This is a genomic window from uncultured Psychrobacter sp. (assembly GCF_947500265.1).
Taxonomy (GTDB): domain Bacteria; phylum Pseudomonadota; class Gammaproteobacteria; order Pseudomonadales; family Moraxellaceae; genus Psychrobacter.
The window spans coordinates 1-57,671 of the sequence record NZ_CANMRN010000009.1 but is presented as its reverse complement, the minus strand read 5'-3'; the positions used below and the strand labels follow the sequence as shown (position 1 = coordinate 57,671).

At 41.9% G+C, this 57,671-nt stretch carries 47 protein-coding genes; 22 read left to right on the top strand and 25 right to left on the bottom strand.

Annotation, left to right across the window (positions count from 1 at the left end; genetic code table 11):
* Positions 1 to 43 precede the first annotated feature (43 nt).
* The 5 genes from dnaA to Q0788_RS12095 all read left to right on the top strand — a co-directional run bounded on the left by dnaA (position 44) and on the right by Q0788_RS12095 (position 8,049).
* Positions 44 to 1,483, top strand: a complete 1,440-nt coding sequence (dnaA, locus tag Q0788_RS12115; RefSeq protein WP_298811051.1) for a chromosomal replication initiator protein DnaA — start codon at positions 44 to 46, stop codon at positions 1,481 to 1,483.
* A gap of 160 nt (positions 1,484 to 1,643) precedes the next feature.
* Positions 1,644 to 2,819, top strand: a complete 1,176-nt coding sequence (gene dnaN, locus Q0788_RS12110; RefSeq protein ID WP_179798536.1) for a DNA polymerase III subunit beta — start codon at positions 1,644 to 1,646, stop codon at positions 2,817 to 2,819.
* Positions 2,820 to 2,957: 138 nt separating this feature from the next.
* Positions 2,958 to 4,169, top strand: a complete 1,212-nt coding sequence (locus Q0788_RS12105; RefSeq protein ID WP_298811046.1) for a DNA replication/repair protein RecF — start codon at positions 2,958 to 2,960, stop codon at positions 4,167 to 4,169.
* Positions 4,170 to 4,680: 511 nt separating this feature from the next.
* A complete protein-coding gene (gene gyrB, locus Q0788_RS12100; RefSeq protein WP_298811043.1) occupies positions 4,681 to 7,296 on the top strand; it encodes a DNA topoisomerase (ATP-hydrolyzing) subunit B in 2,616 nt (871 codons plus the stop codon).
* A gap of 126 nt (positions 7,297 to 7,422) precedes the next feature.
* On the top strand, positions 7,423 to 8,049 hold the full coding sequence (locus Q0788_RS12095) for a manganese efflux pump MntP family protein (protein ID WP_298811042.1): 627 nt from the start codon (positions 7,423 to 7,425) through the stop codon (positions 8,047 to 8,049).
* A gap of 106 nt (positions 8,050 to 8,155) precedes the next feature.
* On the opposite strand, the gene rlmF is transcribed toward Q0788_RS12095, so the two are convergent.
* Both rlmF and Q0788_RS12085 read right to left on the bottom strand, forming a co-directional pair.
* Complete coding sequence (gene rlmF, locus Q0788_RS12090) at positions 8,156 to 9,193, bottom strand: 23S rRNA (adenine(1618)-N(6))-methyltransferase RlmF (protein ID WP_298811041.1); 1,038 nt, start codon at positions 9,191 to 9,193, stop codon at positions 8,156 to 8,158.
* A gap of 87 nt (positions 9,194 to 9,280) precedes the next feature.
* A complete protein-coding gene (locus Q0788_RS12085; RefSeq protein WP_298811040.1) occupies positions 9,281 to 10,036 on the bottom strand; it encodes a LysE family transporter in 756 nt (251 codons plus the stop codon).
* A 238-nt stretch (positions 10,037 to 10,274) separates the two neighbouring features.
* On the opposite strand from Q0788_RS12085, the gene Q0788_RS12080 reads away from it, so the two are divergent.
* Genes Q0788_RS12080 through Q0788_RS12070 form a run of 3 tightly spaced genes read left to right on the top strand, consistent with a single transcriptional unit; the run spans position 10,275 to position 14,666 of the window.
* Positions 10,275 to 11,075, top strand: a complete 801-nt coding sequence (locus Q0788_RS12080; RefSeq protein WP_298811038.1) for a crotonase/enoyl-CoA hydratase family protein — start codon at positions 10,275 to 10,277, stop codon at positions 11,073 to 11,075.
* Positions 11,076 to 11,119: 44 nt separating this feature from the next.
* Positions 11,120 to 13,276, top strand: coding sequence for an AAA family ATPase (locus tag Q0788_RS12075; RefSeq protein ID WP_298811037.1), 2,157 nt, complete (start codon positions 11,120 to 11,122; stop codon positions 13,274 to 13,276).
* Positions 13,257 to 14,666 (top strand): hypothetical protein, encoded by a 1,410-nt coding sequence (locus tag Q0788_RS12070; RefSeq protein WP_298811035.1) that lies wholly within the window; start codon positions 13,257 to 13,259, stop codon positions 14,664 to 14,666. The genes Q0788_RS12075 and Q0788_RS12070 overlap by 20 nt, the downstream gene beginning before the upstream one ends.
* Before the next feature lie 239 nt (positions 14,667 to 14,905).
* Here Q0788_RS12070 and Q0788_RS12065 read toward each other — a convergent pair whose 3' ends face one another.
* Positions 14,906 to 15,724, bottom strand: coding sequence for a hypothetical protein (locus Q0788_RS12065; protein ID WP_298811033.1), 819 nt, complete (start codon positions 15,722 to 15,724; stop codon positions 14,906 to 14,908).
* A gap of 366 nt (positions 15,725 to 16,090) precedes the next feature.
* Between Q0788_RS12065 and Q0788_RS12060 the strand changes: the two genes are divergently transcribed.
* The 3 genes from Q0788_RS12060 (at position 16,091) to Q0788_RS12050 (ending at position 21,486) form a co-directional block, all read left to right on the top strand.
* Positions 16,091 to 17,248 (top strand): MalY/PatB family protein, encoded by a 1,158-nt coding sequence (locus Q0788_RS12060; protein ID WP_298811032.1) that lies wholly within the window; start codon positions 16,091 to 16,093, stop codon positions 17,246 to 17,248.
* A gap of 221 nt (positions 17,249 to 17,469) precedes the next feature.
* A complete protein-coding gene (gene guaA, locus Q0788_RS12055; RefSeq protein ID WP_298811031.1) occupies positions 17,470 to 19,080 on the top strand; it encodes a glutamine-hydrolyzing GMP synthase in 1,611 nt (536 codons plus the stop codon).
* A 276-nt stretch (positions 19,081 to 19,356) separates the two neighbouring features.
* The gene (locus Q0788_RS12050) at positions 19,357 to 21,486 is read left to right on the top strand and encodes an AAA family ATPase (RefSeq protein WP_298811029.1); all 2,130 of its coding nucleotides are present in this window, start codon (positions 19,357 to 19,359) and stop codon (positions 21,484 to 21,486) included.
* A gap of 106 nt (positions 21,487 to 21,592) precedes the next feature.
* Here the strand turns inward: Q0788_RS12050 and Q0788_RS12045 are convergent, their stop codons facing one another.
* The 7 genes from Q0788_RS12045 to Q0788_RS12015 form a co-directional block, all read right to left on the bottom strand.
* A complete protein-coding gene (locus Q0788_RS12045) occupies positions 21,593 to 22,597 on the bottom strand; it encodes a YhdH/YhfP family quinone oxidoreductase (protein ID WP_298811026.1) in 1,005 nt (334 codons plus the stop codon).
* A 191-nt stretch (positions 22,598 to 22,788) separates the two neighbouring features.
* Positions 22,789 to 23,766: a zinc-binding dehydrogenase gene (locus Q0788_RS12040; protein WP_298811023.1), complete on the bottom strand. Its 978-nt coding sequence runs from the start codon at positions 23,764 to 23,766 to the stop codon at positions 22,789 to 22,791.
* A gap of 402 nt (positions 23,767 to 24,168) precedes the next feature.
* Positions 24,169 to 24,423, bottom strand: a complete 255-nt coding sequence (locus tag Q0788_RS12035; RefSeq protein ID WP_298811021.1) for a DUF2798 domain-containing protein — start codon at positions 24,421 to 24,423, stop codon at positions 24,169 to 24,171.
* Positions 24,424 to 24,711: 288 nt separating this feature from the next.
* Positions 24,712 to 25,089 (bottom strand): DsrE family protein, encoded by a 378-nt coding sequence (locus Q0788_RS12030; protein WP_057757617.1) that lies wholly within the window; start codon positions 25,087 to 25,089, stop codon positions 24,712 to 24,714.
* A 177-nt stretch (positions 25,090 to 25,266) separates the two neighbouring features.
* Positions 25,267 to 25,818: an acyl-CoA thioesterase gene (locus tag Q0788_RS12025; protein ID WP_298811015.1), complete on the bottom strand. Its 552-nt coding sequence runs from the start codon at positions 25,816 to 25,818 to the stop codon at positions 25,267 to 25,269.
* Positions 25,819 to 25,877: 59 nt separating this feature from the next.
* Complete coding sequence (locus Q0788_RS12020; RefSeq protein WP_298811012.1) at positions 25,878 to 26,975, bottom strand: alpha/beta fold hydrolase; 1,098 nt, start codon at positions 26,973 to 26,975, stop codon at positions 25,878 to 25,880.
* 283 nt (positions 26,976 to 27,258) lie between these two features.
* The gene (locus Q0788_RS12015; RefSeq protein ID WP_298811009.1) at positions 27,259 to 27,861 is read right to left on the bottom strand and encodes a YigZ family protein; all 603 of its coding nucleotides are present in this window, start codon (positions 27,859 to 27,861) and stop codon (positions 27,259 to 27,261) included.
* Positions 27,862 to 28,058: 197 nt separating this feature from the next.
* Here Q0788_RS12015 and Q0788_RS12010 point away from each other — a divergent pair, with 197 nt between their 5' ends.
* Both Q0788_RS12010 and Q0788_RS12005 read left to right on the top strand, forming a co-directional pair.
* Positions 28,059 to 28,763, top strand: coding sequence for a pseudouridine synthase (locus Q0788_RS12010; RefSeq protein ID WP_298811005.1), 705 nt, complete (start codon positions 28,059 to 28,061; stop codon positions 28,761 to 28,763).
* A gap of 377 nt (positions 28,764 to 29,140) precedes the next feature.
* Positions 29,141 to 30,205, top strand: coding sequence for a thioredoxin fold domain-containing protein (locus Q0788_RS12005; protein ID WP_298811004.1), 1,065 nt, complete (start codon positions 29,141 to 29,143; stop codon positions 30,203 to 30,205).
* A gap of 153 nt (positions 30,206 to 30,358) precedes the next feature.
* On the opposite strand, the gene Q0788_RS12000 is transcribed toward Q0788_RS12005, so the two are convergent.
* A complete protein-coding gene (locus tag Q0788_RS12000) occupies positions 30,359 to 31,177 on the bottom strand; it encodes a DUF2939 domain-containing protein (protein WP_298811001.1) in 819 nt (272 codons plus the stop codon).
* 255 nt (positions 31,178 to 31,432) lie between these two features.
* Between Q0788_RS12000 and dnaJ the strand changes: the two genes are divergently transcribed.
* The 3 genes from dnaJ to Q0788_RS11985 all read left to right on the top strand — a co-directional run bounded on the left by dnaJ (position 31,433) and on the right by Q0788_RS11985 (position 34,572).
* Positions 31,433 to 32,572: a molecular chaperone DnaJ gene (gene dnaJ, locus Q0788_RS11995; protein WP_298810998.1), complete on the top strand. Its 1,140-nt coding sequence runs from the start codon at positions 31,433 to 31,435 to the stop codon at positions 32,570 to 32,572.
* 173 nt (positions 32,573 to 32,745) lie between these two features.
* Entirely contained in the window at positions 32,746 to 33,576 is an 831-nt protein-coding gene (gene dapB / locus Q0788_RS11990; RefSeq protein ID WP_298810996.1) for a 4-hydroxy-tetrahydrodipicolinate reductase, read from the top strand.
* A gap of 69 nt (positions 33,577 to 33,645) precedes the next feature.
* On the top strand, positions 33,646 to 34,572 hold the full coding sequence (locus Q0788_RS11985) for a hypothetical protein (RefSeq protein WP_298810993.1): 927 nt from the start codon (positions 33,646 to 33,648) through the stop codon (positions 34,570 to 34,572).
* Positions 34,573 to 34,655: 83 nt separating this feature from the next.
* Here Q0788_RS11985 and Q0788_RS11980 read toward each other — a convergent pair whose 3' ends face one another.
* The 8 genes from Q0788_RS11980 to erpA all read right to left on the bottom strand — a co-directional run bounded on the left by Q0788_RS11980 (position 34,656) and on the right by erpA (position 43,084).
* Positions 34,656 to 35,831, bottom strand: a complete 1,176-nt coding sequence (locus Q0788_RS11980) for a type III PLP-dependent enzyme (RefSeq protein ID WP_298811137.1) — start codon at positions 35,829 to 35,831, stop codon at positions 34,656 to 34,658.
* A 146-nt stretch (positions 35,832 to 35,977) separates the two neighbouring features.
* The gene (gene def / locus Q0788_RS11975; protein WP_057757649.1) at positions 35,978 to 36,532 is read right to left on the bottom strand and encodes a peptide deformylase; all 555 of its coding nucleotides are present in this window, start codon (positions 36,530 to 36,532) and stop codon (positions 35,978 to 35,980) included.
* Positions 36,533 to 36,743: 211 nt separating this feature from the next.
* Positions 36,744 to 36,998 carry a GlsB/YeaQ/YmgE family stress response membrane protein gene (locus Q0788_RS11970; RefSeq protein ID WP_057757652.1) on the bottom strand — a complete coding sequence of 85 codons (255 nt, stop codon included), beginning with the start codon at positions 36,996 to 36,998 and terminating at the stop codon, positions 36,744 to 36,746.
* Positions 36,999 to 37,337: 339 nt separating this feature from the next.
* Positions 37,338 to 38,819, bottom strand: a complete 1,482-nt coding sequence (mpl, locus tag Q0788_RS11965; RefSeq protein WP_298810990.1) for a UDP-N-acetylmuramate:L-alanyl-gamma-D-glutamyl-meso-diaminopimelate ligase — start codon at positions 38,817 to 38,819, stop codon at positions 37,338 to 37,340.
* Between the two features lie 261 nt (positions 38,820 to 39,080).
* Positions 39,081 to 39,719: a copper resistance protein NlpE N-terminal domain-containing protein gene (locus tag Q0788_RS11960; protein ID WP_298810988.1), complete on the bottom strand. Its 639-nt coding sequence runs from the start codon at positions 39,717 to 39,719 to the stop codon at positions 39,081 to 39,083.
* A 438-nt stretch (positions 39,720 to 40,157) separates the two neighbouring features.
* On the bottom strand, positions 40,158 to 40,670 hold the full coding sequence (locus tag Q0788_RS11955) for a disulfide bond formation protein B (protein WP_298810986.1): 513 nt from the start codon (positions 40,668 to 40,670) through the stop codon (positions 40,158 to 40,160).
* A gap of 105 nt (positions 40,671 to 40,775) precedes the next feature.
* A complete protein-coding gene (gene gshA, locus Q0788_RS11950; protein WP_298810983.1) occupies positions 40,776 to 42,350 on the bottom strand; it encodes a glutamate--cysteine ligase in 1,575 nt (524 codons plus the stop codon).
* 353 nt (positions 42,351 to 42,703) lie between these two features.
* Positions 42,704 to 43,084 carry an iron-sulfur cluster insertion protein ErpA gene (erpA, locus tag Q0788_RS11945; protein ID WP_057757666.1) on the bottom strand — a complete coding sequence of 127 codons (381 nt, stop codon included), beginning with the start codon at positions 43,082 to 43,084 and terminating at the stop codon, positions 42,704 to 42,706.
* A 660-nt stretch (positions 43,085 to 43,744) separates the two neighbouring features.
* Between erpA and Q0788_RS11940 the strand changes: the two genes are divergently transcribed.
* Entirely contained in the window at positions 43,745 to 45,766 is a 2,022-nt protein-coding gene (locus Q0788_RS11940) for an ABC-F family ATP-binding cassette domain-containing protein (protein ID WP_298810981.1), read from the top strand.
* 68 nt (positions 45,767 to 45,834) lie between these two features.
* On the opposite strand, the gene Q0788_RS11935 is transcribed toward Q0788_RS11940, so the two are convergent.
* On the bottom strand, positions 45,835 to 46,197 hold the full coding sequence (locus tag Q0788_RS11935; RefSeq protein WP_057757673.1) for a septal ring lytic transglycosylase RlpA family protein: 363 nt from the start codon (positions 46,195 to 46,197) through the stop codon (positions 45,835 to 45,837).
* 684 nt (positions 46,198 to 46,881) lie between these two features.
* Between Q0788_RS11935 and Q0788_RS11930 the strand changes: the two genes are divergently transcribed.
* On the top strand, positions 46,882 to 47,907 hold the full coding sequence (locus Q0788_RS11930) for a DnaJ C-terminal domain-containing protein (RefSeq protein ID WP_298810979.1): 1,026 nt from the start codon (positions 46,882 to 46,884) through the stop codon (positions 47,905 to 47,907).
* Between the two features lie 100 nt (positions 47,908 to 48,007).
* Positions 48,008 to 48,331 carry a chaperone modulator CbpM gene (locus Q0788_RS11925; RefSeq protein ID WP_102083164.1) on the top strand — a complete coding sequence of 108 codons (324 nt, stop codon included), beginning with the start codon at positions 48,008 to 48,010 and terminating at the stop codon, positions 48,329 to 48,331.
* A gap of 81 nt (positions 48,332 to 48,412) precedes the next feature.
* On the opposite strand, the gene sstT is transcribed toward Q0788_RS11925, so the two are convergent.
* From sstT to Q0788_RS11905, 4 genes are all read right to left on the bottom strand, one after another.
* Positions 48,413 to 49,615, bottom strand: coding sequence for a serine/threonine transporter SstT (gene sstT / locus Q0788_RS11920; protein WP_057757687.1), 1,203 nt, complete (start codon positions 49,613 to 49,615; stop codon positions 48,413 to 48,415).
* Positions 49,616 to 49,898: 283 nt separating this feature from the next.
* Positions 49,899 to 50,390, bottom strand: coding sequence for a DNA polymerase III subunit chi (locus Q0788_RS11915; protein ID WP_298810975.1), 492 nt, complete (start codon positions 50,388 to 50,390; stop codon positions 49,899 to 49,901).
* Between the two features lie 7 nt (positions 50,391 to 50,397).
* Entirely contained in the window at positions 50,398 to 52,053 is a 1,656-nt protein-coding gene (locus tag Q0788_RS11910; RefSeq protein ID WP_298810973.1) for a leucyl aminopeptidase, read from the bottom strand.
* A 225-nt stretch (positions 52,054 to 52,278) separates the two neighbouring features.
* Complete coding sequence (locus tag Q0788_RS11905; protein WP_298810971.1) at positions 52,279 to 52,896, bottom strand: cysteine hydrolase family protein; 618 nt, start codon at positions 52,894 to 52,896, stop codon at positions 52,279 to 52,281.
* Between the two features lie 493 nt (positions 52,897 to 53,389).
* On the opposite strand from Q0788_RS11905, the gene lptF reads away from it, so the two are divergent.
* Together lptF and lptG are read left to right on the top strand one after the other, a co-directional pair.
* A complete protein-coding gene (gene lptF, locus Q0788_RS11900) occupies positions 53,390 to 54,700 on the top strand; it encodes an LPS export ABC transporter permease LptF (protein ID WP_298811135.1) in 1,311 nt (436 codons plus the stop codon).
* Positions 54,700 to 55,908 carry an LPS export ABC transporter permease LptG gene (gene lptG, locus Q0788_RS11895; RefSeq protein ID WP_298810969.1) on the top strand — a complete coding sequence of 403 codons (1,209 nt, stop codon included), beginning with the start codon at positions 54,700 to 54,702 and terminating at the stop codon, positions 55,906 to 55,908. The genes lptF and lptG overlap by 1 nt, the downstream gene beginning before the upstream one ends.
* 120 nt (positions 55,909 to 56,028) lie before the next feature.
* Here lptG and Q0788_RS11890 read toward each other — a convergent pair whose 3' ends face one another.
* Positions 56,029 to 56,637 carry a methyltransferase gene (locus Q0788_RS11890; protein WP_101204678.1) on the bottom strand — a complete coding sequence of 203 codons (609 nt, stop codon included), beginning with the start codon at positions 56,635 to 56,637 and terminating at the stop codon, positions 56,029 to 56,031.
* Between the two features lie 204 nt (positions 56,638 to 56,841).
* On the opposite strand from Q0788_RS11890, the gene Q0788_RS11885 reads away from it, so the two are divergent.
* Positions 56,842 to 57,615: a restriction endonuclease gene (locus tag Q0788_RS11885; RefSeq protein ID WP_298810967.1), complete on the top strand. Its 774-nt coding sequence runs from the start codon at positions 56,842 to 56,844 to the stop codon at positions 57,613 to 57,615.
* Positions 57,616 to 57,671: the final 56 nt, after the last annotated feature.

The following is a 57,671-nucleotide window of genomic DNA, read 5'->3' as shown; positions in this document are numbered from 1 at the left end:
TAAAAAATAATTATTATTTCAGATTACAAGGTCAGTACTTTTCATGATAGACACAGCAAATATTTGGGATAAATGTCTAAACGATTTGCGTTATAACGTCAAAGACAACGTGTTTACTATGTGGCTGAGACCTTTGTCAGCTCATCAAGAAGCACAAACTTTGATTATTCTTGCTCCCAATGATTATTTTGTGACGTATATCAAGAAGAATCATCTTCAAGATATTCAGCAGTTGGTGACCAAACACAGTCAAGGTAGTATTGAAGAGGTCGTCGTACGCGTTGATAATGCTGGCCGCAATGCAGAAGATAACAGTCAATCAGGTTCTTTGTTTGTAGAAGACAACGTCTCCCCTACCCCATCCGAACATAAATTTGAATCTATTCATCATAACAACGCAAAAGCAGATATCGACGCGAACATGCGTCATAATGAGCCAGTTGAGTCTGCTGATACAAAATCATTAAGCTATCTGAACCCGGATTTTACTTTTGAAACCTTTGTTACAGGTAAGTCCAATAACTTGGCTTACAAAGCTTGTTATGAGCTTGGTAAGCGCCAATCAAAAAATCGTCACAATCCTTTATTTATATACGGTCCTTCTGGATTGGGAAAAACACATTTAATGCATTCTGTAGCTCATCGCTATTTAAAAAATAATCAAAGTTTTTATTATTTCACTTCTGAAAAATTTATTAATCAATTAGTTTATTCATTAAGAAATAATAAAATAGAAGATTTTAAGAAGAAAATAAAAAAAGTAGATTTATTAATTGTAGATGATATTCATGTATTGGCAGGAAAGACTAAAAGTAGTAATGAGTTTCTAACATTATTTGCAGATTTTACTAGTGGTGATAAACAACTTATTTTGGCCTCTGATCGACATCCCTCTCAAATGACGGAATTTGATGAACGATTTAGATCACGATTTTCTTGGGGGTTAACAGTCGCTGTTGATCCTCCTGAGATTGATACTCGAGTGCAAATTCTGCAGAAAAAAGCGGCTTCCTACGGTATGGTATTACCAAAGGAATGTGCGCTATTTATTGCACAAAATGTGGTGTCTAATGTCAGACGTTTGGAAGGTGCCTTAAATCAGGTGTTTGCCAATGCTAACTTAACAGGAGCACAGATTACTCTTGAGATGGTGCAATACGCACTAAAAGACATCGTTGCGATGCGTGTGCAGGCAGTGAATATGGATAACATCCGTAAGATAGTTGCTGAGTACTATGATGTCACCGTCAAAGATATTATGGGGCGTAAACGTACGCGTAGTATTGCAAGACCACGTCAAATAGCGATGGCTTTGTCGCGTGAATTAACAGGCGATAGCTTCCCTGAAATTGGTCAGTCGTTCGGTGGACGCGACCATACGACGGTGATGCACGCTTGCGATAAAGTAAATGAGTTAAGAGCAGCAGATCCTGCATTTGATAAGGATTATAAAACCCTAGCTCTGATGTTACAGGCAGGATAAAAGCGACAGATATCATTGTGTTTTAGTAGATACAGATGGTTTATAATATCGAAAATATAAGTCCACAGATGCTTTGTAGATTATCGTCAGCAGACAAGGTATTATTAAGTCATTACGACAAATTTTTATAAAAGAATCATTCAAATAAGAGTAACTAAGCATGCAATTATCGATCAATCGAGAATCGTTACTGAAAGCTATCAACTTGATCGCCAAAGCCGCTGATAAACGCCACAATATGGTTATATTGGGTAATATCAAGCTACAGCTATCAGATTCTGAGCTTATCTTAACAGCGTCAGATTTAGAGGTAGAGCTGACATCGACATTGAAATTGCCTGCTGGTGCTTGTGTAGAAGCAGGTACAACGACGCTTCCTGCAACCAAGTTAAAAGATATTTGTAAATCGCTACCTGCACAGGCGCAAGTTAATCTAGCAACTCAAGCAAATGAGCGTTGCTTGTTAACTAGTGGTAAGAGTCGTTTTACATTAGGAACATTGCCAAGTGAAGACTATCCGAGCTTGGGTAACCCTGAAAATATCACGCCTCTGACTATTAGCCGTAATCGTCTAACAGATTTGATTCATAAAACACAGTTTGCAATGGCGATTCAAGATGTACGCTACTACTTAACAGGTATGTTATTTGACGTTTCACAGCAGCAACTGACAACGGTAGCAACAGATGGCCATAGATTGGCATTAGCCCGTAGTGTGATCAATGTAAGCGCAGATCTCAATATGCAGGCTATCTTGCCACGTAAGGCAGTAATCGAACTTGAGCGTTTAGCTTCTGAGCTTGGTAAAATGTTGGGTGATCAGGACAACGCAGTTACCCTAAGTTTTGGCCGAGAGTTTTTACAAGTAAGCTTACCATTTGGTGATGTAGATAGTGCAGGGCAGGTCAGCCAAGATCTAATGGTAACATTTACCGCACGTTTGATTGATGGCAAGTTCCCTGATTATCGTCGTGTAATGCCGAGCAATACTGATAAGCTGGCTTTATTCAGTCAGGAAAAAATGACGGACGTATTACGCCGCGTTGCCATTTTGAGTAATGAAAAATCTCGTGGTGTGGTCTTTAATTTTGCTAGCGATGGTATGGTCGAAGTACGTGCCAACAATGCTGAGCAGGATGAAGCAGTCGAGATGATACAAGCTAAGTATCAAGGTGAGCCGATGGAGCTGTCGTTTAATGCTGCGTATCTGCAAGATGTATTGGGCGTTATCCAAGGCGATTTACAAATGCATATGAGCCAATCGAATGCCTCTGTATTGGTCAATCAACTAAATGATGAGTTCCATCAGTATGTCATTATGCCAATGCGTATATAATGCGTTTTTCTTTAGAAACAAACAAAATTGAATAGAAATAGTACGTTTCAAAGAGCTTTATTTTCAGTACTATATATTGGTTTTTAATAAACTTTTGCCTGCTAAGTAAGCAGGCTTTAATAGGCGGCTATCGATACTATGATTGAACGTCTACAAATATCCTATCTTAGAAACCTTACTCAAATTAGTCTAGAGCCTGCTGCTTGCAACATTATTATCGGTGCAAATGGTAGTGGTAAAACCTCGTTGCTCGAAGCTATATTCTTGTTATCAAGAGGTAAGAGCTTTCGCCATCACCAGCCAAAACGTTATATCCAGCATCATCAGAATAATACAACTGTTCATGCCAAGCTCAATGATAGTCGTACTTTAGCTATTCAAAAGCAAGCAGATGCTACGACTATCCTACGTCTCGATCAAACCACTGTTTACAACCAAAGTATCTTAACAGAGCAGCTACCTACGTTACTGATAGATCCATCGACAATGGATATGTTGGAGCAGGGAAGTGCGAGCCGTCGACAGCTGCTAGATTGGTTGGTGTTTCACATGAAACAAGGGTTTCACCCACAATGGATGGCTTATCAACGTCTCCTAAAACAGCGCAATAGTTTACTAAAAAGTACTCGTCATTTAACCCAAGTACAGCTTGCTGAGCTGAAATCATGGGATAAAGGGTTGAGCAACCATGCTGCTTTGATTCATCATTATCGAGAGCAAGTATTTATTGAATGGCAACCTTATTTTGCCAAGAGTATCGTACAGCTATTGCCCTCTTATGCTGAGCAACTGAGCCTAAGCTATAACGCTGGTTATGACACCAGTGTCGCGCTAGATGTGCAGCTTAGTGAGCGGTTGGAGCAGGATTTGCAATTGGGATATACCCGTATAGGCAATCATCGTGCTGATATTCATGTGCATTGGCGTTCTGATGAGTCTGTAAACGATCAAACGACAGATGCCGGAACAGCAGCTTCAGGACATGGTATTCAAACCAAATTACCGACTTTGAAAGAGCAAGCAGCAAACGTATTGTCTCGCGGTGAAAAGAAACTGCTTATTACTGCATTACGCCTATCGCAGCTACCACTGTTGCTAAACGATGAAGAGCGCAGTAACTCAATCAAGGATGATTTATCATCGAGAGCAACACCTGTTGTACTCCTAGATGATATCACTGCAGAATTAGATGATAGAGCTATAGAAATACTGCTATCGACCCTCGCTAAACTCCCTTGCCAAGTATTCATGACCAGTCTGACAGATGATATTTTACCTTTAGTTAATGAACTCTGGTTACAACCAAATGTGTTTCACGTGAAACAAGGAAAAATCTTATTTACTAACTAATATTTCATTCTTCTGCTTATACTTTTGATGATTACCTATCTACTTTCACCTCTCATTACTCAGTACACTAACCACTATTATCTGTCATGACAGTTACTATGTTAAGACGACCTTTCACAGACCATAAAACTCTCAGTAAACAGTGACTTAGAAGCAAAAAAATGTTAAAATAACCCTTTATTTTTATCCTGTGCTCAGCAATTTATCTGATAGCATCATAGAAAAGATTTCTATTTTTCAATTATCTATAAGTATTTGATAATTATGTATTTTATTTATCTCAATAGTTTTAACAATAGCTAGAAAAACAAAGACTATTACTAATAAGTAATTTGCTGATTTTATCTCTGTGCGGCCTTTTTTGAGGCTAACGGTGGTTAGTGGTTTAGCTGCTCATATGCACTCTAGATTATGAATAATAGACGTTAATTTTAAGATGCCATTATGTAGCGGACTGTTTATAAGTGCGCTAATCGTAAATGGCTGATTATGGCTAGATTAAGGAATGTACATGAGTGATTCATTACCTATTGACCACGAGCAATTGATAGACGACAGTACTACTGAAGCAGCTGTGCCTACGGTAGTTTCAGAAGTATTGCCTTCTGATTATAGTTCTAAAGATATTCGCGTATTGCGTGGGTTAGAGGCCGTACGTGTGCGTCCTGGTATGTATATCGGTGATACCGATGATGGCACAGGCTTGCATCATATGGTCTTTGAGGTAGTGGATAACTCTATCGATGAGGCGCTTGCTGGTCACTGTGATCAGATTGATATCGTTATTCACGAAGATGAGTCTGTCAGTGTGATGGATAATGGTCGCGGTGTGCCAGTCGATATTCATCCAGAAGAGGGTGTATCAGCAGCTCAGGTTATTATGACTGTCTTGCATGCAGGCGGTAAGTTCGATGACAATAGCTATAAAGTGTCAGGTGGCTTGCACGGTGTAGGTGTATCAGTCGTTAACGCTCTGTCTCAAAAGCTTGAGATGAATATCTGGCGCGAAGGCTATCATTATCATCAGACTTATACTGATGGCGTACCTGATAGCGATATCCAACAGATGGAAGCAACCGATCAAACAGGTACACAAATCCGCTTTTATCCTAGCAGTGATGTGTTCACCGGTACGATCTTTGAGTACGATATCTTGGCAAAACGCTTACGTGAGCTGTCATTTTTGAACTCTGGTGTGCGTATTGTTTTGACTGATGAGCGTATTGATAAGCGTCATGAGTTTGAGCATAAAGGTGGCTTGCTAGAGTTTGTTAGCTATATCAATGCTGGTAAAGACGGTATCAACGAAGTATTCCATTTTACCAGTCAACAAGATGACGGTATCAGCGTAGAAGTTGCGCTGCAGTGGACAGATACATATAACGAAAAAGTACTGTGCTTCACCAACAACATTCCGCAAAAAGATGGTGGTACTCACTTATCTGGTTTCCGTTCAGCATTGACGCGTTGCCTAAACAGTTATATGGATCGCGAAAACTTATTCAAAAAAGAGAAAGTAGCCGCAACGGGTGATGACGCTCGTGAAGGTTTAACTGCAATTGTCTCTGTAAAAGTACCAGATCCAAAATTCTCAAGTCAGACCAAAGATAAGCTGGTATCAAGCGAAGTAAAATCTGCTGTTGAATCAGCGATGCATGATAAGTTCAATGACTATCTGTTAGAGAATCCAGGTGCTGGTAAAGCTATTGCTAATAAGATTATCGATGCAGCACGTGCACGTGATGCAGCACGTAAAGCGCGTGAAATGACACGTCGCAAGACCACTTTGGATATTGCAGGTCTACCTGGTAAATTGGCTGATTGCCAAGAAAAAGATCCAGTATTATCTGAACTATATATTGTGGAGGGTGACTCTGCAGGTGGGTCAGCTAAACAGGGTCGTAGCCGTAAAACACAAGCGATTTTGCCACTAAAAGGTAAGATTCTGAACGTCGAGCGTGCTCGTTTTGATAAGATGCTATCATCTGCTGAAGTGGGTAACCTGATTACTGCATTAGGTTGTGGTATCGGTCCTGATGAGTATAATCCTGACAAAGTACGCTACCACAAAATCATCATCATGACCGATGCCGACGTTGATGGATCGCATATTCGTACCTTGTTATTAACGTTCTTCTTCCGTCAAACGCCTGAATTGATCGAGCGTGGTTATGTATATATTGCTCAGCCACCGCTATACAAAGTAAAAAAAGGTCGTCAAGAGTTATATCTAAAAGATGACGAAGCGCTTAAAGCGTATCTATTGTCTTCAACAATTGATAATACCAAGCTGCATATCAGTGCTGATGCGCCTGCGATTACTGGTCAAGCGCTTGAGACACTGCTTAATGACTATAACCAAACGCAGTTGATCAAAGCGCGTTTGCAGATTCGTTTCCCAGCGGTAATTTTGGACGCATTGACGCATACGCCAAAACTTAGCACGGATATGACTTATGATGAGTCTGCCATGCAGGATTGGAAAGTAGCAATGCAGACTAAGCTTGATCACTTCGGCAGCGATCTAAGTCCTGAGATTGAACTGGTTAACATCCATGCACCGCAGCCAAAAAATATGGATGCAGCCGCAGCAGATCTATTGGGTATGACGCCAGTAGTAGGTACTGAAGACGGCGAAGCGTCAGATAGTGAGGCTTTATCTACCAAGGCACAGTGGTTGCCACGCGTCACGGTATACGTGCATCAACTGGCACACCATTATCTGTTAGATGCCAGCTTTATCAACTCTGGTGAGTATGGCAAGTTGCTACGTCTATCAAGTGAGTGGAATACGTTGCTTGAGAGCGATGCCTTTATCCGCCGTGAAGCAAGTGCGGGCACAACGAAAGATATCCCAGTACGTGATTTCGATTACCTATGGCAACAAATGATGCTGGATGCACGTCGTGGTCTAGCTATCCAACGTTACAAAGGGCTAGGTGAGATGAACGCCGACCAGCTATGGGATACAACGATGGACCCTGAAAATCGTCGTATGCTACGCGTTACTATCGAAGATGCTATCGCCGCTGACCATATGTTTACTTGCCTAATGGGTGATCACGTTGAGCCGCGTCGTATCTTTATTGAAGAGAATGCGCTAACAGTATCGAACTTAGATATCTAAATTTGAAATTGGTTACTGACAATTTATAAAAATACCGCTTTGATATTCAAGGCGGTATTTTTGTTTCACGTGAAACTCATTTTTTAACGTTGCTATTACTTAATAATTATAATTTGTGGGAACCAAATGGTTGAAGTAATTTTACTCGCTATTGCTTTAGCGATGGATGCGTTTGCAGTGTCGATAGGGTTGGGTGCTAAGGCTCAAAAATACAGTCATCAATATGTACTGCGCTTGGCTATCTATGCTGCGCTTTACTTTGGTATCGCTCAGGGTGTCATGCCTCTTATTGGTTACTTATTAGGTGCGGCAATGTTGGGTTGGCTGGCCGCTGCTGCACCTTGGATTGGCGGTACTATATTGATTGCTCTAGGTGGGAAAATGCTTTACGAAGTGTTTACTGCTGATGAGCCAGATGATGACAGTGATGATCTGGACGTCAATGATGATGCCACTAACACTGGTAGCGACACAGTAATAGCCACGAGTAAGCATGGACATATTAATCACCGCACTATGTTTACGTTAGCAGTTGCAACCAGTATTGATGCAATGGCAGCAGGGTTTACGCTGAATTTATTGGCACTGAACGCGTGGTTAGCTTGCCTTATTATCGCTGTAGTAACCGCTATATTTGGCTGGCTCGGGGTTTATTTGGGACGTCGCTCAGGTACATGGCTAGAGGATAAAGCTGAAGCATTGGGCGGTATCGTGCTTATCGCGATTGGCCTAAAAGTGATGTTTTTTAGCTAATTTATTTAGATTTTCACTGAGTATTTATAGAAAAGCACCGCTTTGAATATCAAAACGGTGCTTTTTTGTTTCACGTGAAACTCAAATTAGTGATTTTGCTTAGTGATTACTCTTCATCATTATCAAATCGCCACGCCAGTACACGGGTACTCTTTTGACCTTGGCTCATTTCGATGATACGCATTTGAGCGACGTTTAGCTGCTTTAACAATAATTGCAATGGCTTCACGTTTTCAGATTTCGACACTAAGGTAGTGAACCAACCCACATGCTCTGCAAAGCTCTGACTTTCTTTTGCCATCTTGGTCAAAAAGGCAATCTCGCCACCTTCACTCCATAGCTCTTTGTGCTGACCGCCAAAGTTTAGGTTTTGCGCAGCGTTGCCTGATTTGGTTGAACTGCGGCTGATTTGCTCGCTTTCATTCTTACCACGATGACGCTGCAAGTTATGTTGCTTGCGGCTATTGGCTTCCATCGCTTCTTCTAATGAAGCATGAAACGGAGGGTTGCAAACCACTACGTCAAAATAATCTTGACGACCAATGATGTTCTTAAAGATAAATTTAGGCTCAGGCTGCAGCTTTACTTTGACCGCACTCTTTAGTTTTGGATTGGCTTCACAAATCAGCGCTGCGGTGTTGACTGAGATAGGGTCAATGTCACTTGCAGTAAAGCGCCAGCCATAGCTCTGACTGCCGACGATAGGATAGATCGCACTCGCACCAGTACCGATATCAAGGGCGTGAATTTCCTTACCCGTTGGCGGTGTGTTATCGGCGTTTACGTGAGTGGTTTGCGCCAGTAAATCCGCGATATAGTGAATATAATCGGCACGTCCAGGAATAGGCGGACATAGATAACCTTCAGGAATGTCCCAAAATTTAACCCCGTAATAGTTCGCCAACAGTGCTTTATTCAGCACGCGAACAGCCTGATGATCCGAGAAGTTAATCGTCGACTCACCTTTAGGATTGGTAATGGTATGCTCCGCAAGCTCAGGTAAAGCTCGAGTCAATACCGCAAAGTCATAACGACCTTGGTGCGGGTTACGTGGGTGCAGCTGACCGAGTTTCTTCGCGGTCGCAGGAGATCTGTTTCTGTGTTTACTATTTGCAGGGTTACGGGTCATGGGCTTACTTGTCATAATGTCAGGCTACGATATATGGATATAAGTAACCAGTGTAGCAGATTTCGCAGGTTGCTAATTGTTTATCCGTGCTTTATCGGTCGCTTATCGGTGACGCAATATCAAGTTAAGCCCTAATACGATCATCGCAGTACCCAATACGCGGTCGATCCAATGCTCAAATCGTTGGAAGCGTCGATGTACCGCAGGGATAGAAAGTAGCATGACGACCGTACTAAACCACGCCATCTGCAACACCATCATCCATACGCCATAAATAGCCAATTGCCAAAGCGGGATATCAGGCGACAATACAAGAGTAAATATAGCTACAAAATAGACAGGTGCTTTTGGATTAAAGACATTACAAAGGAATCCGCGACGCAACGTAGCAAAGGTCGACTCACTATTGCTATGTAATTTTTCGATAGTGGTTTCTTTTGTTGTAGATGTGGTCTGGTTAGTAAGCAAATCTTGTGAAATGTGAGTGCTTGAATCTACTTGTGGGTCTGCTTTTTCCAAAGCATGTGTTTTTTCTAAAATATGAGCTGTGTCTAAATCTGCTGGTTTTTTAGGCTTAGCTTGGATACCTTGCCAACCTAAATAGATTAGATAGCCGCCCCCCAACCATTTAATAGTAGTCAATAATGACTGCGAATGAGCAATGACAGTCGCCAGTCCTAATACAGAATAGATAATATGGACGGCAAGACCCAAGGTAATACCGAGACTACAAATCAAACCTGTGCGTCGGCCTTTTGCTAATGTCTGCTGCGAGACTAAGACAAAATCAGGGCCAGGTGAGGCCGCAGCCAATAGATGTACGCTAGTGATAAGCAAAAAACCGTGCCAAAATTCCATAAAATACTCTGAACCATATTTAGACCTGCAACATAGTTGCACTTATCGTAAATGAGGTCAACTTTTATCGATTTTTGCACTATGCGAGTCATCTCTATTGCTTGTGTTATAGAACGAGGGTGTCTATATTAAAGGTGACTTATCGCTCAATCTCTACCGATAAATTATTGAGATTCGACTATATAACCACTCATTATATGCAAAATATGCAAATAATTACTTTAACAAGGATGGAACCATGACTACGGATAGTAACGCCACAGAAAACCGCATCACTTATAACACGCAAGGCCATGTTTGCCTTGTCGGGCTAAACCGTGCCAACAAACGCAACGCCTTTGACAGTCATATGATTGCCCAACTGTCTGACGCCATGACTCGCTACGAGGCGGACGATAACTTACGCTGTGCGCTGATATTTGCGCATGGAGATCACTTTACCGCTGGGCTAGATTTGGTAGAGCTACAAGACAAGCTAAACGATGGCGTGTTTGAGTTTAGTGATGATCAAATCGACCCATGGGGTATCAGTGGAAAACTGCGTACCAAACCAGTGGTCGTCGCGGTAAAAGGTACTTGCTTCACCGTGGCTATCGAGCTGATGCTCAACAGTGATGTGGTTATCGCTAGTGATAACTGTAACTTTGCACAAATGGAAGTCCAGCGCGGCATTATGCCATTTGGTGGCGCAACGGTACGGTTTGTCGCAGCAGCAGGCTGGCAAAAAGCCATGCCATATCTACTCACTGGTAAAGCATTCGATGCGCAAACGGCTGATAGACTGAACTTAGTCAGCGAAGTAGTAGCAAATGGGTCTGAATACGAGCGTGCATTAACGCTGGCACAAGAAATCTGTAAAGCCGCACCTTTGGGTGTGAGAGGAGCATTGTCATCAGCACAAGATGCCAGTCGAAATGGGGCTGCAACGGCATTGGCCAATATCCATAGTTATCTACCGCCACTGTTTCATTCAGAAGATGCGAAAGAGGGTGTAATGGCAATGGTTGAGAGACGTGAGGCTGAATTTAAGGGGCGTTAGTTTTAGGAAAAATACTAAAAAATTATTAATTTATAGGAATAAATATGGAGCAGGTCGTCGTTAGAAGTGATGATTATAATTCTAAATCGCAAGTCACTAAGTATGAATGGTTAGAGATATTATCTAACGATAATTTTATGACCAATAACTATAAATATATGCTGAGCATCTTCTTTTTAGAACCTGAGCACAAGGCGACCTGTAAATATTTAGCTGAGAAATATAATACCTCTCCTTTTTCAATCAGTGGGTTTATCACTGGGTTTAGTAGGGCTGTTCAAGAGCATTTAAATAGGTTTGAAATAACTACTGAGGAGGGTGATAAGACCTACTGGCTAGTTACAATGCTCGGTAAGAAGGTAGCGGGTAACTTGTTTGAATGGACACTACGAAATGAGTTAGTTGAAGCAATGATGGAACTCGACTATATCAATGCCAATGCTATCAAAATAGATAGTATTGGTCATTTAGTCAGTCTTATAAACAAAGACGTTGGTAGTTTTAAAAAAGACTTTCTCATAGCTAGAAAAGAGCTGGTAGGTAATCAAAAGATCACTAACTCACAATTATTGTTTAAATATGATAGTGAAGATAGACAATGGGCGATCAATGAAGGAGCAGGCACCGAAGTTCAGTATCATATTTACTTATCAAACAATAAGATTGGTTATGGACTGGGATTCAATACGCTGTACGTCAGATTTAAAGATGAAAAGACACCGATAGAATATATCAAACCTTATATGGATGCTTTTATAGCTTTGAAAAACAGTGATGAAATAACAAAGCTTACCGATAGAAATTTTGCATTGAGTACAAGCGATGCTGACTTCCAAAATCCTGTTGAAGATGAGCACTACTTATTCGGTCGAATTATAGAATTAGACGATGCACAGCAATTGTCCTTAATTGACTATTGCAGCATCATAAGTGACTTGAAGGGAGATTTGTTTAACGCATATAAAAACGTTTTTGAGTTTGCCAACAAGCTAAATTTGAACGGAAAAATAGCCACTCAAAAAACACAGCAGTCAATAACTCACCCGCTACTTAAAGAAATTAGCGAGCTATTACTTGCTAATAAAAATCTCATACTTACAGGTGCACCAGGAACAGGTAAAACCTATTTAGCTAAAACGTTGGCTGAGGAATGGGGTGCAAAATATGAACTCATTCAGTTTCATCCATCTTATGACTATACTGACTTTGTAGAAGGCTTACGTCCTATTCAAAATGTAAACGGAGAAGTTGGTTTTGAGCTACGAGATGGAAGCTTTAAGAAGTTCTGTAAAGAAGCCCTAAAATATCAAAATAATCAACAGTTAAGTAATTTTGAAGAAGTTTACCAAAGGTTTATAGATGATATATCCGAAAGCTCTACAGACCTGACAACGCCAAGTCGCGAAAGTCCGTTTAGTATCATTGTCAATTCACGCGAAAATATCACAGCAGTTCTTTCGAGCGAAACACAGCGGCAAATCACTTTAACCAAGCCTTTAATACAAAATTATTTAGAAACAGGTAAATCATTACGCTGGAAACCGTATTTAACTTCAGTATGCGATTATATCGAAGAAAATTATGACCTCAGAATGTCTGATACGGGCGATAAAAGCAAAAAATTCATTATTATCTTGGATGAGATTAATCGTGCTGAAATCTCTAAAGTATTGGGTGAGCTGTTCTTCTCTATTGACCCTGGCTATCGAGGGGAGAGTGGTAGAGTCACTACTCAGTATGCCAATTTGCAAACGGATGAAGATGTATTTAAAGAAGGTTTTTATATACCAGATAACGTCTATATCATCGGCACTATGAATGATATCGATCGCAGTGTTGAGTCTTTTGATTTTGCTATGCGTCGCCGTTTCGCATGGAAAGAAATAAAATCAGCAGATCGACTATCTATGTGGGAAGGTCAAATTGATGATTGGGCAGAGGAAGCTAAACAACGCCTAATGGATTTAAACAAGGCTATCGAATCTGTGCAAGGATTGAATTCAGCTTATCATGTTGGCCCATCTTACTTCTTAAAGCTTGCCAACTATGATGGCGATTTTGATAAGTTATGGACATATCATTTAGAGTCGCTACTTTTTGAATATCTGCGTGGTTATCCTGATGCTGAGCAACAGATTCAAGGATTAAAAGATGCCTATAATCTACAGTTAGGGTTTGATGATGATCGTAACGACGGATAATACCTCATTAATTTTAGGCTCTAATGAGCCAAACGTTAATAAAGTTATAGATGATTTATCACTACTCGCTAGTAAAAATATTGGCGAGCTAGTGACCGCATACCCCAATTTATTGATTTTCCCCGCACATTTTGAAGATAACGAAGATGATATTGCCAGTAAGCTAATCTTTGAATTAAAGGTTAGTGAGTCTCAGACCGTTTTAGAGACAGGCAATGTCATGGGCTTTATTGGTGTAAAAGATACACAGTTGAAAATCCAGTCCCGTTTTGCTCGGGCTTCTGTTGTAGATAGTGATGACCAAGCCAATCAAGAAGAGGCTATTGAAGAAGATTATTTTCTACATTATATGCTGCAAAAAGTATTGTGTATTAATCTGTTTGATTTAAAGCACAGTCGAAATCAAACCAACTTATTTGATTTTTTAGTATATTTATTTCCTCATTTTCTTAAAAAAGCGCTCTCACAAGGCCTGTATAAAGAGTATCAAAAGCAAAGCTATAACGACAGTAGTCTCAAAGGGGCTATCAATGTCAAAGCCCATCTGCGACAGAATCTGCCATTTCGAGGCAACGTTGCCTACAGTGTGCGTGAGCATAGTTTTGATAATCCAATTTCCCAGCTCATTCGTCACGCCATAGAGCTTATCAAACAAAAACCTAATCTGAGAGATGTGTTGCATAGCGACAGCGAAACACTTGATTTCGTCAATCTGATTGTCCAACATACTCCGTCATATCATGTACGTGACCGGCATACTATTATCAATACTAACCGTAAGCCTTTTGTACATCCTTACTTTACAGAATACAGTGGCCTGCAAAAAATCTGTCTGCAAATTTTACATTATGAAGGTTTGAAATACGCTAACAATGATGATAAGGCTCACGGCATTTTGTTTGATGGAGCGTGGTTATGGGAGGAGTACCTCAACACACTACTACGTCCTATCGGATATGACCATCCCACTAATAATAACCGACAAGGTGGTATCAAGGTCTATGCTCAAAAATTTTCAGGTAATAACGTCCGTCGTTATCCTGACTTTGTGAAAGACAGTCGTATTATTTTAGACGCTAAATATAAGCGCATGAAAGATAACAAAATCGATAGAGATGACCTTAATCAAGTCCTGTCATACTTGTTTTTGTATAAAGCAGATATCGGAGGTTATATTGCCCCTACAGAAGAGGCTGACTTGGCGCTAAATATGGGATTGCTTAATGGTTTTGGTGGCAGTATCTACAAATTTAAGCTCTCCATTCCGCAAAAAGTCACAAGCTATCAAGTGTTTAAAAGAGCTATTGCTGAGAATGAAGCAAAGTTAGTTAAGAGTATTGATGAGTTATCAGGTATTCAGAGTAGTAATCAACCACTTATGATTATTTAAAATTCGTCATTATATAATATGGGTCTTAAGGTACGTTTTAGCCATGAGATAATCTCTAATGGCAGGATTAGCTCCAATTTTATAATAACTCTGATAACCACGAAATCTAACGCAGCACTTCAAAACACCATCAAGCGAACCAAACATACCATCTAAAAAAACCTCGCAATCGCGAGGTTTTTTTATTTTATCGAGTATGACTGACTACAATAGCGTCAGTGTTGACCACTCAACTATAATTATTTAGCTTTTTGGTAGTAGTCAACCATCATAGTACCCAAAGTGCCGTTGTCATCGATCGTGACGATTCTGACCGTACCTGATTGTGCTGCGGTACTCGACTGCACTTGTCCAGCGTTACCTAGGACGACTTGGTTGTCTTTGGATGCTTTCGCCTCGTTACCGATAGCGATACTGTTCATGCCGCCTGCCATAGATTTATTACCGACCGCCACCGAAGTTGCGCCTTGTGCCATAGCCGCTTCACCAACAGCGGTAGAGCGCATACCGCTTGCATTGGCTAGATGACCAAACGCTTGTGCACGTTCAGCGGTGGCTTTTGACTGCCAGCCGATAGAGGTTGAGCCTAGACCAGCAGCATTGGCTTCACCGCCTACGGCAGTGGCTGAGTTTAGACCTGCATTGGCTTTATTACCGACAGCAACCGTATCATTATTGCCACCTGCCATGGCTGCTTCACCGACAGCAGTAGAGCGCACACCGCTAGCATTGGCTAGATGACCAAAAGCTTGTGCACGTTCGGCAATGGCTTTAGATTGCCAACCGATAGAGGTTGAGCCTAGACCAGCAGCGTTAGCTTGACCGCCAACGGCAGTAGCTGAGTTTAATCCTGCATTGGCCTGACTACCGATGGCAACGGTATCATTGGTGCCGCTAGTCGTGGCAGCATTGCCAAGAGTGATAGCGGTGCTACTAGCTGCATTTGCAGTCTGATGGTCAGTTCCTGTTGCCATAGCAGTGCAAGAAGCGGTTGCGGCAATGGCAAAGGTAAGGGCACTAATCTTTAGTACTGATTTCGGTAAAAAGTCCATTTTCATTCTTCATTCCTTTTTGTTAGCCTTGATGGCTTATTAGATAGTTTGGGTAGATGTTGATAGATTATAATCATGGCAACATCAGCGCACTCTGGCACAAATAACTTTATGATAGATAGAGTCCGAAACCTTAATGTAGCATTATTTTTTAATCATTATTGAAATAATGTTCACTTTATATCTTTGAAGGTTATTTAAGCCGATAAATGGATAATTAGGGTCTAAAAGCACTTTAATTATGTGTAAAAAATCGAACACGCCTTAATCTACTACAGCAGATAGCGTAGCGTATATTTATAATATAGTGCACATATTGCGCTGTGTTTTTAACGTTCCGAACCATTATTATTCTAAATAAGAAGAGTACCAATGCAATATAACTTTGATGAAATAATCGACAGACGCGATACCGGTTCACTCAAGTGGCACTATAACGATGACACGATTGCGCTATGGGTAGCAGATATGGATTTTAAGGCTGCCACACCGATATTAAGCGCGGTTGAGCAAGTCATGCAGCATGGCATCTTGGGTTATACCAAACCTACTGACGCTTTATATAACTCGATTATTAACTGGCATGGTAAGCGTTATGACTTGCGGTTAGAGAAGCAGAATATCTTGTTTTCCCCTGGTGTCGTGCCAAGCCTAGCGCTGATGATGAATGTCTTTACCAAGGTAGGCGAGGCGGTAATGGTCAACGATCCTATCTATACGCCTTTTATGAGCAAGGTTGAGCAAAATGGCCGCAAGCTTGTGCTCTCTGCATTAAAGGAAGTTGAAGGTAAATATCATTTAAATTTGGCTGATATCGAAGCCAAAATCATTGAGCATGAGGTTAAGCTTTATCTACTGTGCAATCCGCATAATCCTGGCGGGCGTGTATGGACGAAGGACGAGCTGGAAGCGCTACTTACGATTTGCAAAAAGCACAATGTGGCGATTGTGAGTGATGAAATTCATCAAGATTTAACCTTGACTGGTCATACGTTTACGCCATTTCTGACACTTGCAGAAGGCTATGAGCACAACGTAGTTAGCCTGACATCAATGACCAAAACCTTTAACATCGCTGGTATCAAAGGCTCGATGATATTTGCTAAAGATAAAGCGCTAATCAAAAAAATCAGTCAGCAGCAGCAATTAAATGATGAGTACGAGCTGAACCTATTTGCGTATACAGCCATGCGTAGTGCTTACGAGCACGGCGGTGAGTGGCTAGAGCAGGCGCTTAGTTATATCGAAGCCAATATTGAATTGACCGTGCAGTTTTTAAATGAGCATTTGCCTGATATTAAAATCATGCGCCCAGAAGCATCGTACTTAATGTGGCTAGATTGCTCAGCATATAGCCAAGACGATCAGGTGCTGTATGATGCACTTAGAGCTGCTAGAGTTGAGCTAAATGCTGGTATTAAATATGGCGAGGAAGGACATTTAAAAATGCGTTTAAATGTGGCCTGTCCTAAAGCAATATTGAGGGAAGGTTTGAATCGTATGCACTCAGCTTTGAGTGATATTACGTAGTAGACCTAGCAAATGACTGATAAACAGAGAGGAAGATAGTTTCCTCATAATTGGGTTTGCTGTCTACTCTTTGCTTATTTTTATCCTTACTTAGAGAGTAATTATTCAAATTGAGGGTATGCGCGAATAATAATCGCGAATAATTAACCATCTAATAGCCAATAGAGTGCGTAAACTTGTTAAAATAGGGCACCAATTTATCTATTGATGGATATCGATTTATGACCACTGCTGCTGCCACTCCTGCAATCAAAGAAGATCGCATCTTAATCCTCGATTTTGGCTCGCAATATAGCCAGTTAATCGCCCGCCGTGTGCGCGATTCTGGGGTGTTTTGTGAGATGTTCCCTTATGATATCGACACTCAGCGCATCATCGATTTTGGCGCAAAAGGCGTCATTTTGTCAGGTGGCCCTGAGAGCGTCCACGCAGAAAACAGCCCACGTATCAACGATGCGGTGTTTGATCTAGGCGTGCCAGTACTAGGTATCTGCTACGGTATGCAAGCAATGGCAGATCGTTTCGGCGGGCAAGTTCATGCCAGTGATATTCATGAGTTTGGTGCGGCGACTATCGAAGTAAATGGTCACTCGCAGCTGACTGACGGTATCGAAGACAGCAAGACTGACGGTGTGACTGCCAAACTAAACGTTTGGATGAGTCATGGTGACAAGGTTATCGAAGTACCTGAAGGCTTTGACATCATCGCTAGCACGCCAAGCTGTCCAATCGCGATTATGGCCAATGATGATAAGCAATACTACGGCCTACAGTTCCACCCAGAAGTGACGCATACGCTACAAGGTCAAGAGCTGCTTGGTCGTTTCGTTCATCAAATCTGTGAGTGTGCAGGTGAGTGGACGCCAGACAATATCGCTGATATGCGTATCGCACAGTTAAAAGAACAAATCGGTGATAAGCAAGTATTGCTCGGTCTATCGGGCGGTGTGGACAGTTCAGTCGTTGCCGCGCTATTGCACAAAGCAATCGGTGATCAACTGACTTGTGTGTTCGTCGATAACGGTCTATTGCGTCTGCACGAAGGCGACCAAGTGATGCAAATCTTTGCAGAAAACATGGGCGTAAAAGTCATCCGTGTTGATGCAGAAGACTTGTTCTTAAATGCACTAGCTGGCGAGTCTGATCCAGAGAAAAAACGTAAAATCATCGGTAAAACGTTCATCGACGTATTCGCTGATAGTGCGCGTCAAGTGAGTGAGCAAAGCGATGGTAAAGTCGTTGAGTTCTTGGCACAGGGTACGATTTATCCAGACGTTATCGAATCTGCTAAGTCGCATCAAGGCAAAGCACACGTGATTAAGAGCCACCATAATGTTGGCGGTTTGCCAGATGATTTGGCATTTAAACTGATTGAGCCGTTACGTGATTTGTTCAAAGACGAAGTGCGCAAGCTTGGTATTACCTTGGGTCTGCCAGCCAAAATGATCTATCGTCATCCGTTCCCAGGTCCAGGTTTGGGCGTACGTATCCTTGGCGAAGTCAAAAAAGAATATGCTGATATCCTGCGTTTGGCTGATGCAATCTTTATGCAAGAGCTTGAGCGCTCAGGCTGGTATGACAAGACGGCACAAGCATTTGCGGTATTCCAACCAATCAAATCTGTCGGCGTGGTCGGTGATGGCCGCCGCTATGCGTGGGTAATCGCGCTACGTGCAGTTGAGACTGTAGACTTTATGACGGCTCGCTTTGCGCATCTGCCGTATGATTTGATCGAGACTGTATCGAATCGCATTATGAATGAAATCGCTGAAGTATCACGCGTGACTTATGATGTGTCGAGCAAGCCACCTGCAACTATTGAATGGGAATAAATTTTAATCAGAGCAAACTAAAAACCTGATTAGCGTCGTCAAACTCGTTCAGCCTACTTAATGTAGTGCTATCACTCGTTTTCCTCGCTACTCAAATTTTTTGAATTGATATACAGCTTATCGTAAATAAAAAAGCACTCAACTTGGTTGGGTGTTTTTTTTGGTCAAAATAAGTTGGTTCGAATGACAGTTTTAATCATAATTATAGTATTCTGTGATTGTAGTTCAAATAACATCTAAATATAAAATCAATTTGTTAGAGATGAGAGAATAGTTATGAGGACAGTTTTAAAAAGGTTCAAGGTTAAAAACTTTCGCTCTATTGAAGAAAGTGATTGGGTTTATTTAGGTGATAATACTTGTCTGGTAGGTACAAATGAGGCTGGAAAAACAAATCTGTTAGTAGCTCTGTGGAAATTGAGACCTGCTAATAGTGAGCCGATAGTTCCTCTAGATGATTTTCCAAGACATCTCTATAGCCAATATAAAGCTGACAATCATTCTAATGATGTTTTTATTTTGGCTGACTTTATCTTGGCTGATGATTTACAAGAAGAGCTAGCCACGGATTTGAGATGCGACAAAGAGCAGATCCAAACAGTACTGGTTCAGCGAAAATATGATGGCGGTTACTATATAAGCTTTCCCTATACAGAAATCGGAAGCTTCAGCCCTTCTAGATTTAGTACTTTATTAGAAAAGTTCAATAAGAAAATCAACTCTTATGAGCATTTTATGAAAGAAGATGATGAACTGAAAACTTCAGTCCAAAATTTCATAGATAATCAAATCGAAAATTTTAGTAAGAAAGAATCAGTTTTTTATGAAGATGTTGACAACTTTAAAATGGATATTATTGAGCATAAAAAAATATTTGGTAGAAAGAAGAATTTGCCTGACTTTTTTGATGGCAACCTTTTACATCCCTTAGAGTTTTTTTTAAATGCTTTCAAAGGAAATCCTATTGATACAACACCTGAGATAAGAAAAAAGGTTTTAGCTAGCTTACCAAACTTTGTCTATTATTCAGATTATGGGAATTTAGATAGTGAGATATTTCTACCACGAGTAATTGAAGATAACGATAGAAATGATTTAACAGAATCTGCTAGAGCTAAAGCAAGAACCTTAGATGTGCTTTTCAAATACGTGAATCTCTCACCACAAGAAATATATGAATTAGGAAACGATAGAAAGGTCATAATAAAAACACTTGATAGTTATAATCGTGAAAAGAGTGTTGAAGAGCAAGAGTTAACAGAAGAAGAGGTTCAGAACTGGGCTGATAAAAAGAGAGAAAGAGGGGTACTACTAAGATCAGCTGCAGCTCAGCTGACTAAAAGCTTTAAAGAATGGTGGTTACAAGGAGATTACAAGTTTGAATTTGAAGCAGATGGTCATCATTTTAGAATAAATGTATCTGACAGTTTAAGACCTGAAGCTATAGAACTTGAAGGTAGAAGTAGAGGGCTACAGTGGTTTTTTAGTTTTTTTCTAGTATTTCTGGTAGAGACTAAAGGGTCACATAACAACACGGTTTTACTACTTGATGAGCCAGGTTTATCTTTGCATCCTATTGCACAGTATGATTTAGCAAAGTTTTTTCGGAAATTATCTGAAGATAATCAACTGGTATATACGTCGCATTCTCCATTTCTCGTAGATATGGATAATTTAGCGAATGTAAAAGCAGTTTACGTGAACAAGCAGACTGGTCGGACTGAAGTTTCGGCTGATTTAAGATACGATAAAAAAGATGCGGAGAAATCTATATATCCAGTACATGCAGCGCTCGGCTTAACTGTTTCAGATACTTTATTATTAGGATGTTTACCTGTCCTAGTAGAAGGTGCAAGTGATCAAATATATCTAAACCTAATAAAAAGATATTTAATCGCAGAAGGAAAGCTACGACATTCTAAAGAGTTAGTATTTGTTCCTACTGGTGGGATAAGAGGTGTAAAGCCTATCTCTAGTCTTGTATCTGCAAGAGATTCCACCCTACCTTTTGTGTTTATTGATTCGGATAAATCTGGTAAAGACTTTAAAAACAAATTAATAAGTAGTGAATATAATAAACATAAAGATAAGGTGCTTGAAGTATCTGACTTCCTAGGAGAAGCACAATACGAAATTGAAGACTTAATTCCTGTAGATGATATTACAAGAGAAGTTGATAGAATGTATCGTATGAGTGATGTTCTATTTGAAGATATTTATCAAAGAAATGAGCCTATTATCAATCAAATAGAAGCTTGGGCAAAAAAGAACTCAATTGATTTAGAAAAAGGCTGGAAAGTAGAACTTGCTAGAAACGTACAGAATAGGTTTGATAAGATTTTTTCGAATGTTAACGAATCTCTAGTTAAAAGCTGGATAAATCTGTTCAATAGATTTATAAGTTAGTATTAACTATACTGAGAAATTAATTTTTGATTATACTTAAGAAAGAAAGCAGCACCTCAAAAGAGATGCTGCCTTTTTTATAATTTTTAACTACTAAGTCAAAAACCTAACCCTTCACATTCACCACATAACGCCCAACCACCTTGCTAGACATAAAGCGATCTAGGTATTCTGGCGTTTGCTCTAACGTAATCTCTTCACCATAGCTCTCAAGATTAGGCAGTTTCATATCAGTGGCAACACGTTTCCAAATGGCTTCCTTGTCAGCCAGTGGGATATAGACCGAATCGATACCCAATAATGATACTGCTCTAGTGATAAATGGCATGACCGTCATCGAAAACTCAGCGCCACCTGCTAGACCACAGCTCGTCACCGCGCCGCCCGCTTTGGTTTGTTTGAGTAAGTTAGATAGGTAGTCGCCACCGATGGTATCAATAGCGTTTGCCCATAGCTCACGGCCGACAGGTTTATTACCGATTTCATTGATGGTATCGCGATGACGTACTTCGTTCGCGCCAAGCTCTTTTAAGTGCTCGCTTTGCTCTGGCTTACCTGAGAACGCAATCACCTCATAGCCGAGCTGCTTTAAGATAGCGATACTGATCGTACCTACGCCGCCTGTTGCACCTGTTACAGCAACTGGGCCATCACTTGGTTTTGCGCCCATTTTCTCTAGCTTTTGCACACTTAGTGCTGCGGTTAGGCCGCCAGTACCATAGGTCATTGCTTCTTTTAGCGTCAGCGTTTCTGGGCAAGGTAGCGCCCACTCTGCGGGGATTGAGATCATTTGACCGAGACCACCATCCGTATCCATACCAAGATCATAGCCGAATACTAATACTTCTTGTCCTGCGCTAAACGTGCCTGACTTATCACTGACGACCACGCCAGCTGCGTCGATACCTGGGGTATGCGGGTACTGTTTGGTGATTCGTTTATTACCAGTGGCCGACATCGCATCTTTAAAGTTTAATGATGAATAATGCACTTCGATGAGCAAGTCATTCTCCGGTAAGTCACTGACTTTACGCTCTTGAATACTTTTTTTGAATTCACCATTACTGGTTTCTTCGACGACTAAGGCTTTAAATGTTGTATCGTTTGACATGGTTATATCCTTATTAAATATTATTATTTGAGTTGATGAGTAATTGCTTATGTATATGTCTGCATTAGAATTACCATAACAACAGTACGGTTAAAATAAAAAAGCCCATAGTATTATCTAACGAGTAATACAAATGGACTTTTCATATTTATGATGCCTTCAATGACAATCAATACAAGGTAGAGTTTCGCTTAAGGCTTTAGGATAACTTTGCCTTTTTTACTTGATTGTACTTTTCCAGACACTGCGGTTGCGATATCGTCCAGACTATAGACGGCTTCGATCGGTAGCTTTAAATCGCCATTCGATGCGCGTTCTAGCAACTCAGTGATCAGACGTTGTTTATTGTCTAGATCCATTTCTTGGCTGGTTTTGCTACCCCAGAACCCTTTTACAACGGCTTGCTTAAAGATTAAGCTACCAGCGTCTAATGCCATTGGCTTGCCTGACATGATACCAAATGAGACCAGCGTGCCTTTGCTGCCAAGTAATGATAGTAGCTCGTTGCTCGATTCACCACCAACTGAATCGACGGCTGCTGTAATTTTGTCATCACTAATGATAGCGCGAACTTGGTCTTTCCAGTCATCATCAGCGGTGACGACATTGTTTTTAATACCGAGCGAGGTCAGCTCTGCTATCGCGTCTTTACTACGTACGAGGTTAATCGTATTTACACCGCGTGCTGCTGCTAGCATCGCAAGGGTTTTACCGACAGCGCCATTCGCCGCGTTATGAATAATCCATTGACCACTATCTACTTCCAAGAATTCTAATAGCATTAGGGCAGACAGCGGCATAGCAATCAGTTGGGCAGCCAACTCATCTTCAATACTATCAGGCATGTTAAATACCATGCTGGCAGGGGCGACAAAATACTCTGCCCACGTCTCGTGTACACTAGCGCACGCCACACGTTGGCCGACGCTTAGGTCTGTGACGTCATCACCCACAGCATCGATAATACCTAGCGCCTCACTACCACCGATGGCTGGCATCTCAGGCTTATAGCCGTATTGACCACTTACGGTCAGCAAGTCATGGTTATGAATAGGGGAGAGAATGGTTTTGATACGGACTTCGTTGGCAGCAGGCTGGGGCATGGGGCTGTCGCCAACGCTCAATACGTCAGAAGGTTTGCCAAAGCTGTTATGAATAGCACTACGCATGATGATTTCCTTTATATATTTATGATTTAATTTATGTATAAGTGTATGAATAACCGACTATAAACATCATGTCATTGAGATCACTCATCGATGTATTTTTTCTTCTAGTAGAAACGATACCATGATAATGATGCTTATAGGTTATCGGCTAACAAAGACACTATACTTAAAAATAGACTGGTCGTCTAGGAGTTGGATACATTTGCGCTAACGGGATGTTGTTATAGAAAGCTTGGCTTACATCAGTAATATTTTCTAGCGTTAGATAGTCAATCGCATATATATGGAATACGGCATTAGGCCAGTTCAGTCTATTCTCTATAGAACCTTGACTTGCTTGCCCTATATCTAAACTATCTTATAACGACGATGACTCAGAATTATGATAGCTATCGATACTGTTTAATAAAACTCTATTCTACTCAGTACATGCTCTTGTACTAGATAGGCGCAGATGTATGCACTTGGCCATGCAAACATAAAGGCCAATCCCCAAGAGTGCATCAACTCCATAAAAAATCCTTCGATAAAGCCTTGTTTGACTACCAACAGGGCTGTTGAGATAATCAGTGACATCATCATTGCCATCAGGCCTGTAAAGATAAGGCGATAATATTTGCGGCGCGTACGTATTCTGATAGTGGGGAAGTTGGCCATAGTATTCGGTTGTCCTACATAGTGTTAGCTATGCCCAGCCTATGATGCGGGCATACATTGTAAATATAATAGTCAGATAATGAGCAGTCACGATAGATAGGGTGTGTACTACCAGTGTTCATCATACTCTGTGAAATAGAGCGGGTAAAATCGTTATTATTAATGGTAGGGTTTGCGATATGTTATCAGCAAGTACCCTGCCAATCTAAACGAAAAAAGAAACACCAGAATATCTGATGTTTCTTTACTATCTAGTAGAATTATACAAATGAATCATTCACGAGCATCTTAATTCAACTGCAACGACCCTTTCGCATTCATAAGTAGCTCAACCACATCATCACCGCTAATCACTTCAAAACGCTTATCGATATCTGACTCTTCTACGCCGTTGTGTTTCATACAAGCGCCGCAGACCAATACTTGGCCACCTTTTTCAATAAAGGTCTCTAGTAACTCACCAGCTGGCTCAAACGGATCGCCGATATCTACATTGTCTAGCGCGTTTGGTTTTGCCAGATGCACCGCATCCACCATTAATATCACAGTAGCAGAATGGCCTTTTTTTAGTGCCACGCCTGCCATGGTAAACGCTAAAGTAATTTTGCTTGGGTTTGATTCGCTATTATCAAATAACGTGCCGACATAATCTGTTGTATTAGCCATATTATTCTCCTTATAAGACTATATTTGTTTTGTCTGAGTATATACTCACTACTATCCTAACATTTATTATATGTATTTATATAATGAGTTGTTATGAAATAGTAGCTATAAGGTTGCTTGCTTGTACTATCTGTTAAATAAGTTAAAAGTAATGGATTTCTAGCTTATAAAGTTAAGTTAGTCAGCTGTATCGACAGGCGGCCACGGTCGATCAGCATCACTTTTGATCCACTCAGCCACGTAACCCGTTGGCGGTAGATCCCAGTCAGATTGGCCAAGTGCAGCCAATACTTGTGCCGTGTCAATCACTCTACCACCCTTGGTCACACCAGTACGCAGTAGTCCAGATGAGCAAGGCTGTCCTTTGACCCACATTGATTGCTCTATATACAACCAGCGCGCGTCGATACCGACGATTTTGGTCTTGAGCGTGACTTTTTGAAAGGCGCGAATACGCTTGCGGTATTGAATAGTGCTGCCAGCGATGACCAAACCCCAGCGTTGTTTTAACAACTGCTTGCCAAGACCAGTCCGTACTGCAAAGTCCATACGACCCAAATCATAAAGCGTAAATACGCGGCCGTTATTCATCTCCAAAAAATTATCTATATCGGATAAGCGGCAGCGAAACTGAATCTCACTGGTGTCCTTAAACGTCAGTGTGTTGCCCTTTTTTGCTTTTAAGGCAGCATGAGCAATGGTGCTAGCATAACGGATAAATGGGTACATAAAACACTCTCAAAAGGTTATAAACGTTGGCATTATTATTTTGTCATTGATGACAGTGATTATTTATTGTCAGAGCCCACATCCTGAGAAGACTCGCTAATAGAAGCCACACCAATCCAATTAAAATAAGCGCTGACCGTCTCAGGTATCCAGTTAATATCGAATTTTGAAGTCTTGGACTCTTTATTATTACTGACAGACGATTTGCTTTTGGAATGACCATTGTCTGAGCGATAGCGCAGATAACCGATGTGTCCACCGTGCTCAGTATCTAAGATGGTGACACTCTCAGAGACATCATTTGGGGTAGCAGTAAAGCCGATGAAAGGATCATCTTTTGCACTGATTAATAGCAGAGGGTGAGTGACGTTGCGCAAATACGGCATGGCGGATGCAGTATGGTAATAGTCGTTTTTGGAGCGATATCCGTGACGTGGCGCAGTAAAAATATCATCAAAATCACTGATACGATTGGCAGCTTTGATAGAATTGATTTCATCCTGCGTGAGATCGTTCGCCAATGCTTTTTTGATAATTGGGTTAAGCAGATAAGGCGTATAGATACGATGACTCAAGAAGCTGTGCATAGTAATGGCAGCTGAAGACATATCGACTGGCGCGGAGATAACAACGGCACCTTTACAAAGGACTTTGTCCTCATATTCGCCCATGTATTTGGCCAGTGCATTGCCACCTAATGAGACGCCAACTGCGTAGATATTGGCATACTGCTCTCGCAAATTCTGTAGTGCATGATGCACCTCGTCAGTGTCGCCTGCATTATAGAACACCGTGCCACTAGCAGGAATACCACCGCAACTACGGAAATGCGCCACCACAAAATGCCAGCCTTGCGCGTGCATTTGGTACGCCAGTGCGCGAGCGTAATGACTGTCACTACTGCCTTCCATGCCGTGGAAGAGGACAATCAATGGGGTTTGCTCAAGTTCGCCATCTTTTGATGCTTCTATAGGGTGCGCATCATAGAAGTCATAGGCAATATCGCTCTCGTCCAGTGAGTCTTTTTCGACCACACGGCGGTAGGTCGGTGCCTTTGGCGCGAAAAACTTAGGCAAGATGCTTTGCAAGTGTGGATTGGTTAGCCAAAAGGGCGGCTTAAAAGGGGCTGGAGAAAAAGGTTTGGTTGAAGTTGACATATTTTGGTCTTATTTAATGATCGTGGAAAAACAAATAGAGTAGTGTGATAAAGGTTTTTTTATCATAACGCCAGTACCTGTGAAAACCAATAATTTTCAGTGAACGCATGATTACTGGAAACAGTTACTGAAAACCGCTACTGGAAATTGGCTACTGAAAGCAATTACTGAGAAGTAGCTGCTAAAAAGTATTTACCAAGAAGCAATTATTGAAAAATCTGACAAATAAGCATATTGAAAAGAGAACTATCTAAAACGGTCGATGAGAGTAGTTAGTTAGATTTTAATCCTCTGAATTGTCCAATACTCGACCATCCATTGCTAAACGCGCTTTTAAATTTTCGACATCTGCTTCAGCAAGTGTGGCGGTTAAGGTCACTTGTTTGCTATAGGAGACATCGTCGATATGACCGCCAAGGCTCTCTATCATATAGCGGCATTGCGCTTCAGTCGCAAACTCTGCCAGTATCTGAATCTGGGTCATCGGTACATAAGGGTTTAGTATCATCTCGTCGACGGCCGCTTGGGCAGAGCCTGCATAAGCACGCGTCAGACCGCCAGCACCCAATTTGATACCACCGAAATAACGCACCACGATGACAATTACGTTGCCGATCGACTTATGCTGCAATACATTCAATATCGGTCGACCCGCTGTACCGCTTGGCTCACCATCATCATCGAAACCAGCACTGGTGGTATTATCTGGATCACCGATAATATATGCCCAGCAGAAATGGCGGGCATCGGGATATTGCTCTCGTAGTTGTTCCACGTGAAACATTGCTTGCTCGCGAGAAGTCACCGGATAGGCGTAAGCGATAAACTCAGATTTTTTAATTTCGAGTCGCGTGGTAACGGCACGTTTTAGCGTTTGATAGCTCATATTTCATCAGGCTTAGGTTGGATATGTTAAACTGGTCTGACTTTCACTGGCTTTTGTATTGAGTACAGTGTTCATTTAATTTTTCATTATAGTACCATTTCTAACCATCGAAGATAACGAGCCGCTCACGGCTGAGTGCTGGCGTCGTTAGTTTCTGATTTAGGGCTGGTATAATAAAACCGATGGTAGTAAATAGTATGCGTTTAGATAAATTCATTAGTAAAGCCACCGAGCTGTCGCGTAAAGAGTCAAAAAAGATCATGCACGCCGGCGAAATCACTGTAAACGATCAAGTGGTTAAAGATCCTGGCCTACATGTCGATGTCGTCAATGATGATGTGATGTGGGCGGGCGAGCCATTATCGGTCGCTGCTGGCAATCGCTATATCTTGTTATATAAGCCTGAAGGTTTCGAATGCACGTTAAAAGTTAAAGAGTATCCAATCGTCACCGAACTGATTGCTGTACCAGAATTGGGTAGCTTGCGTATCGCTGGACGTCTCGATGTCGATACCACTGGTGCGTTGCTGATGAGTGATGATGGTGGCTGGCTACATCGTGTCACCAGTCCTAAGCACGAGCATGCAAAGGTGTATGAGCTGACTTTGGCAGATGCAATGGATAATGATGCACAAGAAAAAGCCGTTAAGAAAGTGGCTGAAGGCATCTTGCTTGAAGGTGATTATGAGCCAACCAAGCCTGCTGTTCTTGAGTTCATTGATGAAAAACATGCACGTCTGACGTTAGAGCAGGGCAAATACCATCAGGTCAAACGTATGATGGGCTACTTTGGTAATCGAGTAACTGAGCTGCACCGCGCCAGTATCGGTCACATCAATCTAGAAGGTCTAGAAAAAGGCGATAGCCGTTTCTTAACGCCAGAAGAAGTTGCCAAGTTTTAATAAATGAGCACTAAAACTATTAAGCTTTGGCCTTAGTATTTGCCTTGAAACTATCGTTTTGAACCCATTAGCAGCCGCTACCCAGTGTGCTGCTTTTTGCGGTCTGCTATATAGTATTTATGTCTATTATCTAGCTGTGTTGCCTATCTCTTAAAGCTAAGTAGCAGTTTTGCGACATTAGCCATTTAGTGCTTTGCAAAACTATCTCATATGCTACAGTCTTTTTTATCTATATTTTTATGACAGACAACCCTTAAACCAACTCTAAAAATCTGACTAATCAGAAAATGTATTGTTACCTTTCAGTTAGTTGTAGATTTGGAATTGGTCTTAATATTGAAAACTGTCATTATTAAAAACCAGATAGGAATCTCTCTGTGACATTACCTGTATTAAAGTCCACTAGTCTAATCAGCGTCATACTATTAGCAACCACTGCTTGCGCTCAGCCAAGTTCAGCGGATGCTAATAGCAATAACGTAACGCAAAACACTACAAATTCGCAAGCAACTCAGACAGTGAGTGCGACTGTTGATAAGCGATTGCGCCAAGTACTGACCCAAGCAGGTATCAAAACACAGATTACTTCTATTTTGCCATCAAAACTGCCTAATATGTATCAAGTGAATTTGGCCGGACAACTGCCCCTGCACATCACTGAAGATGGTAGATATGTCATACAGGGTGAGCTACAGAAAAACCCAAGTAAGCGGGTAGTGACCAAAACACCAGTACGTAGTACGAGTGCGCAGGTAGGCGAACCTATCAATGCGAGTGTCAAGTCTGACATGCTAGCAAATATGACTGCGCTTAAGAATATGAGTGCTAAAACGCCATTCTTTTATACCGCAGTACCGGGTGTCATCTGGGGAGCAACGCTAGAAGGGGTGCCGTTTTTACTATCGGATGATGCGCAGTATATTACCGATGGCGAAATATCAGTTATCGAAAATGGTCAGTTTATCGGCCTCGATGAGAACTTTGAAAAACGTAAAAACCAGTCTGTGTTTGCGTCATTAGACAAAAGCCAGCTGATTACTTATCCAGCAACCACTACTGAGAGAGCCGTTATCTATGTAGCGGATGATGTGAACTGCCCTTATTGCCGCCGATTACATCAGCAAGTGCCATCGCTCAATGCAAAAGGCGTGACGGTCAATGTCATCGGCTATCCGATATATGAGGCGTCACCGAAGCAGATGCGTGGTATCTGGTGCCAAGCGAATGAAGACAGTCGTCGTCAGGCATTTGACAAAGCTATGCTGCAGGGTGAAATGACACCTGCATCAGCAAGTTGTACGGTTGACCATGTAACACCCAATCGTGAAAAAGCAGCTGGACTCGCAGTAATGGCGACGCCTGCAATCTATCGTGAAGATGGCGTGCTATATCAGGCGAGTTTTGAGAGTCCAGAATTTCTAGAATTCTTGGGTGTTGAATAATCGACTGGTATGGTTAAGTGTTTTTTAGTTTAAAACATTAAGATATTTGACTGCTAAACAACGTAAAAAGACCGCCTTATGAATTATCTCATAAGGCGGTTTTTTTTGGTTCTATTCGGACATTTTTGCATCTCAAAAGCTGTCTTAAATAATTTATGGTAAGACGATATCAACGATTTTCCAATTGATAAGCCCTTCACGCTGCATCTCGATAGTGAGAGGGTAGCCTTTTACCTGACCACTAATACTAAAGCAGTTGATACCGCAGTAGCTAAGCGTTGGCTTCTCACTGTCATTGCCTTGGGCGACTTGCTGCTCAAGTTCTGCCGCTTGTTTTTTCATGACTTGCTGCATTTGGCTTTTGACCACGGCATCGACATCACCGCGCTGAATGATTAAGCTCTGAATCAGATTTTTCAAGTCAACTTGATCGCTAGCGATGGCCCATGCTGCGGCTAGCTCTTTGGTTGCTGTATTGGCTTGACCTTGGGTATTAATTACCTTTTCGATATTCTGCGGCGTGATGGCCCCTTCAACTGCCTGCGCGATAAAACCATTCGCGGCTTCGGTCAACGGCTCACCGCCCAATTCAGAAATCAATGGATACTTAGTCATTGTCGTCGCAAATTGGCTGGTTAGCTGATTTTGGACGCTTGGTCGCACTTGCTCATAATCAATAGCCGCTGCGATAGTGGCACCGTCTTTATCGTCATAAGCATTTTTGAGCTGATAAGCGCTGTAGTAAGGCGAGCCTGCATACACTGCTACCGCAATGATGATTAATAGAATAACCAGCTTTTTCATAAGACTTGATACCTTGTCGCAATCGTCATCACTATGAGTATAAATGACCGTAGATGTGGCGGTAAATATTAGCACGACTAAGCACTGCTCAGGTACGAAAAGCTTTGCAGTAACCTTAATGAATCGTTTGGCTTTTGCCGCAGCAATGCCAACTGCTAATTTCATCATTTAAGAGCTTGATAAATCAGCAGACCATCTCCATAAATAGCGCAAACTTTTTATAATTGATTTGGCTAAGCAGCCTTCACCGTATTTGTTGGTTAAGTCTAAGCATTATGTTTCTATAGCATGGTGAGTTGTTATGTTTCATGTGAAACGTTATACATATCTGATGGCTAAGAATCATGAATAAGATTAAGACAATTATCAATTGAGCTGATGATTTGACGAACCGGTGTGGCTGTAAAGACGATAGGAGAGAGCATGAGTAAGCGCGATTTTTATGAAATATTAGGTGTCAGCAAGACCGCTGACAGCAAAGAAATTAAGCGAGCCTACCGTAAGCTTGCCATGAAATACCATCCAGATCGCAACTCTGATGATCCTGATTCGGAAGACAAATTCAAAGAAGCTTCAATGGCTTATGAAGTATTGAGCGACGAAGAGAAACGTTCAGCCTACGACCGTATGGGCCATGCAGCCTTTGAAAACGGTATGGGTGGTGGTGGTGGCTTCGGCGGCGCAGGTGGTGGCAACTTCCAAGATATCTTTGGCGATATCTTTGGTAACTTCGGTGATATCTTCGGTCAGCAGCGTGGCGGCGGCGGTGGGCGTTCGCGTCGCGGCTCTGACTTGCGTTATGTGATTGAGCTGACATTAGAAGAAGCCGTACGTGGCTGCAAAAAAGAAATCAGTTTCACGGCTCCTGCGCCTTGTGATACCTGTGATGGTAAAGGGGCAAAAAATGCTTCCGATGTTGTTACCTGTCAGACGTGTCATGGCCAAGGTCAAGTACGTATGCAGCAAGGTTTCTTTGCAGTACAGCAGGCCTGTCCTCATTGCGGCGGTACTGGTAAACAGATCAAAAACCCTTGTTCGGACTGTCATGGCAATGGCGTAAAAGACAAATCACGCACCTTAGAAGTCTCTATCCCTGCAGGCGTCGATGATGGTGATCGCGTTCGTCTAGCAGGCGAAGGCGAAGCGGGCGGCGCTGGCGTACAAAACGGCGATCTATATGTCGAAGTACGCGTCAAACAGCACAATGTATTTACCCGTCAAGGTGCTGACCTATATATGGATGTACCCGTAAGCATCACTGATGCCGCATTGGGTAAAGAAGTCGAAATCCCAACCTTAGATGGCAAAGTAAAAATCAAAGTGGCAGAAGGTACGCAAAGCGGTAAGTTACTGCGTGTACGCGGCAAAGGTGTGACGCCAGTCCGTACTACCATGAAAGGTGACTTGATTTGCCGTGTGGTTATTGAAACGCCAGTGAATCTGACTCGTGAGCAAAAAGACTTATTACGCCAATTCCAAGATACTTTGGATGATGACAGCAAGCATCAACAGTCGCCACATAAGAAGTCATTCTTCAAAAAAATCGGTGATTTGTTCGATTAAGAAATAGTTTAACTAAGTAGCTAATATTGAACTAAGCCCAAAGGTTTCACATGAAACCTTTGGGCTTTTTATTGATGGTATAAAAAGCCATTCATGTGATGATATTTGCTAAACTTACGATAAATGATAGTCAAAAATAGTTTCACCAAATATAAAACATCTAAGGTAAAAACATGAGCGAACAAGTAAATAATAAATCTATCAACGTTGGGGTAATCGGTGCAGGCGGCCGTATGGGTCGTATGCTTATTGAGGCAGTACAGAACAATCCACAAACTGTATTAAAAGCAGCGATTGAGCGTCAAGGATCTAGCCTAGTCGGTGCTGATGCAGGCGAAGTTGCTGCTATCGGCCATTTAAATGTACAAATCGTTGATGACTTAGCTGCTGTGATTAACGATATCGATGTACTGATTGATTTTAGCTTGCCTGACGCCACTGAAAAAAACATGCAAGTTTGTGCTGAGCATAATGTCGCTATGGTTATCGGTACGACAGGATTCAATGAGCAGCAAGAACAAGTACTGGCAAAAGCAAGTGAGAAAATCACTATCGTATATGCGGGTAACTATTCAACAGGCGTTAACTTATCATTGAAGCTACTTGGGATGGCTGCCAAAGCGTTTGGTAATGATGCTGATGTAGAAATCATCGAAGCACATCATAAGCATAAAATTGATGCGCCTTCTGGTACCGCATATATGATGGCCGAAGCCGTCGCAGAAGCCCGCGGACAGAACCTAAAAGACGTCGCTATCTATGGCCGCGAAGGACAAACTGGCGAGCGCGAATCGGGAACAATCGGTATCCACGCTGTACGTGGCGGCGAAATCGTAGGTGATCATACTGTGATGTTTATCGCAGATGGCGAAGTGGTCGAGATTACCCATCGTGCGCGCGCCCGCATGACATTTGCCGCTGGTGCAGTACGTGCCGCAACTTGGGTCGTTGAGCAAGAAGTAGGTCAGTACAATATGCAAGACGTGCTTGGATTAAGTGACTAACGACTATTTATAGTTGACGATCAAGTTTAGCGTTATGACTGATGACTTAATAGTAATAAGGGAGCAGGTATGAATAGTATCAAACGTTATATTAGTCATAGACTGATTGGTGCTGTTTATGCCATCAACCTTGCAAGTCTATCAGCTTTTGCACTGAGTCTAGCGGTTTTACCAGTAACCGTACAAGCCAGTACTGCTCAAACTTATGTCATCCATACTTATGGCGGGGCTAGCCTACTACCTGCAGTAAGGCAGCAATTAAATAGTAGCGCAGACGGTGGTACGGTGACTACGTATCAAGATAAATTGGTACTGCAAACGACGGCACGCAATTATGAGGTGGTACAGCAATTGTTGTCTCAAATTGACCGTCAGCCACAGGCATTGACGGTCGCTGTACGTGTTGGCAATAGTAGTAGCGGGCAAGGTAATATTCAGCAGGGTCAGGTCCTTATCACCAATCGCGGTATCCAAGGTGCAGGGGTTATTAGTCAGCGTAGCAGCCTGCAGCAGAGTAGTAATCTATATCAAGTACAAACATTATCTGGCAGTGCGGCGAGTATCAGCACAGGTACGCTCTACTCACTGACTCAAACCTATAATGCTAATAACTATTCAACTTACCATCGCTCAGCTAACGATAACCTAAGACCACAGATTGTGATTCAGCAGCAAATATTACTGCCAACGACACAAGGGATTGCCGTCACACCAAGACTGCTGCCCAATGGGCAAATTGAAGTACAACTTTCCCAAGTGGAAGAAAAGTTAGTGCAGCCGAATTCACCTTATAATCAAATGAGTTCTACTGACAATTCCACTGGCAGTGCTAGCAATGCTATTCGGGGTCAAAGATTGAACAGTACGATGATCGTGCCACGTGGACAGTGGATGACGATTGGACAGATTTCACAAAACTCAAGCAGTAGCGCTAGTAACGGTAGCCGAACTATTAATAACCATAATAGCGTGCCTATTTCTTTACGAGTTGAATAGCTTACCAAGCAAATCATTATGCACAAAAAAGCGCGACACGGGTATTAACCGTGCCGCGCTTTTTTGTGGAGCAATATTAAGTACTAATCAATATAAACCACTTTTAGCGGTGGGAAACCATTGAACTCTACCGATGAGTAAGAGTTGGTATAAGCACCAGTGGTGAGCCAGTAGATTTTATCACCAATCTCAAGCTCTTCTGGTAGCTGATAGCCTGCTTCTTCATACATAATATCGGTTGAGTCACAAGTTGGACCTGCCAGTACTACTGTGCCTTCACTGGTAGACGTTTCCATCTTAGGCGTATACACAGGATACTTGATAGCTTCACCTAGCGTTTCGATTAAGCCTTGGAATAGACCAACGTCGGTATATACCCAACGAGTCAAATCAGTATCAGATTTACGAGATATCAGTACCACGTCACTGACCAATACGCCTGAACCACCAACCAACGAACGACCCGGCTCTAGAATAATCTCCGGCATTTCGTCATCATTATAGTCATCAGTCAGATAGCTGGTAATTTCTTCCGCATAGACTTTGATAGGATTGACTTCGCTAATGTAATTGGTCGGGAAGCCGCCGCCCAAATTGATCATTTGTAGCTTGATGCCTTCTTCGTTTTTCATCCAGTCAAACATATATTTAACTTTGGATAATGCATCATCCCATGCAGCGACGTCTTTTTGCTGGCTCCCGACGTGGAACGAGATACCATAAGGAACCAAGCCCAACTCGCGTGCTTGAACCAGTAGGTCGATGGCCATATTAGGATGGCAACCAAACTTACGTGATAATGGCCATTCTGCTGTCTCTGATCCTTGAACCAAGATACGAACAAATATTTTAGAGCCTGGAGCGTGTTTGGCAATGTTTTTTAGATCCGCTTCTGAGTCAGTCGCATATAGATCGATACCTTTCTCAAAAGCATATTTAACATGTTCAGCTTTTTTGATGGTGTTGCCATATGAGATACGAGATGGCTCAACGCCGCAACCAAGCACGCGATCAAGCTCATAAATAGAGGCACAGTCAAAGTTAGAACCAAGGTTTGCTAGTAGATCGATTACTTCCACCGCAGGGCTAGCTTTCATTGCATAATGCAGTTTTGCATTAGGAAACAGGCTTACCATTTCATGGTATTTGGTTTCGATACGACTAAGGTCAACTACTAAGAAAGGCGTCTCGCGACCTTCAGCAGCCTTGGTAAATTTCTGCCAGCTGGCAGGTTCAAAATATTGGTCAATTTTGATCATTGTCATAGTAGTAAACCTTTTGTGGAAACTGTATCGGTTAGAAAAATTATCGCCAAACAGTGAATGCTAAATATTAACACTCACTGTAGACGTAACTATGTGAAGGATAAAGACGAAATAAAAAGATAAGAATAAAGAGTAGAGCTTTAAGAATTGACGGCTTGTGTCTGTTTTTCTGCTGATTGTGCTTCTTGCTTTTCGCGTATTTTAAGAACTTTGCGGACTTTATCACGAGCACGCGTCTGTTTAAGACGAGACAAGTAGTCAACGAAGATTACGCCATTTAAGTGATCCATTTCATGTTGAATACAAACAGCAAGCAATCCTTCAACTACCTCATCGATGACCTCACCGTTACCGTCTAACGCTTCGATACGGACTTTATTAGGACGTTCGACTTTGTCATAGACATCAGGTACAGATAAGCAGCCTTCTTCATACGGTTGCTTTTCTTCTACCAGTGGCGTGACTTTTGGGTTGATAAAAACTCTAGGAGAGCTTTTATCTTCAGACAAATCCATCACGATAAGCTGAATATGATGATCCACTTGACTGGCTGCAAGCCCGATGCCTTGAGCATCATACATCGTCTCGATCATGTCTGCGATTAAGGTTTTGATTTCAGCAGTCACTTCCTTGACAGGCTTGGCGATAGTACGCAAGCGAGGATCTGGGTAACTTAAGATAGGGAGTAGTGCCATAGCGCTCACCTCAATGATAAGGACAAAATAGGGTTGATATTATAAGATAAATGGGGACAAAAGTAATGCTTATCAATACTTTCGCAGTCATATGATGCTATATGTATATAGAAAGACTAAATTTTGATGATAAATGGCATAAAAAAGCCCTGCTTAATGCAAGGCTTTGTTTATATAGTATTTTAATTATCTAGTAATCATTTATGACCGATTATGCACGGCGTTTGTTTACAATCATTTCATATAGGAACAGTAGGATAATTGCACCGATCACTGAGAATATAAGACCAGTGAAACCACCATCAGCGTTAATACCGATTAGGCCAGCTAGGAAACCACCTAGCATTGCACCAACGATACCCAATACGATAGTCATAATCCAACCCATAGGGTCGTTACCTGGTTTGATAGCACGTGCTAATAGACCTGCGACTAAACCTACAATAATCATCCAAATAAAGCTCATGTTATTCTCCTAATATTATTAATATTTATAATGTGTTACAAGTTTTGATAAATCTATTGTAAACATTCCTCGGACGCAAAAGTAAGCATAAAATGTTACTACTGTAGGGGCTATGTGAGGAAAAAGTCCGATTTGCTATCGAGTAAGGGTAATAAGTAAACGAAAGGTTACGAAGGTAGCAGTGGTGCTAACAACGTTTATCAATGTGGTACCTGTAGTGCTGAACTCATATAATGAAGACATATAAACATTGGAAATAAAAAACACAGCCATCTATTAGATGAGCTGCGTTTATATAAGAGAAGAAGAGAATCTGTTGCTTAACTCTAGCTAGGATCTCTAGCCGTTATGTAATGCGGTTAATAAACGCTGATGAATCCCTTCAAAACCGCCATTTGACATGACCACAATCGCATCACCTGCTTTAGCATGACTGCTGATATGCTCAATAATAGCGTCAATGCTTGATAACACTTGTTGGTTGCCGATAGCGTCGCTAGTAGCCTTGGCCTGTTCAATGACTTCTTTTAAGCCCCATTCCAAACCAGTAGGCTCGTACCATAATGTGTAGTCAGCAAGCGCCGCTGACTGAGCCAAGCTGTCTTGATGAATACCCATTTTCATGGTGTTACTACGCGGCTCAATGATAGCCCAAATACGTCTATCAGCCAGCTTCTTTTTGGCACCATCTAATGTGGTCGTAATAGCCGTTGGATGATGGGCAAAATCATCAAAGACTAAGATATCATTGACGTCGCCGATCAGCTCCATCCGGCGCTTGATACCAGCGAAATCTGATAAAGCAGCACAGGCAGTCTCAACACTGACGCCAACATCATAAGCAGCGGCTACAGCAACTAACGCGTTATTGACGTTATGGATACCGCTCATTGACCAGTTTACGATAGCAGAGGCACCTTCATTAGCAGCAAAACTGACTTTGAACTGGCTACCGTCTTCTTGAATCAGCTCAGCCTGCCAATCGCTACTATCTTTTAGGGCACGCGCATTTTCGCTGGTATCAGCTAAAGTAGAGTCGATGACAGCAGTACGCCAGATAGGTGTCCAAACCCCTTTCGCTAGCGTATCTTCTAAACTGATGGTCGCGGCTGGCATAATGATTTTGCCAGTGCTTGGAATCATGCGCACCATATGATGGAACTGAGTTTGTATCGCATTAAGATCTGCGAAGATATCTGCATGATCAAACTCAAGGTTATTCAAAATAGCAGTACGCGGACGATAGTGAACGAACTTCGAACGCTTATCAAAAAACGCAGAGTCGTACTCATCTGCTTCAATCACAAAGTAACCAGATTTATCATCAGCGCTTTTATCAGCACCTAAATAGCTGCTGTGCGCGAACACTTGCTGTAGCTGCTCGTCAGTCGTATCAACCAATGGCACACCGCCAATCAAAAACCCTGCGTCGATACCAGCATAATGTAATATCCACGCAAGCATAGTCGTGGTTGTGGTCTTACCATGTGTCCCTGCAACGGCGATTACATGGCGTGACTGCAATACTTGCTCAGATAAAAACTGCGGACCTGAAGTATAACGCAAGCCATTATCTAGCATATACTCAATCACATCCATGCCGCGCTTCATCGCGTTCCCAACGACAACTAAGTCTGGCGTTGGTTGCAAGTGCTCTACCAGATAGCCTTCTTCGATAGTCACGCCAGCATTTTCGAGTTGAGTGGACATAGGAGGATAGACATTGGCATCTGAACCTGTGACCGTATGCCCAAGCGCACGTGCTAGCAATGCCAGTGAGCCCATAAAAGTACCACAAATACCAAGGATATGAATATGCATAGACGTTCCGTACGCGCTTGAATGAAAAGAATAGAGAGCTGATAAAATAAATTGTGAAGTGCCTAGCTGTCATCAGTAAAAATAACCACTTTGATAAACAACGACCAATACATAAGCTGGGCAAACAAGCAATCATTGTAAAGTAAACCCTGTTCGATGACCAATAAAAAACGCCTAACAAGTAGGCGCTATGTAGCTAATGTAATTTGGTCGTTTTAGTATGTAGAGATACGCCAACTAACAGTCAGCATGATGACGCTTTTATTTGCGAGATAACGTATAGTCATCCTCTAAATTATCGTGCTCATCGATCCGTATCAAATGATTGTCTTGGATATGGTAGGTTTCGATATTTTTCCCTTCATAGACAATGGTGATTTTGTCATTGTCTTGTCGGTAGATACCGGATTCGAGTAGGGGTGTTTTTGGTTTTTCAGGATTATGATAATAACTTGCTTTCAGTACGGAACCATCAGCGAATAAGTTCAATGTGACATCGATACTGTCGCAATCTATACAAGTGACCATGCCGCCGTAATCGCCCATCAATGTTGCTTGCAGCATACTACTTTTTGCTTCTGATCGCTCCATAGAGCTGTCTGCATAGGTATCTTTATTTGACTGAGCAGCAGCAATCAGCGATTGCCCTTCCACCATTTCGCCTGTCTCCTCATCATTCGCTAGCTCAGCACTCTTAGCATTGTCATCTTGCAATGATTGTGAAGCATCTTGCGATTCAGAACCAGTCGACGCGAACGTAGATACCATGTCTTTATCGGTATTGGACGAGGCACTATCACAGCCTACGAGTAGCACGCATAGTGACGCTACAAGTAACGAAGGACGCCAGCGTTTTACGATAGCAAGCGTAGTAGAGCGAACGGGAGCAAAATATATCATGGTCATACCAAAAACAGTTTTTAACAAGTATTTTTCAAGCTCATCTATACTATCGACAACGTAAAGCCATTGTCAAAGATAAGGATAATAAGGCATGGGCACGTAGTAATAATATAAATTAAGAACTTGATAGCATTATCTTATATTCAAAATACAGATAGCTTATGAGTAGAAAACGACAAATATCTAATGCTTATCCGTTTATAAGGTAAGCTGACTAAAGATATCAAAGGCTTGAAAATATCTCTGTGGGCTTTTTGTTGTTGGCCTTATATCTAAAAAGCATAAGTTGACATTAGCGATAACTGTTGGTAACGCTAATATGGGTTGTAAGGGCGGGTTAATAGTAGACAAAAAAATAGACATCGTATCGAAGATAGCAATGTCTATTTTAAAAGCAGAACTAGGAAAGCTAACGTTTTATTAATTCATAAGATACTAATTAGCAGACTTTACGATACGTATTAATATCAAGACATGTACGACCAGCAGCACACTAAATAGAATCAACGACTGCTCAGGGATACTTAATCCCATAAGTGTCCAATCAACAGAGGCACATTCGCCAGAGCCAGCAAATACTTCCTTGAATACTTGTAAGATAGGGAGGGTATCAAGCCAATAGTTCAGTCCTGGACCACAAGAAGGTACTTGGTCGGCAGGCAAATGTTGCAGCCATACATGGCGTGCTGCTACCGCAGTTGCCCAGCCGATACCTACTAGACTACCAAGCCATAGCAGTAGTCTTATCACTTTAGACTTAGGATTAAACAACGCCGATATCAGGGCAAATCCGCCCATGACGATTAGACCAACGCGCTGAAAAATACAGAGCGGGCAAGGTGAAAGCCCTAGATGACGCTGTAAATAAAACAGCGCAAAACTCATGCCTATGATGGCCATTATCACCAAAAATACTTGCAGGTTACGGTAAGTGGTTAGCTGTCGCATTGTGCGGTTACTCTTATGGGTTTATCTATAATAGATGTGGGGTAGCAATCAAGATTAAGCAGTCAAAATTTCACAGTCAGGACTTAGCAATTAATAACTAGCAACTTAGCGATACTGCTGTAAAAATTCTGCAAAGTCTTCTGTTTCAGACTGCTCAATCTCAGCTTGCTGCAAGATAGATTTTTCTGCCAATACCTCGTATTTCGCTTGAGTGTTTGGACTAAGTGTCTGCTGTAGTAAAGACTCGCGATGCTGCTGAGCCAACGTAAATCCAAGCTGCCATAAGCTGCCTAAGCGTTTGCTATCGGAATTTACTTGTGCAGAGATAGTCGACTCAGAGTGTCCTGCTTTGCCTTGCATCAATGCTACGGCCGCACGGTAATCGTTACCACCGTAGTGAGCATCAAGCAGTGCAGCAAGCGGCTGCATACGTTCTAGATGCGTGAGCATCCAGCTTTCAAGTGACTGCTCTTGACCATTATTGATAATGTGCAAATCATCACGGCGACCTTCATTGACCACACGTTCAAGATTGATAGCGAGCGTGTCTTCTTCTTCAGGTAGCAGGTCTGGTGAGTCACTGAACAGGCAATACAGCGCCATCACTTCCAAGAAACAAGCGCTAGAGAGGCGAATACCAACGTCACTATATGGGTCAAGATCGATAGCACGGAACTCGACATAGGCGATACCCCGACGTTCAAGCGCTTCGGTCGGTGTTTCACCGCTCATCGCAATTTGTTTAGGACGAATAGGGCTGTAGTACTCGTTTTCTATTTGCAGAATATGATTGTTAATTTGTATTGGGTTACCATCTTCGTCTTCTAAGCCAAGCTTAGCAAAGCTTTCGTGCGGTGTTTGAATCGCACGGCGCAGACCATCGACATACTCTGGCAAATAGTTATAACGGATATCAAGTTGCTCTTGCACGCTATTGGTATAGCCAAGCTTACCCATACGTAGGCTAGTCGCAGCAGGTTTGTAATAGGTCGAATCGTTGAGCAATTCTAAATCGTGCTCACGCCCTGCCAAGAAACAAGGACATACGCTTGGACTAGCACCCAGTAAATACAAAACAAGGCTGGTTAGACGTTTAAAGTTGCGAATCAACCCTAGGTATTTTTCGTTTTTGAACTCTGTCAACGTTTGACTTTGTGCGGTCGGCGTTTTGGCTTGCCATGTCTCAAACAACGTATCACCAAAAGACAAGTTGTAATGTAGACCAGCAATTGTCTGCATGCGGCGACCATAGCGGATACCAAGGCCACTACGGTATAGGGTTTTTAGCTTACCCGTATTAGAGCTACCATAATCAGCTAGTGGGATATCCTCATCTTTAGAAGACAACATGCATGGCATTGATAATGGCCACATTAGCTCACCTTCAGGTATGCCCTGATAGACCAATACGTGCAATTGGCGCAGCATATTGAGAGTCTCTTTTGGTGAGGACTTTGGTTCAGTGATGAGCTCAAGCAGACTTTCTGAGTAATCGGTAGTGATAAAAGGGTGGGTAAGTTTTGACCCAAGTTTGGCTGGATGCGGAGTCTGTGCCAAGAAACCATCAGGCTTTACGCGCAGGCCCTCTTTTTCAATACCGCGGAGCATACCCGTTAAGTGTTGGCTATCAAACCAATTAGGGATTTCGAAATTAACAAAGCTACTCGCAAAATTACTCATAATAGTCATCTATTGTTATTTATTATGGCGGATCAAAACACGATAAGCGTTTGTCCATAAAATAGGTAAATGTTAGGTCAATAATTCCGTCAGTTTAGCTCAAAGCTGTCTTGAAAACCACGGACAATTACAAATACGATAAGCTTTAGGCAAAGCGATTTGTGAGGGTTTTGACCCTGTTTTTAATACAGATTCATCTCGAATATAGCGTTATTCAGGCCAGACAGTTTGATAAAAAAAGCATCTACCTGAGAGATAGATGCTTTGTTCATTATGCCTACAAGCCATTTGACATAGTATTGGCACACTACCGCATTATCTTAATAACCATAGCGCGACCGCGTCTATTTAGCTTATATAGAGAATGACGAACCGCAGCCGCAAGTGGTCGTGGCATTTGGATTGGTCACCACAAAACGTGCCCCTTCCAGTCCTTCGGTGTAGTCAACGGTAGAGCCTTGCAAGTATTGATAGCTTAGCGAATCGACGACTAACGTCACATCACCATTATCAAAATTGGCATCGTCTTCGTTTAGATCATTGGCAAAGTTAAACCCGTAAGAGAAACCAGAACAACCGCCACCCGTCACATAGACACGTAGCATAAGATCGCTATCGCCTTCTTCTTCGCGTAGACGGCGTACTTTTTGCGCCGCACTATCAGTTAGGCTTAATACGGTTGGGTCTACTGGCTGGCTTGAGCTTGGGCTAAATTGGTTGGCTGATTCGTTCATATCTACCTCAGTTGCTAGGATCAAATGCGGTCGTCGTCCTGTTTGGGTTTGCAATAGGGTACTTGCAAATAAAGATACGCACGGCGTTTGATTTAATTGGGTGCTGTCATTATGGCAAGGCTATTGGTGCATTATAAGCTGTTTGTACAATTTCAAAATAGTATTTGTGCCACCACAACGTTTTATTGGCTCTATTGATAGTGGGCACTTATCTTTTAGCAGTATATCATAATGGGGGTGCGGATTCGTTTGTCAAGAGTGATGCAACTATTGAATTTTACTAATAAATAGCAGTGATCTAATTTTGATATTAAGTTTTTTAAAATAATTGCGTCAATGGGCTAAACCAATAATCAAACTAAAATTAATAGCGTGTGACTATATAAAACCCTACTTAATAATATTAGGCAGTCTTAAAGCTTATTAGTCATATTACGGTATTTTACGGCCATAACCTTTATAATAGTAACAACCATGTATGAGCTCAAGAGTCGCTTGTGCAACTTAAGGTGTTTAGCGTAATAAATACTTAGTTTTGAAATAGTTATTTAATTGTTTGCCTATGGGGCAAGCGTTTGAAATAATAGCCGCCAGTTGGCATACCCTATGTGTGTTTCTTATTGCCCTATATCTATATTATTGTTGAGATGAAGAAATTATATGATCGAATTTAAAGACGTTGGTGTTCGCCGTGATGGTCGTGAATTGTTTGCAGGTGCAAGCTTTCAGCTCCATCCAGGTCACAAAGTTGGACTGACGGGCAACAACGGCACAGGCAAATCTACCTTATTTGCGCTACTACTGACGCAGATGGGTACAGGCGATACAGAGGTGACCCTTGATAAAGGTGAAGTCAGTATTCCTGATAGCTGGCATGTGGCACACATGGCACAGGAAGTTGGTGCTACGACGCAGTCTGCAATCGATTATGTATTGAGCGGTGATGAGCAGTGGTATGAGATTAATGCTGCGCTAAATGATTTGAGCAGCGTGAGTGATGAGCAAATTGGTGTGCTACACCAGCAGTTCGATGAAATCGACGGATATCGTACGCCGACCAAAGCAGCACAAATTATGGCAGGTCTTGGTTTTAAGACTAGCCAGCATGAACTGCCAGTAGAAGGGTTTTCTGGTGGTTGGCGTATGCGCTTAAACCTCGCCAAAACCTTGATGAGCCGTGCTGATCTAATGTTACTCGATGAGCCAACCAACCATTTGGACTTGGACGCTATCTTGTGGCTTGAGACATGGATCAATGCCTATATGGGTCTGGTCATCGTCATCTCGCATGACCAAGCGTTTTTGGACGCGACAGTCGGCCATATCCTGCATGTAGAGCAACAAAAAATCACTCTATATACTGGTAATTATCAGCAGTTTATTCGTACCCGTCACGAGCGTATGGCGCAGCAGCAGCAAGCGTTTGAAAAGCAAGAAGCGACAAAGGCTCATTTGGATGACTTTATTCGCCGTTTCCGTGCTAAAGCCAGTAAAGCCAAGCAAGCACAGAGCCGTATTAAACAGCTAGAACGTATGGCAGAGCTGTCACCAATGATGGCTGATAACCCTTTCTCGTTCCAGTTTTACGAGCCAGCAAACATGAGCTCACCGCTAATTGAGCTAACCAACGCAGATATCGGCTATAGCGAGACACCGCTTCTACATAATGCCAATGTACAGGTAACGCCTGATACCCGTCTCGGCTTACTGGGTATGAACGGCGCTGGTAAATCAACGTTGATTAAAGCATTAGTCGGTGAGCTTGGCGTACTAACAGGGAAATATCGTGTTTCGGATACCCTAAAGCTAGGCTATTTCAATCAGCATCAAATGGATATCCTAGATGCCAAAGCAACGCCTATAGAGATGCTACGTCGCCTAGCAGGTAAAACCTCTGATGCGATGCTACGCTCGTTTTTGGGTAGCTTTGACTTCCGCGGTGAGCGCATTGATACACCAAGTGAGCTATTCTCTGGTGGTGAGCGTGCGCGTTTGACTTTAGCATTGATCGTTTGGCAACGTCCAAATGTCCTTGTACTCGATGAGCCAACCAACCATTTAGACTTACAAATGCGTCAAGCATTGACGATTGCATTACAAGGTTTCAAAGGTGCAGTGGTACTGGTCTCGCATGATCGAGAATTGATTGCTAATGTCTGTGATGAGCTGTATCTGGTACACGATGGCATCATCGAAGAGTTCGATGGCGACATTGGTGACTATGGTAAATGGTTAGCAGAAAAGCGTAAGCAAGAGAACGCATCAGATAAAAATACTGGTAAGAAAAAAAGCAAAAAAGAGAGTAAGAAGTTTGTTTCACGTGAAACAGATAATAGCCAAGTAAACAACAAGTCATCTGATAACTCATCGAAGAGTAAAGCTGCGACGCCTGCACTTAGTAAAGAAGAGCAGCGTAAGCTAGCCGCTGAACAACGTAAAATGACAGCACCTATCCGCCGCGAGATAGAAGAAATAGAAAAGACACTGGCTAAGATTGATAAGCAGCTTGTAACGCTTGAAGAAAAACTGGCTGATACAGAGCTGTACGAAGAGAGCCGTAAGTCTGACTTGCTTGTATTACTCAATGAGCAAACAGCGCTACAGCAGCAACATAGTGATAATGAAGAAAAGTTACTACTATCAATGACGACTTTAGAAGAGATGGAAGCTAAGTTCGTATAAAGCGTTCTAGATAGTTATATAAGCAGATATAAAAAAGGGATGGCATAAGCCATCCCTTTTTTATTACATTATTCCTTACGATATTTGCCATCACCGTACGACAGTATTTCCATCGTGGTCGTACAAAGCTGACAGTTTATTTCACCAGCAGCGGCTTTTGATAAATCAAGGATACGACCTCTAATAAAAGGTCCTCTGTCCGTAATTTTTACAACAACGCTCTGCTTTGTCTTTTGATTGGTTACTTGTACCTTCGTGCCGAACGGTAACGTGCGATGTGCAGCGGTTAAAGAGTTCATGTTGAAAATACTGCCACTCGCTGTGCGCTTGCCATGAAACTTACTACCGTAATAACTGGTATTGGCAGCGAAAACTGTGGTGCTAAGTAGTAGCGATAAAGTGACAACCAAAGACTTGATTAAATAAGACATTTAATACCTTTAAGCAATTAATAAAATAGACAGATGCTCTTGCCTACGTTATCTATACTCCCTATGAGTATGAATAATAGGGGATTCTACAAGAGCTAGCTTGTCATATTATTACTGCCGTGTAAAAAACTCATGAGGTCAAATAGCTGTTTTTTAAGGAAAAAAAGCTATTTTTTAGCAAAAATAATGATGACGTAGGTACTAAAAATAGACTTATAAAGAGTGATTCTCATAAATAAGCCGACAAAATACTGGAAAGCCAATAACGCAATATAAATAGGTAATATATAAAGACCAAATCTATCGATATAGCATAATTATCGTTATGAAAGCTTAAATAGAAATAGATAATATAATGTAAAAAAACCTTTCTATATTCTTACTACTATGTAAATAGAAAATCTTTGGTATTCTTGTGGTTCCAATATAGAGCTGATAATACTAAATTTTTAAAAAATCTAACTCAAGGTAAAAGTGTTCGCTTACCTGTATTACAGAATATTGTAGATATCGCTTGGCATCACTACTGGTAATATTTATATAACGGTGTTTGTTGTAATTATTGTTATTATGATAAGTAGGCTACAAAAATTGCTATAGCAAAATTTAGTAGCCATTTATACCGTATCGTTTGAAGTTGGCAGACTGATACCACTAATATGTTTTTATTTTGGGGAAAATAACATGGCAGAGAAAAACTACTATGACATTTTAGGGGTCAAAAAAGACGCCTCAGACGCTGATATCAAAAAAAAATACCGTAAGCTCGTTCGTCAATACCATCCCGATGTCAGTGGTCATCCAGATGCTGATAATAAAATTGCAGAAATAAACAACGCTTACGAAACGATCAGAGATAAAGACAAGCGTGCTGAATATGACGCTATGCTCAATAATCCGTTCGCGGGTCAAAGTAGATCAAGTGGGTTTGGTGGCAGTGGGCAAACTGGTGCAGGTCAAGGTGGTTTTCGCTGGGAAGATATCAAAGATCAGTTTGGTGACGGTGAGGCCTTTGGTGATGGTGGTTTCCGCTTCGATGACATTTTTTCAGCATTTGGTCGCGGCGCACGTGGGTCAACTGGTGGACAAACGGGTGGTCGCTCTCAAAGCAGCGGCTTCGATCAATTTGGTGGTGGCTTTGGGACGCAAGACAGCAAAGGTCAAGATCAGCATGCCGAGATTACCGTTGATTTGTCTTCAGTATATAGTGGCGACGACTACAGCATTAAGCTAAACGTCCCTGTTCGTCAGCCCAATGGTAATGTCGACTACGATAATAAGACTCTTAAGATCAAAATTCCTAAAGGTATTACTGACGGTAAGCAAATTCGTTTGGCAGGGCAAGGTGCTGCTGGTAGCAGTAATGGCAAAAATGGCGATTTGTTTTTGAAGGTTAAAATTCGTCATGATGCCAATATTCGTATAGAAGGCGCAGATGTTTATCAAACTGTGAATATTGCACCGTGGGAAGCGGCATTGGGTGAAAAAATCAATGTCAGTACGCCAGCGGGTACGCTTGGTGTGACCATTCCTAAGAACAGTAAGTCCGGTAGCAATCTACGTCTCAAAGGAAAAGGTATCCCTGCCAAGCAAGCAGGCGACTTGTATTTAACTTTAAATATTGTCAATCCTGATGTCAGTAACGATGCGTCGATACAGGCTTATGAGCAGCTAAAACGAGCCTTTGCTGATACCAATATTAGTCGTTAGACAAGATTATGAACAACCATTACTTATTACTGAAGTAATAAACGAATAGCAGAGATGAATACGATACCGATGAAATAAAGAGAAAACGAGGATAATAGCTATGAACCACTCGACTGAATTTACAGACATCATCATGAGCTTAGATGAACTGGTCTCTGCCTGTGGCCAAGAGCGCCAATGGGTCATCGAATTAATCGAAGAAAATATCATTGAATATGATGTACCAGAGCATGAGAAGTTTACTGGTTATCAGCTGACGACAGTGCGCCGTGCATCGCGATTGAGTCGTGATTTTGAAGCCAGCGTACCAGCAATTGGTCTGATACTTGAGCTGTTAGATGAAGTTGAGCAACTGCGCCAACTTAAACGTCAGATAGAGCAGCAAACACCAGTCATCGAAGTCGACATAGACAATCTAAAGTAATCAAATAATTAAAATAACACATAAAAAAAGGGCCCTTTAAAGGCCCTTTTTTTATGTCTATAGAAAACACTTCAGCAAAAATTAACGTGAATACGTCGGATCCGCTGCTGCTGTAAACAATACATCAGTTGAGGAATTCAAGGCAGTTTCAGCTGAATCTTGTATCACACCGATGATAAAGCCAATCGCAACCACTTGCATCGCGATATCATTTGGAATGCTAAATAAGCTAGCAGCGAGTGGAATTAATAGCAACGAACCACCAGCAACACCAGAAGCACCGCAAGCACTAATCGTAGCAACCAGACTGAGTAGCAGCGCTGATGCAAACGTCACTTCAATACCCAACGTATGAGCAGCAGCAAGCGTTAGGACATTAATGGTAATCGCAGCACCAGCCATATTGATCGTGGCACCTAGTGGAATGGTCACCGAATAAGTGTCTTCATGCAATCCAAGTTTACGGGCAAGGTTCATATTGACTGGAATATTGGCCGCTGAACTACGTGTAAAGAAGGCAGTAATTCCTGATTCGCGTAGACATCTGAACACGAGTGGATAAGGGTTTTTGCCCGTTTTAATAAGGACGATAAGCGGATTGGCAACCAACGCAATGAATAACATGCAACTGATTAACACCATCAAGATACGTGCGTAGCCTGCCAAAGAAGCAAAGCCTGTCTCAGCAACCGTGCTAGCGACTAGGCCTAAGATACCAAATGGGGCTAAAGCAATAATCCATTTAACTACTTGTGAGATGGCATCAGCGAAATCACCGACAACATTACGAGCAGTATCACTGGCTTGGCGCAAGGCAAAACCAATGATAATTGCCCATGCCAAGATACCAATATAGTTGGCTTCAGCGATTGCATTGATCGGGTTGGCGACCAAGTTCATGAGCAAGTTCGTCAAGACTTCTTTTAGGTCAGCAGGTGGTACTTGTGCGATATCGGCGTTGATCAAGACCAGCTCAGTCGGGAATAAAAAGCTGGCACCGACTGCCGTTAGCGCTGCCAAAAAAGTGCCAAACATGTACATGATAAGCACCGGCTTTACGTAGACTTCATTACCACTGCGATGTTGACTAATGGCTGCCATAACTAGAATAAATACCAGGATGGGAGCGACTGCTTTTAGCGCACCGACAAAGAGTGTACCAAGCAACCCTATGGCGGTGCCGATACTTGGCGCTAGCCAACCAATCAATACCCCTAACACCAAACCAATAATAATAAGCGGCACCAGCCCTATACGCTGATACATCGCAATTAATGAACGCATCTGTACACCCTCAAGTCCGTTAAAAGTAAGTGAATTGTCACAACAGAAAATTTATCGAAGGATGGTAGCATTTTTTGACATATTCGCATACCGCTCATAGCAGTAGCTGTTGCGTGCAAACAGAGGGGTAGTAGAGTTATACAACTAGTATAAAAAGAATGCAGCACTTATAGGCAAGGGCTAGCTACTCAGAATACCTCATTTATAGGAGAGTAAAAGCAGTGATATATAAGGTAGGAAAGATATTTCGTCGCAAAAGGTGAGAAGGGAATAAACAGTAGAGCTACACCTTAAAGTGGGTCAGATCGTAACCTAATTGCTGGTAGGCTTTATATTTATTGCGACCTTCTTGTGTACTTGTAGTATCAGGTCGGATCAGCTCAAGGACTCGGGAGGGTTTTGAATTATTAGTAGCAGCCATAAAATCGTTGACCGGACGTGTCGTCGTATTGAGCACGATACCATTAAAATCAGCTGGCATATGATTGCCTAATAGTACAGGCGCTAATGATTTATGAGTAACAATGTTACTATCATCAGTACCTCTATCATCGGTACTTTTATTTTCATTATCAGAAAGACATTGATGCGGTATAAAACTCGTAGAATCTTGTGCCCAAAGTGCCGTATCTAGATTTGCTAGTAATGTTTCATCTTCAATTAAAATCAGCAAAGACTGAGCGCTTTTGTTAAGCGCCGTCTGAGTCAGCTGACAAATAAAGCCCAAGAAATCTTGGGCCTTACTCTGACTTAATACATAAAAACTAATTTTCATAAATGGATTAAGCCATCTCTGCGCTGTTTTTTAGATATTGCATAAACAATGGTACAGGACGACCAGTGGCTGCTTTGTCTTTACCTGAGTTCCATGCAGTACCAGCGATGTCTAAATGCGCCCATGCTTGACCTTCTTCAATGAAACGCGATAAGAAGCAGGCGGCAGTTACGGCACCAGCACCTTTACCACCGATGTTTTGCATATCAGCGATTGGTGAGTCAAGCTGAGCTTGATACTCATCATCTAAAGGCATATGCCAGATAAGATCGCCTGATAGGTTGCTGGCGTTTTCTAAATCAAACAAGACATCTTCATCATTACTAAATACGGCTGAACGAACATGGCCTAGCGCAACCACACAAGCGCCAGTCAAAGTGGCAACATCGATGATGGCTTTTGGCTGATAACGCTGCACATAGCACAAGGTATCTGCTAGTACTAAACGACCTTCGGCATCAGTGTTCAAGATTTCGACTGATTTGCCATTCATCGCTTTAACGATATCACCTGGACGCGTTGCATCGCCTGATGGCATGTTTTCAGCACAGGCTAGCGCACCAACGACGTTGATTGGTAGACGGGCTTCACATAATGCTTTAATTGTACCAAGTACTGATGCTGAACCACCCATGTCAAACTTCATCTCATCCATCGCTGCACCTGGCTTGATTGAGATACCGCCTGAGTCAAAGGTTACGCCTTTACCAACTAATACGATAGGTGCGTCGTCATTGGCCGCTTGTGCATTGTCATTGCTATTTTTACTTGCATTTTTAGCTGACTTTTTGGTTGGTAGTTTATCGGCCAATGCCTTTAGACCACCCACTTTTGCGTTGCTAGTGGTTTGCTCGGTAGTGCCTGCACTTGAACTAAATTCTGATTTACCACGGTACTCCATGAGTACCAGCTTACCTTCTTTAGTAGAGCCTTGCGCAACGGCCAAGAAGCAATGCATACCTAGCGCTGCCATCTCTTCTTCACCTAGTACCTTCACGGTTAATAGGTCAGGGTAAGTTTTTGCAAGCTCTTGAGCTTGTTCTGCCATATAAGCTGGGAAGCAAATATTGCCAGGCTCATTGGCCACATCACGAGTAAGGCTCTGACCAGCAAATACTGACTGAGCAAAGGCAAGTGCAGGCTGTAGTGACTCATCAGCTAACAGGTAAACATCAGTCAATACAGGCGTGGCTTGCTCAGATTTATATTTATCAAAGCGGTAGCTCGCTGCCAACAGATTAAGGGCAAATTGACCAAAGTGATTTTCTTCTAATGCATCACCCAAGGCGACAGTGATAGAAGACACACGCTTTTGTGTGCTGCTATAGATAGTATTGGCGATTTTTTGCAGTACGGTATTGTTAAACTTATCAGTGTTGCCTACACCGACCAACAGCAGTTGAACAGGGTTTTGCTTAGTGGTTTTTTTATCACCTGCCAGCGCATAGTCAGCAACAGTTTCACAGGTAGTGCCCTTGAAATGTGATACTTCAATCAGCTGCTCAATACGAGTGGTATATTCGGCCAGTACAGATTCAGCCAGAATGTTTTTCTTGTCATCGACCAATACAACCAGACAAGCATCGTCTTTACTTTTGGCTTCTTTTTTCAGGATTTTTTGCGTATGGGTCTTTGGTAAATGCTGAGATAATTTGATATTCATATAGTTATCCTTATTAGAGTTATGAAAATTGCAGGATTTGCATGACTGCTTATACCTGTCAGATTATTAGATTATTTGGTCTGTTGAGCAATCACAGTAGTGTAGCATATTGCGATAATCGTGCGCAGTTAGCAAGCCTTAGGTAATACCTTTGAATTATTATGCTGTGCTAACTTATGCTATGGTTTAGCGGTTACATTATCATTTTTCGATGATGCCAACATACTAGCCATTGACCAATTCATCGGTCGTTACCATCGCGGCAAATCTGTCTTGTAGTGCGGCCATGGCAGTATCATGCATGATTTCAGCGCTTATCGGCTCTCTAGTAGCGCTAGGTAGGTCGCGAGTGGCACAGGCATCGTGACAGACGAAACTATCAAAACCTAAATCAAATGCGGCGCGGACGCTTGAGCTGACGCACATATGACTCATAAAACCCGCAAAAATAATCTGCTTTTTTTCTGCTGCTGAGATTAATGATTGTAATTGCGTATCATAAAAGGCATTCGGATGCTTTTTGGCAATCACTGTTTCGCCATCCTGCGGCTGCAACTGTTCGACGATCTCAACGTTAGCTGATAAAGGATCAAAGACATTACCATTCTCGGCACCATGATGGGTAATGTGGAAAATAGGTATATCTTGCTGACGCGCTTTATCGAGTACTAGGCGTGCATTGGCGATGGCTTTTGCCCCAGCGTCCCCTAATGGCATAGCGCCATCGACATATTCATTTTGATAGTCGATAAGAACGAGTGCACAATTTGACCAGTCAAGCGCATCAAAAGTGCCGCCAGCGAGCTCAAGTAGGGTAGAGGGTGTAGAGGTCGTTTTATTCATTAGTATTATTCTCCGTCTGACAATATAAGTATATTTTTCTATCAGTCAGTCTAGCAACTAATAACAGAGATAAATGTTTGATGATACGAATGACAAACAAACCTTTCTAAAATAAATAAAGCAAAAACTTAGCGCTATAAATACTATCAATTCGATGTACTTTAAGGTTTTATCAATTATTTATCCAATATTTGCTATATTTATGTCTTGCTGTCAATAATGCGCTCTCAGCAAGGTGTAGGTAATGTTTTCAAACACATTTCACAGCCATTTTTGAGCAAAACATGCTAGCATTAGCGGTTATATTTGTCGCTTGTGTTTATTGAGTATGACTAACCAGTTGCTTAGTAACGTTTACCGTTATTTGAGTATGTAAATTATTCATATCATGCTGGTGATATGTCGTCGTACGTCCTAGATGTTTAATAAGCTCATCATCAATCGCGCACATACCAACCGTTTAAGAGTACCCATTGTGATATTACGCCGCTACATGACACAACAAGTTGCCTCGACCACTGCCTTAGTGTTGGGGTTTTTGGTAGTGATGATGCTCGGCGGTCGTCTGATACGCTATTTTGGCATCGCTGCTGAAGGTCGTTTGGACGTCAGCCTACTGTTTACGATCATTGGGTATAACCTGCCGTACTTTTTAGAGCTGATATTACCGTTAGCATTCTTTATCGCTTTGATGCTGGTATTTGGCCGCTTATATGTCGATCAAGAAATGGCAGTGATTAATGCTAGTGGCGTATCTCGAGGTAAGCTTGCTCGATTGATGACACCATTAATATTGGCATTGTTCGTTGGTGAAGCGGCGCTATCTGTCGTTGGTAAGCCTTGGGGTGTCCGTTCGTCTGAGGCTGTTTGGCAGCAGCAAGCATTGACCAGTGCATTTGATTTGATTCGTCCGAACGAGTTTATCAGTAGCGGTAATTATCATTTATACGTGGGTAGTCTCAGCGATGATAAGAAAAAGTTGCAAGATGTCATATTAATCCAATCTGAACCTGCGAAAAAAGGTAGTGCTGCTGAAAGTGTCGATGCTAATGCCACTGATATGAATAACACGATTGACAGTGCAACAGCCGAACAGATTGGCATCTCTGATATCCCAAAAGATATTATAAATAGTGGTGCAAAAGACATTAGCAAAGACACTATCACGCTGGCTAAGCGTGCTGAGCAAGTGGATGCCGGCAATAGCGGCGTGACCCAGTTGGATCTGTTTCAAGGACGTCGTTACGAAGTCGGCGCAGGCAGTCTGAAATATAATCAAGTCGCTTTTGATCGTTATCGCATTACCTTGACTGAGTCTTCACAGGAAGTTATCACCGAAGACAATATTGAAACGCAAAAGATTGGACCATTGTGGCAAGCCGCTACGAGTAGCTCACCATCAGGCACTAACAGTGCAATGCGTGCTGCACAAGGTGAGCTTGGCTATCGTCTGGCGCTACCATGGCTGATGATTATCGCGCCTATGTTGGCTGTGCCACTGGCGCAAGTGCGTCCGCGTCAAGGACGTTGGTTGCGCTTGTTTCCTTCTATCTTATTATTTGTCAGCTGTGCATTAGGTATCATCTCGCTCAAAAACGCAGTGAGCAAAGACAGCATCAGCGTATGGGCGTATGCATGGCTTATTTTAGGATTTATGGCATTGGCGCTTTATATGAATTGGGGTAGCCGTGTGCAACATCGACTGCGCTTTCGCAAACAAGAAAATAGACTAGCCGCTGCCACAACTAGTTCAGTTAGCGACATAGACAATCAGAACAACAGCTCACAAGGAGGGCAGTCTTAATGCCCTCTTTATTTGCTAAATCAGCTGAGTCTGATCAATTGGCTAAAAAACCTGCCAATCTAAAAGTCCTCAGTCGCTATGTCAAACTCAACGCTCTATTGGCTATTATTGCTGCCGTTATTGGTTTGTGGGCATTACAGCTGATTTTTTCTTACTTATCAGAGCTTGATTCGTTAGATGATAACTACACCATGGGCGAGGCGCTCAAATATATCTTTTATCGTTCGCCTTACTTTTTAGAGCAATTTATTCCAACGGGTGCGTTACTTGGTGCCGTCATAGGATTGGGCTTGCTGGCCAATAAAAGCGAGCTGGTCGTCATGCGCGCGGCTGGGGTCAGTATTTATCGTATCGTCGGCTGGGTATTACAGCCCGCTTTGATATTTGTACTGTTGGCATTAGCTATCAATCAGTTCGTCCTACCGTCTTCTAACCAGTTGGCAAAACAGATTAATGATGAAGACAGTACCTCACTGGTCACATCAGTACGCGGCTACTGGACGATACAGCCGCGATTCGAAACCGCAGAAGATGGCAGTGCTACACCTGATGGTAGCGACGTTTTATATATTGATTATGCTGATGTCGCGGGCAATATTGGCGAGGTGAAACGCTGGCATTTGGATAATAATGGTAATTTACAAACTGCTGTCCATGCGGAAGGTGGGAAATATACTGGCCGTGAACCAATTGATGTAAATAGTGAAAAGCCAAGCGAGCAGTATCGTTACGAGTGGCAGTTAAACGATATGGTTAAGCTCTCTATCAATCAAGGTTTTGAGAGTAGCCAAGCTATTTCACCATCAGATACATTAAGCTTACCCTTTGCCCCAGAGTCTGTGTATCTGCTAACGCGTAAGGCAGAAGATTTATCATTGACGCAGCTGTATGAGCATCGCACATTTATGCGTCAACAGGGCAATCGTTCTTTAGATCATGAAGTCGCATTTTGGCAAAAGCTACTATCGCCATTATCGATATTGTCGCTGGTGATTGTCGCTTGCTCGTTTGTCTTTGGCTCGCTACGGACGCACAGCTTAGGCTTGCGTATCGTTGTGGCGTTGTTGTTTGGTCTACTATTTAGCTATATTCAAGATTTGGTCGGCTTTGTATCGCTGGCGACAGGCTTTTCACCAATGCTCATGGTGCTATTACCGATTATTGGCAGCGCGCTATTGGGTGGATATTTGATAAAACGCCAGATGTAAAAAGACAATTGGTCATACAAAATAAAAAGCACGCTAAATCTAATTTAGCGTGCTTTTTTATGTCGATTTCAATTTAAGCTTCAGTTTAAATGGCCGAAACTCAATCAGGCAAAGCTAAAACTAGTCTTTGGTCGCCATCGTAATCGTATAGGTTTTACCTTGCTTAATTTTATCGCTATTGCCAAACACTTCGGTAAATGAGCGCTTAACAAATTGGCGCAGACCGTTGATGGTGACGACATAAAAACGACCACCTTTACGCATGCGTGCATAGGCATCGAGGAAGTATAAATAATGCTGCTCTTTACCGACTTTGGCGGGCAAGTTTGACATCACAAGGCTAAAGTCTTTGTCTTTTGCCACATGATTAAAGCCATTTGATAAATGTACATCGACATTGTTTAGACCATTTTTCTCACAGTTACGGCGTGCGTATTCTACCGCCATAAAGTCTTTATCAATCAGCGTATGCTGACCATTCGGACATTCACGCGCTGCCGTCATACCAAGTACACCATAACCACAGCCCAAGTCGATCGAGTCATCATCTTGCTCAAAATCTACATAATCAAGCAGCATCAAGCTACCGTCATCGAGCTTTTGCGGTGAAAAAATGCCCCAAGTAGTCGCAAAATCAAACGGCTTACCCAGCACTTCTTGGCGAAAATTGATATCTTCGCGCCAGTGTTCGGCGTTTTTTAATAGGTCAGCAGGTGGTCTATGGCTCATGGGATTCTCGGATAATAGATAGGAAAAAGGTAGTGCGCAGCCCAGTTAGGCAGCATGTATATCATGACGCACTTTAATAAGGGTATTGTAACGAGAAAAGGATGGGTTTGCAGCTATCTATTAATTCAAAGATAAAAAACCTAGTCTACCTGCTAATTTTGTAGTGTAAGATTGGTTTATAAAAATATAGCCTATGAGATCATCATGAATACAACGGAGAAGGGCGATAAGTTTGAGGACAAAGTGCTGACACTTCTTGTGAAAGAAATAGAAGATTTCAATACGTTTATAAATCCTAAAAACCATATAAAAGTTTTTAAGAAGAAAAAGTACTACTCAAGATTTCGAAAGGGTGATATTGAGTTCGATATCGCTATTGAGGTATATCAAGATGAAAAAATTCCAAACTATTCATCTTTAATACTGATTGAGTGTAAGGATTATAAAGGGCCAGTTGGTGTTGACCAAGTTAGTAAGTTTTTACAAGATGTAAGAGACTTAAGCGAAGATAATTTTAGCTATAGCTTAAAGCCTATAATGGCAGTCAGTTCTACCTTAGCGAAATCAGCATTCAATGTAGCTTTAGAAAGAGGTGTGGGACTGATTAAAATAAATGAAAGTGATGAATTAAAGTGGGTTCTAAATAGAAGTTTTGAAAAACATGGAGTTAACCAATCTTTAAGCTCAGAAAGTATCTTCGTAGAAGGTCATGAACCCAAATATTATGGCTCATATTGGTTATTTTATGCTAATAATAAATGGTTCAGTAGCATCAAAGACTATATAAAACACATTACTGGTCATAAAAGTAAAGGCCTCAAATCGCAAGTAAAATATTTTGCTAAAGATACCTTAGATGATATTGCTGGGAGTATACTTACAGAGGCAAAGTATTTAGAGGGTGCTGTTTCCTTATCTGATTTACTGTCTCACAAAGTATTAGATAGTGTAAAGTTATATATAGTCAGTCCAAAATAGAAAAGGTACAATGCTTTTAAACCAAGCAAAGAGAAATATAAAAGATGACCTACTCA

Coding starts and splice junctions, on each gene's coding strand:
- Q0788_RS12050 (WP_298811029.1), top strand. CDS start 19,357: ATGAGGACAGTTTTAAAAAGGTTCAAGGTTAAAAACTTTCGCTCTATT.
- Q0788_RS11985 (WP_298810993.1), top strand. CDS start 33,646: ATGAATAGTATCAAACGTTATATTAGTCATAGACTGATTGGTGCTGTT.
- Q0788_RS11935 (WP_057757673.1), bottom strand. CDS start 46,197: ATGTCTTATTTAATCAAGTCTTTGGTTGTCACTTTATCGCTACTACTT.
- dnaN (WP_179798536.1), top strand. CDS start 1,644: ATGCAATTATCGATCAATCGAGAATCGTTACTGAAAGCTATCAACTTG.
- Q0788_RS12030 (WP_057757617.1), bottom strand. CDS start 25,089: ATGGCTAATACAACAGATTATGTCGGCACGTTATTTGATAATAGCGAA.
- Q0788_RS12040 (WP_298811023.1), bottom strand. CDS start 23,766: ATGCGTAGTGCTATTCATAACAGCTTTGGCAAACCTTCTGACGTATTG.
- Q0788_RS12020 (WP_298811012.1), bottom strand. CDS start 26,975: ATGTCAACTTCAACCAAACCTTTTTCTCCAGCCCCTTTTAAGCCGCCC.
- Q0788_RS12085 (WP_298811040.1), bottom strand. CDS start 10,036: ATGGAATTTTGGCACGGTTTTTTGCTTATCACTAGCGTACATCTATTG.
- sstT (WP_057757687.1), bottom strand. CDS start 49,615: ATGCGTTCATTAATTGCGATGTATCAGCGTATAGGGCTGGTGCCGCTT.
- Q0788_RS12015 (WP_298811009.1), bottom strand. CDS start 27,861: ATGAGCTATCAAACGCTAAAACGTGCCGTTACCACGCGACTCGAAATT.
- Q0788_RS11960 (WP_298810988.1), bottom strand. CDS start 39,719: ATGATATATTTTGCTCCCGTTCGCTCTACTACGCTTGCTATCGTAAAA.
- Q0788_RS12025 (WP_298811015.1), bottom strand. CDS start 25,818: ATGTACCCATTTATCCGTTATGCTAGCACCATTGCTCATGCTGCCTTA.
- gshA (WP_298810983.1), bottom strand. CDS start 42,350: ATGAGTAATTTTGCGAGTAGCTTTGTTAATTTCGAAATCCCTAATTGG.
- Q0788_RS12010 (WP_298811005.1), top strand. CDS start 28,059: ATGCGTTTAGATAAATTCATTAGTAAAGCCACCGAGCTGTCGCGTAAA.
- Q0788_RS12080 (WP_298811038.1), top strand. CDS start 10,275: ATGACTACGGATAGTAACGCCACAGAAAACCGCATCACTTATAACACG.
- Q0788_RS11980 (WP_298811137.1), bottom strand. CDS start 35,831: ATGATCAAAATTGACCAATATTTTGAACCTGCCAGCTGGCAGAAATTT.
- Q0788_RS12075 (WP_298811037.1), top strand. CDS start 11,120: ATGGAGCAGGTCGTCGTTAGAAGTGATGATTATAATTCTAAATCGCAA.
- rlmF (WP_298811041.1), bottom strand. CDS start 9,193: ATGACAAGTAAGCCCATGACCCGTAACCCTGCAAATAGTAAACACAGA.
- Q0788_RS11940 (WP_298810981.1), top strand. CDS start 43,745: ATGATCGAATTTAAAGACGTTGGTGTTCGCCGTGATGGTCGTGAATTG.
- Q0788_RS12035 (WP_298811021.1), bottom strand. CDS start 24,423: ATGGCCAACTTCCCCACTATCAGAATACGTACGCGCCGCAAATATTAT.
- dapB (WP_298810996.1), top strand. CDS start 32,746: ATGAGCGAACAAGTAAATAATAAATCTATCAACGTTGGGGTAATCGGT.
- def (WP_057757649.1), bottom strand. CDS start 36,532: ATGGCACTACTCCCTATCTTAAGTTACCCAGATCCTCGCTTGCGTACT.
- Q0788_RS12000 (WP_298811001.1), bottom strand. CDS start 31,177: ATGATGAAATTAGCAGTTGGCATTGCTGCGGCAAAAGCCAAACGATTC.
- Q0788_RS12065 (WP_298811033.1), bottom strand. CDS start 15,724: ATGAAAATGGACTTTTTACCGAAATCAGTACTAAAGATTAGTGCCCTT.
- Q0788_RS12060 (WP_298811032.1), top strand. CDS start 16,091: ATGCAATATAACTTTGATGAAATAATCGACAGACGCGATACCGGTTCA.
- mpl (WP_298810990.1), bottom strand. CDS start 38,819: ATGCATATTCATATCCTTGGTATTTGTGGTACTTTTATGGGCTCACTG.
- guaA (WP_298811031.1), top strand. CDS start 17,470: ATGACCACTGCTGCTGCCACTCCTGCAATCAAAGAAGATCGCATCTTA.
- Q0788_RS11885 (WP_298810967.1), top strand. CDS start 56,842: ATGAATACAACGGAGAAGGGCGATAAGTTTGAGGACAAAGTGCTGACA.
- Q0788_RS11925 (WP_102083164.1), top strand. CDS start 48,008: ATGAACCACTCGACTGAATTTACAGACATCATCATGAGCTTAGATGAA.
- Q0788_RS11970 (WP_057757652.1), bottom strand. CDS start 36,998: ATGAGCTTTATTTGGATGATTATTGTAGGTTTAGTCGCAGGTCTATTA.
- Q0788_RS11905 (WP_298810971.1), bottom strand. CDS start 52,896: ATGAATAAAACGACCTCTACACCCTCTACCCTACTTGAGCTCGCTGGC.
- Q0788_RS12045 (WP_298811026.1), bottom strand. CDS start 22,597: ATGTCAAACGATACAACATTTAAAGCCTTAGTCGTCGAAGAAACCAGT.
- Q0788_RS11955 (WP_298810986.1), bottom strand. CDS start 40,670: ATGCGACAGCTAACCACTTACCGTAACCTGCAAGTATTTTTGGTGATA.
- Q0788_RS12095 (WP_298811042.1), top strand. CDS start 7,423: ATGGTTGAAGTAATTTTACTCGCTATTGCTTTAGCGATGGATGCGTTT.
- lptF (WP_298811135.1), top strand. CDS start 53,390: ATGACACAACAAGTTGCCTCGACCACTGCCTTAGTGTTGGGGTTTTTG.
- gyrB (WP_298811043.1), top strand. CDS start 4,681: ATGAGTGATTCATTACCTATTGACCACGAGCAATTGATAGACGACAGT.
- Q0788_RS12105 (WP_298811046.1), top strand. CDS start 2,958: ATGATTGAACGTCTACAAATATCCTATCTTAGAAACCTTACTCAAATT.
- lptG (WP_298810969.1), top strand. CDS start 54,700: ATGCCCTCTTTATTTGCTAAATCAGCTGAGTCTGATCAATTGGCTAAA.
- dnaA (WP_298811051.1), top strand. CDS start 44: ATGATAGACACAGCAAATATTTGGGATAAATGTCTAAACGATTTGCGT.
- Q0788_RS11915 (WP_298810975.1), bottom strand. CDS start 50,390: ATGAAAATTAGTTTTTATGTATTAAGTCAGAGTAAGGCCCAAGATTTC.
- dnaJ (WP_298810998.1), top strand. CDS start 31,433: ATGAGTAAGCGCGATTTTTATGAAATATTAGGTGTCAGCAAGACCGCT.
- Q0788_RS11890 (WP_101204678.1), bottom strand. CDS start 56,637: ATGAGCCATAGACCACCTGCTGACCTATTAAAAAACGCCGAACACTGG.
- erpA (WP_057757666.1), bottom strand. CDS start 43,084: ATGAACGAATCAGCCAACCAATTTAGCCCAAGCTCAAGCCAGCCAGTA.
- Q0788_RS11910 (WP_298810973.1), bottom strand. CDS start 52,053: ATGAATATCAAATTATCTCAGCATTTACCAAAGACCCATACGCAAAAA.
- Q0788_RS12070 (WP_298811035.1), top strand. CDS start 13,257: ATGATCGTAACGACGGATAATACCTCATTAATTTTAGGCTCTAATGAG.
- Q0788_RS11930 (WP_298810979.1), top strand. CDS start 46,882: ATGGCAGAGAAAAACTACTATGACATTTTAGGGGTCAAAAAAGACGCC.